The organism is Clostridium sp., assembly GCF_047777555.1.
Lineage (GTDB): Bacteria > Bacillota > Clostridia > Clostridiales > Clostridiaceae > Clostridium_H.
Map to the genome: position 1 here is coordinate 57,672 of NZ_JBKEEV010000005.1, position 57,671 is coordinate 115,342.

53 protein-coding genes, 1 pseudogene and 1 riboswitch (2 of these 55 cut by a window edge) are annotated in these 57,671 nt (G+C 30.8%); of the genes and pseudogenes, 8 read left to right on the forward strand and 46 right to left on the reverse strand.

The genetic code is table 11. The features are described 5' to 3' along the window. From ACFWTK_RS09445 to glpX, 4 genes are all read right to left on the reverse strand, one after another. On the reverse strand, nucleotides 1-796 hold the 5' portion of the coding sequence (locus ACFWTK_RS09445) for a magnesium transporter CorA family protein (RefSeq protein WP_415875769.1). It extends 146 nt beyond the left edge of the window; 796 of the gene's 942 nt are visible here — the first part of the coding sequence; the start codon lies at nucleotides 794-796; its stop codon lies beyond the left edge, outside the window. Between the two features lie 52 nt (nucleotides 797-848). After that, nucleotides 849-1,391, reverse strand: coding sequence for a 5-formyltetrahydrofolate cyclo-ligase (locus ACFWTK_RS09450; RefSeq protein ID WP_061857174.1), 543 nt, complete (start codon nucleotides 1,389-1,391; stop codon nucleotides 849-851). Then, on the reverse strand, nucleotides 1,363-2,298 hold the full coding sequence (gene hprK, locus ACFWTK_RS09455) for an HPr(Ser) kinase/phosphatase (RefSeq protein WP_415875770.1): 936 nt from the start codon (nucleotides 2,296-2,298) through the stop codon (nucleotides 1,363-1,365). The genes ACFWTK_RS09450 and hprK overlap by 29 nt, the downstream gene beginning before the upstream one ends. Before the next feature lie 274 nt (nucleotides 2,299-2,572). After that, nucleotides 2,573-3,541, reverse strand: coding sequence for a class II fructose-bisphosphatase (gene glpX, locus ACFWTK_RS09460; RefSeq protein WP_415875771.1), 969 nt, complete (start codon nucleotides 3,539-3,541; stop codon nucleotides 2,573-2,575). A gap of 339 nt (nucleotides 3,542-3,880) precedes the next feature. On the opposite strand from glpX, the gene ACFWTK_RS09465 reads away from it, so the two are divergent. Beyond that, nucleotides 3,881-4,045 (forward strand): Spo0E family sporulation regulatory protein-aspartic acid phosphatase, encoded by a 165-nt coding sequence (locus ACFWTK_RS09465; protein WP_415875772.1) that lies wholly within the window; start codon nucleotides 3,881-3,883, stop codon nucleotides 4,043-4,045. A 44-nt stretch (nucleotides 4,046-4,089) separates the two neighbouring features. Here the strand turns inward: ACFWTK_RS09465 and ACFWTK_RS09470 are convergent, their stop codons facing one another. From ACFWTK_RS09470 to ACFWTK_RS09480, 3 genes are all read right to left on the reverse strand, one after another. Continuing rightward, the gene (locus ACFWTK_RS09470) at nucleotides 4,090-4,476 is read right to left on the reverse strand and encodes a hypothetical protein (RefSeq protein WP_415875773.1); all 387 of its coding nucleotides are present in this window, start codon (nucleotides 4,474-4,476) and stop codon (nucleotides 4,090-4,092) included. Between the two features lie 100 nt (nucleotides 4,477-4,576). After that, entirely contained in the window at nucleotides 4,577-5,758 is a 1,182-nt protein-coding gene (locus ACFWTK_RS09475; RefSeq protein WP_415875774.1) for an FprA family A-type flavoprotein, read from the reverse strand. Nucleotides 5,759-6,007: 249 nt separating this feature from the next. Then, nucleotides 6,008-6,346, reverse strand: coding sequence for a hypothetical protein (locus ACFWTK_RS09480; protein WP_415875775.1), 339 nt, complete (start codon nucleotides 6,344-6,346; stop codon nucleotides 6,008-6,010). Nucleotides 6,347-6,495: 149 nt separating this feature from the next. On the opposite strand from ACFWTK_RS09480, the gene ACFWTK_RS09485 reads away from it, so the two are divergent. Then, nucleotides 6,496-7,617 (forward strand): aldo/keto reductase, encoded by a 1,122-nt coding sequence (locus ACFWTK_RS09485; RefSeq protein ID WP_415875776.1) that lies wholly within the window; start codon nucleotides 6,496-6,498, stop codon nucleotides 7,615-7,617. A 287-nt stretch (nucleotides 7,618-7,904) separates the two neighbouring features. Here the strand turns inward: ACFWTK_RS09485 and ACFWTK_RS09490 are convergent, their stop codons facing one another. The 18 genes from ACFWTK_RS09490 to ACFWTK_RS09575 form a co-directional block, all read right to left on the reverse strand. Then, the gene (locus tag ACFWTK_RS09490; RefSeq protein ID WP_415875777.1) at nucleotides 7,905-8,411 is read right to left on the reverse strand and encodes an ECF transporter S component; all 507 of its coding nucleotides are present in this window, start codon (nucleotides 8,409-8,411) and stop codon (nucleotides 7,905-7,907) included. A 222-nt stretch (nucleotides 8,412-8,633) separates the two neighbouring features. Then, nucleotides 8,634-9,101, reverse strand: coding sequence for a peptide deformylase (gene def / locus ACFWTK_RS09495; RefSeq protein ID WP_415875778.1), 468 nt, complete (start codon nucleotides 9,099-9,101; stop codon nucleotides 8,634-8,636). Between the two features lie 245 nt (nucleotides 9,102-9,346). Continuing rightward, entirely contained in the window at nucleotides 9,347-10,018 is a 672-nt protein-coding gene (locus ACFWTK_RS09500) for a V-type ATP synthase subunit D (protein ID WP_415875779.1), read from the reverse strand. 2 nt (nucleotides 10,019-10,020) lie between these two features. After that, nucleotides 10,021-11,403 (reverse strand): V-type ATP synthase subunit B, encoded by a 1,383-nt coding sequence (locus ACFWTK_RS09505; protein ID WP_415875780.1) that lies wholly within the window; start codon nucleotides 11,401-11,403, stop codon nucleotides 10,021-10,023. Then, on the reverse strand, nucleotides 11,396-13,174 hold the full coding sequence (locus ACFWTK_RS09510; RefSeq protein WP_415875781.1) for a V-type ATP synthase subunit A: 1,779 nt from the start codon (nucleotides 13,172-13,174) through the stop codon (nucleotides 11,396-11,398). The genes ACFWTK_RS09505 and ACFWTK_RS09510 overlap by 8 nt, the downstream gene beginning before the upstream one ends. An 18-nt stretch (nucleotides 13,175-13,192) precedes the next feature. Further along, a complete protein-coding gene (locus tag ACFWTK_RS09515) occupies nucleotides 13,193-13,507 on the reverse strand; it encodes a V-type ATP synthase subunit F (protein ID WP_415875868.1) in 315 nt (104 codons plus the stop codon). Further along, on the reverse strand, nucleotides 13,494-14,495 hold the full coding sequence (locus tag ACFWTK_RS09520) for a V-type ATP synthase subunit C (RefSeq protein WP_415875782.1): 1,002 nt from the start codon (nucleotides 14,493-14,495) through the stop codon (nucleotides 13,494-13,496). The genes ACFWTK_RS09515 and ACFWTK_RS09520 overlap by 14 nt, the downstream gene beginning before the upstream one ends. Nucleotides 14,496-14,510: 15 nt before the next feature. Then, a complete protein-coding gene (locus tag ACFWTK_RS09525; protein WP_415875783.1) occupies nucleotides 14,511-15,104 on the reverse strand; it encodes a V-type ATP synthase subunit E in 594 nt (197 codons plus the stop codon). Between the two features lie 24 nt (nucleotides 15,105-15,128). Beyond that, nucleotides 15,129-15,614: a V-type ATP synthase subunit K gene (locus tag ACFWTK_RS09530; RefSeq protein WP_415875784.1), complete on the reverse strand. Its 486-nt coding sequence runs from the start codon at nucleotides 15,612-15,614 to the stop codon at nucleotides 15,129-15,131. Between the two features lie 43 nt (nucleotides 15,615-15,657). Then, nucleotides 15,658-17,610 carry a V-type ATP synthase subunit I gene (locus ACFWTK_RS09535; protein WP_415875785.1) on the reverse strand — a complete coding sequence of 651 codons (1,953 nt, stop codon included), beginning with the start codon at nucleotides 17,608-17,610 and terminating at the stop codon, nucleotides 15,658-15,660. After that, nucleotides 17,597-17,932: an ATPase gene (locus ACFWTK_RS09540; protein ID WP_415875869.1), complete on the reverse strand. Its 336-nt coding sequence runs from the start codon at nucleotides 17,930-17,932 to the stop codon at nucleotides 17,597-17,599. Before ACFWTK_RS09540 ends, ACFWTK_RS09535 begins: the two co-directional genes overlap by 14 nt. Before the next feature lie 297 nt (nucleotides 17,933-18,229). Further along, on the reverse strand, nucleotides 18,230-20,011 hold the full coding sequence (locus ACFWTK_RS09545) for a B12-binding domain-containing radical SAM protein (RefSeq protein WP_415875786.1): 1,782 nt from the start codon (nucleotides 20,009-20,011) through the stop codon (nucleotides 18,230-18,232). Next, the gene (locus tag ACFWTK_RS09550; RefSeq protein ID WP_415875787.1) at nucleotides 20,008-20,523 is read right to left on the reverse strand and encodes a class I SAM-dependent methyltransferase; all 516 of its coding nucleotides are present in this window, start codon (nucleotides 20,521-20,523) and stop codon (nucleotides 20,008-20,010) included. Before ACFWTK_RS09550 ends, ACFWTK_RS09545 begins: the two co-directional genes overlap by 4 nt. A gap of 134 nt (nucleotides 20,524-20,657) precedes the next feature. Next, nucleotides 20,658-21,371: a zinc dependent phospholipase C family protein gene (locus ACFWTK_RS09555; protein WP_415875788.1), complete on the reverse strand. Its 714-nt coding sequence runs from the start codon at nucleotides 21,369-21,371 to the stop codon at nucleotides 20,658-20,660. Between the two features lie 35 nt (nucleotides 21,372-21,406). Beyond that, nucleotides 21,407-22,723: a hypothetical protein gene (locus ACFWTK_RS09560; RefSeq protein ID WP_415875789.1), complete on the reverse strand. Its 1,317-nt coding sequence runs from the start codon at nucleotides 22,721-22,723 to the stop codon at nucleotides 21,407-21,409. 187 nt (nucleotides 22,724-22,910) lie between these two features. Then, nucleotides 22,911-23,684, reverse strand: a complete 774-nt coding sequence (locus tag ACFWTK_RS09565; protein ID WP_415875790.1) for a hypothetical protein — start codon at nucleotides 23,682-23,684, stop codon at nucleotides 22,911-22,913. A gap of 17 nt (nucleotides 23,685-23,701) precedes the next feature. After that, complete coding sequence (locus ACFWTK_RS09570; protein ID WP_415875791.1) at nucleotides 23,702-24,082, reverse strand: hypothetical protein; 381 nt, start codon at nucleotides 24,080-24,082, stop codon at nucleotides 23,702-23,704. A gap of 134 nt (nucleotides 24,083-24,216) precedes the next feature. Then, on the reverse strand, nucleotides 24,217-24,555 hold the full coding sequence (locus tag ACFWTK_RS09575; RefSeq protein ID WP_415875792.1) for a hypothetical protein: 339 nt from the start codon (nucleotides 24,553-24,555) through the stop codon (nucleotides 24,217-24,219). Between the two features lie 199 nt (nucleotides 24,556-24,754). Here ACFWTK_RS09575 and spoVB point away from each other — a divergent pair, with 199 nt between their 5' ends. Further along, nucleotides 24,755-26,272: a stage V sporulation protein B gene (spoVB, locus tag ACFWTK_RS09580; protein ID WP_415875793.1), complete on the forward strand. Its 1,518-nt coding sequence runs from the start codon at nucleotides 24,755-24,757 to the stop codon at nucleotides 26,270-26,272. Between the two features lie 164 nt (nucleotides 26,273-26,436). Here spoVB and ACFWTK_RS09585 read toward each other — a convergent pair whose 3' ends face one another. The 6 genes and pseudogenes from ACFWTK_RS09585 to ACFWTK_RS09610 all read right to left on the reverse strand — a co-directional run bounded on the left by ACFWTK_RS09585 (nucleotide 26,437) and on the right by ACFWTK_RS09610 (nucleotide 35,091). Next, a complete protein-coding gene (locus ACFWTK_RS09585) occupies nucleotides 26,437-28,074 on the reverse strand; it encodes a putative polysaccharide biosynthesis protein (protein WP_415875794.1) in 1,638 nt (545 codons plus the stop codon). A gap of 12 nt (nucleotides 28,075-28,086) precedes the next feature. Continuing rightward, nucleotides 28,087-29,049, reverse strand: a complete 963-nt coding sequence (locus ACFWTK_RS09590; RefSeq protein WP_415875795.1) for an RluA family pseudouridine synthase — start codon at nucleotides 29,047-29,049, stop codon at nucleotides 28,087-28,089. A gap of 102 nt (nucleotides 29,050-29,151) precedes the next feature. Next, nucleotides 29,152-30,329, reverse strand: a pseudogene (locus ACFWTK_RS09595) (M20 metallopeptidase family protein). Between the two features lie 15 nt (nucleotides 30,330-30,344). Next, the gene (locus ACFWTK_RS09600; RefSeq protein ID WP_415875796.1) at nucleotides 30,345-32,351 is read right to left on the reverse strand and encodes a cell division protein FtsA; all 2,007 of its coding nucleotides are present in this window, start codon (nucleotides 32,349-32,351) and stop codon (nucleotides 30,345-30,347) included. Nucleotides 32,352-32,471: 120 nt separating this feature from the next. Next, nucleotides 32,472-32,765, reverse strand: a complete 294-nt coding sequence (locus ACFWTK_RS09605; RefSeq protein ID WP_415875797.1) for a hypothetical protein — start codon at nucleotides 32,763-32,765, stop codon at nucleotides 32,472-32,474. A 145-nt stretch (nucleotides 32,766-32,910) separates the two neighbouring features. Continuing rightward, nucleotides 32,911-35,091 carry an ATP-dependent helicase gene (locus ACFWTK_RS09610; protein WP_415875798.1) on the reverse strand — a complete coding sequence of 727 codons (2,181 nt, stop codon included), beginning with the start codon at nucleotides 35,089-35,091 and terminating at the stop codon, nucleotides 32,911-32,913. Between the two features lie 405 nt (nucleotides 35,092-35,496). Between ACFWTK_RS09610 and ACFWTK_RS09615 the strand changes: the two genes are divergently transcribed. Beyond that, a complete protein-coding gene (locus tag ACFWTK_RS09615; RefSeq protein ID WP_415875799.1) occupies nucleotides 35,497-36,972 on the forward strand; it encodes a nicotinate phosphoribosyltransferase in 1,476 nt (491 codons plus the stop codon). Between the two features lie 73 nt (nucleotides 36,973-37,045). On the opposite strand, the gene ACFWTK_RS09620 is transcribed toward ACFWTK_RS09615, so the two are convergent. The 12 genes from ACFWTK_RS09620 to ACFWTK_RS09675 all read right to left on the reverse strand — a co-directional run bounded on the left by ACFWTK_RS09620 (nucleotide 37,046) and on the right by ACFWTK_RS09675 (nucleotide 49,071). Beyond that, a complete protein-coding gene (locus ACFWTK_RS09620; protein ID WP_415875800.1) occupies nucleotides 37,046-37,270 on the reverse strand; it encodes a hypothetical protein in 225 nt (74 codons plus the stop codon). A gap of 83 nt (nucleotides 37,271-37,353) precedes the next feature. Beyond that, entirely contained in the window at nucleotides 37,354-37,794 is a 441-nt protein-coding gene (locus ACFWTK_RS09625; RefSeq protein WP_165815349.1) for a DUF4430 domain-containing protein, read from the reverse strand. Nucleotides 37,795-37,856: 62 nt separating this feature from the next. After that, nucleotides 37,857-39,587, reverse strand: a complete 1,731-nt coding sequence (locus ACFWTK_RS09630; protein ID WP_415875801.1) for a hypothetical protein — start codon at nucleotides 39,585-39,587, stop codon at nucleotides 37,857-37,859. A 24-nt stretch (nucleotides 39,588-39,611) separates the two neighbouring features. Further along, entirely contained in the window at nucleotides 39,612-40,298 is a 687-nt protein-coding gene (locus ACFWTK_RS09635; protein WP_415875802.1) for an ECF transporter S component, read from the reverse strand. A 1-nt stretch (nucleotide 40,299) separates the two neighbouring features. Beyond that, nucleotides 40,300-41,919 carry an ABC transporter ATP-binding protein gene (locus ACFWTK_RS09640; protein ID WP_415875803.1) on the reverse strand — a complete coding sequence of 540 codons (1,620 nt, stop codon included), beginning with the start codon at nucleotides 41,917-41,919 and terminating at the stop codon, nucleotides 40,300-40,302. Between the two features lies 1 nt (nucleotide 41,920). Then, nucleotides 41,921-42,754, reverse strand: coding sequence for an energy-coupling factor transporter transmembrane component T (locus ACFWTK_RS09645; RefSeq protein ID WP_415875804.1), 834 nt, complete (start codon nucleotides 42,752-42,754; stop codon nucleotides 41,921-41,923). A 94-nt stretch (nucleotides 42,755-42,848) separates the two neighbouring features. Further along, nucleotides 42,849-43,047, reverse strand: a riboswitch (cobalamin riboswitch). Between the two features lie 35 nt (nucleotides 43,048-43,082). After that, nucleotides 43,083-43,268: a 4-oxalocrotonate tautomerase DmpI gene (gene dmpI / locus ACFWTK_RS09650; protein WP_415875805.1), complete on the reverse strand. Its 186-nt coding sequence runs from the start codon at nucleotides 43,266-43,268 to the stop codon at nucleotides 43,083-43,085. Between the two features lie 18 nt (nucleotides 43,269-43,286). After that, entirely contained in the window at nucleotides 43,287-43,928 is a 642-nt protein-coding gene (locus ACFWTK_RS09655) for a lactate utilization protein (RefSeq protein ID WP_415875806.1), read from the reverse strand. Between the two features lie 534 nt (nucleotides 43,929-44,462). Then, nucleotides 44,463-45,626: a M20 family metallopeptidase gene (locus ACFWTK_RS09660; protein WP_415875807.1), complete on the reverse strand. Its 1,164-nt coding sequence runs from the start codon at nucleotides 45,624-45,626 to the stop codon at nucleotides 44,463-44,465. A gap of 82 nt (nucleotides 45,627-45,708) precedes the next feature. Beyond that, the gene (locus ACFWTK_RS09665; RefSeq protein ID WP_415875808.1) at nucleotides 45,709-46,899 is read right to left on the reverse strand and encodes a hypothetical protein; all 1,191 of its coding nucleotides are present in this window, start codon (nucleotides 46,897-46,899) and stop codon (nucleotides 45,709-45,711) included. Between the two features lie 245 nt (nucleotides 46,900-47,144). Further along, complete coding sequence (locus tag ACFWTK_RS09670; protein WP_415875809.1) at nucleotides 47,145-48,386, reverse strand: serine hydrolase; 1,242 nt, start codon at nucleotides 48,384-48,386, stop codon at nucleotides 47,145-47,147. Nucleotides 48,387-48,468: 82 nt separating this feature from the next. Then, nucleotides 48,469-49,071, reverse strand: coding sequence for an NUDIX hydrolase (locus tag ACFWTK_RS09675; protein WP_415875810.1), 603 nt, complete (start codon nucleotides 49,069-49,071; stop codon nucleotides 48,469-48,471). Nucleotides 49,072-49,186: 115 nt separating this feature from the next. Here ACFWTK_RS09675 and ACFWTK_RS09680 point away from each other — a divergent pair, with 115 nt between their 5' ends. From ACFWTK_RS09680 to ACFWTK_RS09695, 4 genes are all read left to right on the forward strand, one after another. Further along, the gene (locus tag ACFWTK_RS09680) at nucleotides 49,187-49,486 is read left to right on the forward strand and encodes a hypothetical protein (protein WP_415875811.1); all 300 of its coding nucleotides are present in this window, start codon (nucleotides 49,187-49,189) and stop codon (nucleotides 49,484-49,486) included. Further along, the gene (locus tag ACFWTK_RS09685; protein ID WP_415875812.1) at nucleotides 49,471-50,523 is read left to right on the forward strand and encodes a D-alanyl-D-alanine carboxypeptidase; all 1,053 of its coding nucleotides are present in this window, start codon (nucleotides 49,471-49,473) and stop codon (nucleotides 50,521-50,523) included. Before ACFWTK_RS09680 ends, ACFWTK_RS09685 begins: the two co-directional genes overlap by 16 nt. A 145-nt stretch (nucleotides 50,524-50,668) precedes the next feature. Further along, on the forward strand, nucleotides 50,669-50,956 hold the full coding sequence (locus ACFWTK_RS09690; protein WP_415875813.1) for an ArsR/SmtB family transcription factor: 288 nt from the start codon (nucleotides 50,669-50,671) through the stop codon (nucleotides 50,954-50,956). Nucleotides 50,957-50,985: 29 nt separating this feature from the next. Continuing rightward, a complete protein-coding gene (locus ACFWTK_RS09695) occupies nucleotides 50,986-53,442 on the forward strand; it encodes a DsrE/DsrF/DrsH-like family protein (RefSeq protein ID WP_415875814.1) in 2,457 nt (818 codons plus the stop codon). 189 nt (nucleotides 53,443-53,631) lie between these two features. On the opposite strand, the gene ACFWTK_RS09700 is transcribed toward ACFWTK_RS09695, so the two are convergent. The 3 genes from ACFWTK_RS09700 to ACFWTK_RS09710 form a co-directional block, all read right to left on the reverse strand. Further along, entirely contained in the window at nucleotides 53,632-54,750 is a 1,119-nt protein-coding gene (locus tag ACFWTK_RS09700) for an aminopeptidase (protein WP_415875815.1), read from the reverse strand. A gap of 55 nt (nucleotides 54,751-54,805) precedes the next feature. Then, a complete protein-coding gene (locus tag ACFWTK_RS09705) occupies nucleotides 54,806-55,168 on the reverse strand; it encodes a response regulator (RefSeq protein WP_106024770.1) in 363 nt (120 codons plus the stop codon). A 227-nt stretch (nucleotides 55,169-55,395) separates the two neighbouring features. Then, nucleotides 55,396-57,671, reverse strand: partial view of an ATP-binding protein gene (locus ACFWTK_RS09710; protein ID WP_415875816.1) — the 3' portion only. Its footprint extends 529 nt past the window's final position; 2,276 of the gene's 2,805 nt are visible here — the last part of the coding sequence; its start codon lies beyond the right edge, outside the window; the stop codon is at nucleotides 55,396-55,398.

The window sequence follows — 57,671 nt, forward strand, 5'->3', positions numbered from 1 at the left end:
AGGGCAAAAATATACTAGTTATTATAGTAAATATTTTCATTAAGTCGTTAGTCTTATTTGCTATTTCAGATTCAAAAGCTTCCCTTACAAGAGCTAAATCTTGAACTAAACTTTCTAAAGTAGACATGAGCTTATTTATTTTTACATTGATGTTCTTAAAATGTTCTATATCCTTTTCTTCTATTATAGAATTATCATTGCTAGCTAAGCTGTCCCCTACATATCTTAAAGGATTCAAGTATTTTCTAAGTTTATATAATTGTCTTCTCAAATGAATTAATTCATCTGCCTGCTCATGGGAAGGATTTTTTAAGATAGCCAATTCTATTTCATCTGCCTTTGCTTCTATTTTAGCTATTATATTGTAATTTTTAACTATTATCCTGTCTAAAATATAATAAAGAACCATGGCTGGCGTAGGATTATTTTTCAGCATAAAACAATTTTTCATTTCATTTATATCTTGAATAAAGTCTTTTATTATGCTTATATCTTCATCACAGATAGTGATTATATAATCTCTGCTTACGTACATATGTAAATTTCTACTTTTCACTATGGAATTCTTGTATCCTAATATGTTAAAACTTAAAAACATATATCCATCAAAAAAAATTATTTTAGATGAATTGCTTCCTAAATTTGAAACTAAATTAACACTTTCCTCATCCAAAACAATTTTTTTCTTAATCTCATCTATCTCATTCTTATTTATTAATATCCAGTAATTGCTTTTTCCTACTCTCCATTCATCATCTGTCTCTTTAAAATCATCCAGAATATCTAGAACCTGCATAAAATCACAATCCTTATAGAAGATACTCATTCTTGATACTATTATGCTTATTTTAGTTTGTTATTATTCCATCAATTCTGATATCATGTTCTTCCATAGGGACCTCATCAAAAATTTGAAAGTCATAAGCTAATGCTATTTTTAATGCATTCTCCCTTACATTTTTTAAAAATCTATCATAAAAAGCTCCTCCATAGCCTACCCTTCCTCCATTTTTATCAAAGGCTACTCCAGGCATCAAAATTAAATCTATATCTTTTTCATTTACTTCATTTTCAAAACTTTCAGGTTCTAAAATATTATAAGCTCCTTCTTCTAATTCTTCGAAAGATTTTATTTCAACTGCTCTAAACCCTTCTTTTATTGAAATTATCTTAGGTACACAAATTCTCTTATTGTGATTTAATGCATATTTAATAATTCTATGGGTATCCACTTCTCCTTCAAAACTAACATAAACAAAGATTAATTTTGCATTTTTATAAGCTTCACTTTCTAATACTTTATTAAATATAATGTCATCCATCTTTTCTTTGGCTTTTTTAGGAATGGATTTTCTTTTTTCTTTAACTATTTCCCTTATTGTATTTTTCAATTTTCATCATTTCCTCCATTCTCTTATCAATAGTTTCTACCGGAGATACTTTGGAAACTAAACTGTATCTATAATTTGCAGCAGCTGCCTCTATTATAACTGCAATATTTCTTCCAGGTCTTATGGGAATAGTTATCTTTCTCACTGGAACATTTAATATTTCTACATAATCTTCATCTAAACCTAATCTATCATAGTTCTGTTCTTCTCTCCATTGTTCTAAATATATTATAATATCTATGGTTTTTTCCTCCAAAACAGAACTAAGTCCATAAAGTGCTGGCACATCTATTATTCCCATGCCTCTAACTTCCATCATTCCTGATGTTATATAAGGTGCTGTTCCATGAAGTTCTCCATCTATTTCTTTTATATCTACAGCATCATCTGCAACTAACCTATGTCCCCTCTTAATTAACTCCAAAGCAGTTTCTGTTTTACCTATACCGCTTTCTCCAGTTATTAATATTCCTATACCATATACATCAAGCAAAACCCCATGTACCCTAGTTTCTGGAGCTAACTTTGTATCTAAGTAGTTTTTTAATCTAGTTACAACTTGAGTAGTTAAAAGATCAGTTCTTAATACCCATCTATTATTTAGTTTAGCATTTTCTATAAGCTCCTTATGAGGTTCTAATCCTCTTGCTATGATTATGCATGGAGTTTCAAACTGAAAGAACTTTTTCATTCTTTTCTTTATAATCTCTTCTGGCATGTTTTCTATGAAACTCCACTCTGCTTTTCCTATTAATTGAACCCTTGAATTTGCAAAATAACTATAAAATCCTGCAAATTGAAGCCCCGGTCTATTTATATCGCTGGTTTTTATTTCTATATTCTTTTTTCCTTCGATTAGTACTTCAAAATTTAAATCTCTTATTAAGTCTTCTACTGTTATCTTCATTATCTTCTCTTTACCCCTTTTTAATGATGTTATAGATTTAATTTAATTTTTTTATTAATATAATATTTTACATTATAATAGGAATTTTATCCACAACGGAATTTTAAAAAATTGCAAAGCAATTTTATTAAGCGGAAGAGTGGAGGGGACTATAAGCGCGAGTGGAGAGTGGAAAAACGGAAGGTTCAATATTAAAGATTGTCACAATTTATTTCTAGTGTTCACATACATAAAAAAACTTGCAATTGTCTGCAAGTTTTTTTATGTGTTCACTTTATATTAAGCTGCTTTTATCAATATGGTGGATGGCTTCTACAAATCTTATAGTTCCTGTCTTTGATCTCATTATTACAGAATGGGTAGTTGCTATATCATGCCTTGAAAATACAACACCTTTTAATAAATCGCTGTCTGTTAGGGCTGTAGCTGCAAAATATACATCATCGCTTTTAACTAAATCATCTATGCTCAAAACTTTTTCAATATCATCAATTCCCATGGATATACATCTTTTTATTTCTTCTTCATTTTGAGGCTGGAGCAATGCTTGCATTTCTCCTCCCATACATTTTATAGCTGCAGCTGCTATAACTCCCTCAGGTGCTCCTCCAGTTCCTATCATTAGGTCTATTCCTGTATTTTCAAAGCCGCAAGCTAAAATAGCAGCAACGTCTCCTTCTCCAAATAGTTTTACCCTTGCTCCTACTTCTCTTGCTTGTTCTACAATATAGTTATGTCTTTCTCTTTCTTGAACTATAACTGTAAGGTCAGTTACATCTTTATCTAATGCTTTAGCTACATTTAGAATATTTTCTTTAGGTGACTTATTTATATCTATAACACCCTTAGCTCCTGCTCCCACTGCTATCTTTTTCATATACATATCTGGAGCGTGAAGCAAACTTCCTTCTGGTCCCATAGCCACAACTGCAATAGAATTAGGAAGCCCTTTTGCAATAAGAACAGTACCGTCTACAGGATCTACAGCTATATCCATTTTAGGCATATCTTCATGCCAAAGTCCTACCTTTTGTCCTATATACAGCATAGGAGCTTCATCCATTTCTCCTTCTCCAATTACTACCTTTCCTCTTATTGGCATCATATTAAAAGCCTTTTCCATTCCATCTACTGCCGCCTGATCTGCTGCATTCTTATCTCCTCTTCCCATAAGCTTGGCTCCATTTAAGGCTGCTGCTTCTGTTACCCTAACCAATCCCATAGCTACATCTGTATTGTACATTTTTTAACCCTCCATACTCATATCACAGTTAATCAAAATCTTATTAATCTTTATCATTTTTTTAATATATTATAGCACTTAATCTTAAAATACCTTAATTATTATAACACATATATTGTATTATTCAAGATTATTATATAAACATTTATACATATACATTAAATTTTTCTATTTACAAATATTATAATTTTATAAAATAATTTAATGTGCTAATTTAAATCACTCTTATATACTATATTGTAATAATTGCTTATTTTTTCTTCCAATTAGATTTGTTAACATTTTTTGAGATATATGATACTATATATTTACTATAAAACGAGAGGTAGATTGTAGATCATGGAAGAAACATTAAAAATTTTAGATAAAAGAATTCAGTATTGGAGGGAAAAATTGCACAACCTTTTATATTTAAACGGTCCACTAGAGGATGAAGTTTTAAATTGCAGCAGACATTTAGATAGACTCCTGGTAGAATATGAAAAACATAGACAGTATATATAGACCAAAAGCACAGGCTCTAATATAGAACCTGTGCTTAAACTTGTTTATAAATCTAATTTTTCTAAAACTTCTTCAATATCAAAATCTTCATTTGAAAATACCCCTATAAATTCACAACGATCTTCTTCATTAGAGTCATAAGATACATACTGTCCAATTACATCAAACTCTTCTGCCACCTCTTCTATTATTTCTCCTACATTATCTGTTGCTATATCATCTAAATATGGTAGGTAATATTCTTCTCTCCAGCTGTCCCCATCCTCGTCTTCTTCGCTTTCATCATTAGCATAGCCTCTTGCAGCCTCTAATTCATCCTCATCAAATTCATAAAAAAATCTAACTACCAATAATCCATTTTTAGCACTAATCTCCTCTACATCCTCTAGCCCATTTTCTCTTAAAAATTGTAATACTTCTTTTTTATTCATTTTTTCACTCCTCTTTTCAATATTCTATTCCATTTAAAGTTCAACTTGATAATTATATATTCTAATGTTATCAAAAATAGCCTAAATTATGTTTATTTTTTTATTTAATCAATTTCATAAACTTATCAATAAATTCATCTGCAGCCCTATATTCTTCTTTATCTGGCACAAACTTAAACTTAAAACCTTCCTCCACAACTTTAAACTTCATAGATTTTAATCTATCAGTCATCATTTTTACACCCTCTCCACTCCATCCATAAGAACCAAAGGCACCACATGCTTTACCTCTATTTTGTATTACAGGTATAGCAGTTAATAGTCTCCAAGCTGGTTCCACTGCATCTTGATTTATGGTTGGAGAGCCTATTAAAAATCCAGTTGATCTATTAACAAGCTCCACTGCCTTTTCAGGCTCTAATGAAGTTATTTCATGTACTTCAGTTTTAATTCCTTTTTCATTTAATTTTTTTCCTAAATATTCAGCCATAACCTCTGTATTATGATAGGCTGAAACATATAATATTTGTATATTTTTCTCTATTGGTTCTTCTGTTGCCATTTTTCTATAAAGCTTAAGAGCTTCTTTTGCATTATCTCCAGCATGTATTGGGCCATGGCTTGGAGCAATCATGTCAATATCCATTTTTTCTATTTTGTCCAATCCTGATAATACGAAGTTTTTAAAAGGCGCCATTATAGCATCAAAATAATACTTAAACTCTTTTATATAATCTTCGTTATTTCTATCCATTATTAAATCTTCTGGACAATAATGTGCACCTGTTATATCACAGCTAAAAAGTACTTTCTTTTCTGGCACATATGTAACCATTGTATCTGGCCAATGTAAGTTTGGAACTGATGTAAATTTTAAAGTTGTTTTTCCTAAGTTTAACTCTGGGATATCATTTATATTTTCACCTTTAAAATCTCTATTTATTATATCTTTCATATAACTTAAAGCTGCCTTAGTTCCTATTACTGTAGCATTAGGATATTCCTCTAAAAATCTTTTTACACATCCACTGTGATCAAGCTCTGTATGCTGCACTATTATATAATCTATCTTTTTATCACCTATTATAGATTTTATTCTCTCCAAAGATTCTTCCCAAAACCCATCTTTTACACTATCGATAACAGCTACTTTATCATCATTTATAATATAAGAATTATATGTTGTACCTTTATTAGTAGTCATTATAATATCAAATACTTCAAGGCCAGGATCTTTAACTCCAATCCAGTACATGTTATCTCTTAGCTGAACTGCTCCCATTAATATTCCTCCTTATTCCTTATATCGTAAAGAATTTGTATTATCATTCATTCATCTATCATATATAGCTTAACTATCATATAGTATTTTATCCTAAATATCATCATAATATCTTTAAAATTCAATAAGAAATAATGGTTCATGGTATTTATCTAATTAATAGAGTTCTTTTTATTCTTATATCATAAAGCAAAAATGAAATCTAAAAATCATGAAAGATACCTTATAGGTACCTTTCATATATTTGAGTTAGTATATTAAAGTATCATATGGATACATTTGTAAGTATGTTTCATACATTTCCTTTGCTTTTTCTTCTGAAATTCTTCCATCAGACAAACTTCTATAAAGCATGTATAGTTTTACATTTAGCTCAGGATTTTTTGACACAGATTCTTTCATTTTTTTATATATAATTTCTTCGATAGATTCTGACTCATTTTTAGATGAAAGCTTTTCAATTATTTTAAGTAAATTATCTATTCTAAATTTTGCAGCATCATCAGGAGTTAAATTTCTAATCTCTTTTAGTTCTGATATGATTTCATGAATAGTATCCTCATCTACATTAATAATCCTCTTTTCCATATAAATCCTCCTATCTATAATCATGTATACACTTCTTATACTTATAGTATATTCTTTAATTATCCCTAATTCTAGTATATAATATATTAACTAGTTATAATTATAAAAATAAACATTATAATTTTAATTGTGATGGGGGAGGCTGTAAAATGAAATATAGAAAGTTTGGCAAGTGTGACTTCGAATTATCCGCTTTAGGTTTTGGATGCATGCGTTTTCCTACAAGAGATGAAAAAATTGATGAAAATGAATCTATTAAAATGATAAGATATGCTATTGATAATGGTGTTAATTACATTGATACAGCATATCCATATCATAATGGCACTAGTGAGCTTTTAGTTGGGAAAGCTCTAAAGGATGGCTACAGAGAAAAAGTAAAGCTTGCTACTAAATCTCCAGTTTGGCTCGTAGAAAAACATGAAGATTTTGATAAATATTTGAATGAACAATTAAAAAAACTAGAAACTGATTATATAGATATGTATCTTCTCCATGCCCTTGATAAGGAAAGATGGGAAAAACTAAAATCCCTCAATGTTTTTGATTTTATAGAAAGAGCACTTAAAGATGGGAGAATAAAGCATATAGGTTTCTCCTTCCATGATGACATCAATACTTTTAAAGAAATAGTAGACTCTTATGATTGGACATTCTGTCAAATACAATACAATTATATGGATGAATACTATCAAGCTGGAATTGAAGGATTGAAATATGCTCATAATAAGGGGCTTGCTGTAATCATAATGGAGCCTTTAAAAGGAGGTAAGCTAGCTCAAGAACCTCCAAAGATTATAAAGGATCTATGGAGCAGCTACAAGATAAAAAAAACTCCTGTAGAATGGGCACTACAATGGATTTGGAATCAACCTGAAGTTTCAATAGTACTAAGTGGAATGAGCAGCATGGAGCAAGTTATAGAAAACATAAAAATTGCAGATAAATCAGGAATAGGCTCCTTAAGTTCAGAAGAAATTGAATTAATAAATCTAGTGAAAACTAAGTATAAAGAGCTTATAAAAGTAAACTGTACTTCCTGCAAATACTGCATGCCTTGTCCTGCTGGAGTTGATATTCCAAAAAACTTTTCTTTATACAACGAAGCCTTTGTATACAATAATTTAGAAAACTGCTCTAAATCATATTCTAAATTAGAAAATAAAGCTAAAGCTTCTTCCTGTGTTCAATGTGGAAAATGTGAAGAAGCATGTCCTCAGCACATCTCCATAAGAGAAAAACTAAAGGAAGTTGCAAAAACACTTGCTTAAGTGGAGGCGCCGCAGGCGTAGTGGAGAAGTTTAGAAATGTGATAATCTTTTTAATATTGAACTGGAGTATGAGATTTGCATTGTAGAAAGTATTGAACTAGCATTAGAAGCTCTTTATTTCTGAATTTAAAACACCGTAAGAACCTTCTATTGTCTGAGCGACAGTGAGTTTAGAAGGTTTAGGAGTTTTAAAGTCAGAAATATTAGAGCTTCTTTGCGTAGTGAAGTTTTCCTAAATGCAAATCTCATACGGAATGTTCAATATTAAATATTGTCACAATTTATTTCTAGTTTCCTGCTTTTGCAGCGAATTCTGTTTTTCCTGTCTTGCTTAGTGCTTTTGCTAGAGCAAATGAAATTATTCCATCTACAAAGTGATGAAGTACTGTTCCAATTCCAACTACGACTAATATTTTGTACATGTTAAATCCAAATGGAATTACTGCTATTGCTTCTAAAATTCCATGTATAGGCGCTGTAACTAGGATTACAATTTTAAAATCCACTCCCTTTTTAAGTAAATGAGCACCGACAAATCCTACAAATACATGCATAAATGCTCTTGCTGCAACAACTAATGGGGTTGTCATTAAAAATCCTAGAGTTGATCCTATACCTACAGCTACAGCTGCTGCTGGTCCAAAAAACATAGCTAAAAATACTGGAACGTGAGAAGCTAAAGTTGCCGTAAATGGTCCTGCTTGTACCTTTAAAAATCCAAAATAAAGTGGAATGATAATTGCAAGACCTGTTAATAATCCTGCATAAGTTAGTTTTTTTACATTATCTTTCATATTTACATCCTCCGTATACTAGTGTATATACACTAGTATACATTATACTTGTCCTTCTGTAAATATCTAAAAACAATTTTTAATTATTACCTATTCTCTATGGCGATCCAATTAAAGAATAATAAAAAAATCGCTAATCACTACTTTTGGTTTTTAGTGACCAGCGATTATTAATTGATCCATGCTTAATATTGAATCTCTATAATCTCAATGATTTTATTCTCATTCTTGCTCCAACTTATACATCTTCTTTGCAATATCCATATAAAGAACTCCATCTAAGTGGTCTGTTTCATGGCATATAGCTCTAGCCATAAGACCTGAAGCATCATATTGAACAATTTTTCCTTTTTCATTCATTCCTGTTACTATAACTCTTCTTGGGCGAACTACTATACCCTCATAACCTGGATAACTTAAGCATCCTTCTGAATCTTCATATTGTCCTATCTTCTTAACAATCTTAGGATTTAATAAAATAAGAGGTTCTTTTCCATTTCTTAAGTCTATTATAAAAGCTCTTTTTAAAACACCTATTTGAGGAGCAGCAAGTCCAATCCCATCTGCATTATATAAAGTATCCTTTAAGTCTTGTATTAACTCTAAAACTTCATCGTCTACTTCTAATATTCTTCTGCTCTTTCTTCTTAAAAGCTGATTATCTGCCTTAATTATTTCTCTAACTGCCACTATAACTACTCCCTTCTTTTAATTATGCATTCAAATACTATTATATATGGTAATAAGAATGTTTTCCAGCCTTAAAATTAGTAACCAGTAACTAAAAAATTTTAGGATGTTGGAATAATCCTTGCCTATCCACTTACAGTCAAAAAAACAAAGTCCAAAAATAGATTTTATCTATTTTCAGACTTTGTCTTTATCTTTCACTAATTGCTAGCAACTCTACTAAATAGAAGTGCTTTGCACTTTTATTACACTGATCCTGCTGCTACTGAGTTAGAATCATTTTCTTTCTCAAGCATACTCTTAACCTTCATAAGTCTTGTTAGGGCTCCTCTTTCATTTTCCTCCAGCTTCATTTGGATATATCTTATAGTTTCTTCAAGTTGAGGAATTGTCATGTATTCAAGAGCGTTAACTCTTCTTCTCGTTTTCTCAATTTCATCAGCCATTAGCTGACAAGACTTTTCCACTTCTGCAAGCTCCAATAATTTTGGAAGAATGCCATAGAGTTTTTCTATAGCTCCGTCCAATTCTGAAGAAGTACTGGCATATCCATAAGGATATATACTTCCTTCATCATCCTGCAGCTGCCTTTTAAACTCCATCTCTGGAACATTAACGCTCATTATATTTTTAGTCTTAACATCTACAGTTATGTGTTCTTTTGGAAAAGCTATTGCCTCTTCTAACACCTCCGATGACATTAAAGCTCTTGCCATAACAAAATCTTTAAAGGAACCACTTAACTGCTCTTCTACGCTTTTTCTAAGTTTATTATTATATTTAACAAGATCTATAAACCTCCTCATAAGCTCGTCTTGCTTATCCTTTAAAAGTTTATGACCTCTTGCAGCAGTAGTAAGCCTTTTCTTAAGTCTTGTAAGTTCCATTCTAGTTGGATTTACATTTAATCTAGGCATGGTTATTCACCTTCTTTTGCATCTAAATATTTCTCCAAGTATTCTTCTCTTATTCTCTTAAGTTCTGTTCTTGGAAGAATCTTAAGAAGCTTCCATCCTAAATCTAAGGTTTCTTCTATAGTTCTATTGGTTGTAAATCCTTGTGATACATATTCTTTTTCAAAGGCATCAGCAAACTTTGCATAGGCTTTATCTGTATCAGATAATGCTGACTCTCCAAGTATAACAGCAAGCTCTTTTGCTTGTTTACCTTGTGCATAAGCTGCAAATAGCTGGTTCATAGTATCAGCATGATCTTCTCTTGTCTTACCTTTACCTATACCCTTATCTTTAAGTCTTGATAGTGATGGCAATACATCTATTGGAGGCATTATTCCTTTTTTGTATAATTCTCTTGATAAAATTATCTGTCCCTCTGTTATATATCCTGTAAGGTCAGGAATTGGGTGAGTTTTATCATCTTCAGGCATTGTAAGTATTGGTATTTGTGTTATTGAACCAGGTTTTCCTTTTACCCTTCCTGCTCTTTCATATAATGTTGAAAGGTCGGTATAAAGATATCCTGGATATCCACGTCTACCTGGAACTTCTTTTCTAGCTGCTGAAACCTCACGTAAAGCTTCACAGTAATTTGTCATATCTGTCATTATTACAAGTACGTGCATTCCTCTTTCATAAGCTAAGTATTCTGCAGTAGTTAAAGCTATTCTTGGAGTAGCTATTCTTTCTACTGCTGGATCATTAGCAAGGTTCATGAATAATACTGCTCTATCTATAGCTCCAGTTTTTGTAAAGTCCTGTATAAAGAATTGCGCTTCTTCAAAGGTTATGCCCATAGCTGCAAATACAACAGCGAACTTAGCATCAGACTTTAAAACTCTTGCCTGTCTTGCTATTTGAGCCGCAAGTTCAGCATGAGGAAGTCCAGAACCTGAGAATACAGGTAGCTTTTGCCCTCTAACTAAAGTATTAAGTCCATCAATAGCAGATATTCCTGTTTGAATAAATTCTGAAGGATAGTCTCTTGAAAAAGGATTCAATGGTTCTCCATTAATATCTCTTTTTTCATCTGGAATTATCTTTGGGCCTCCATCTTTTGGTCTTCCAAGTCCATCAAAGACTCTTCCAAGCATATCCTCTGAAAGCCCAACTTCAAGAGGTCTTCCAAGAAATCTAGTTTTTGTTTCCTGAAGATTGATTCCAGTAGAACCTTCGAATAGCTGTATTAAAGCTTTATCTTGATTTATTTCAAGAACCTTCCCCTGTCTTATTTCACCAGTTTGAAGCTCTATTTCAACAAGTTCATCATAGGTTGCTTTTTCAACACCATCTACTAACATTAAAGGTCCAACAACTTCTCTTACTGTTTTATATTCCTTAAGCATTTATCATAACACCTTCTTCCGCTATTAACTCATCTATGGCTGTCCTTAATTCCTCTCTTATAACATCGATCTTATCTAAATCCGTTTCAGGTATATATTTAGCTCTTGCTATTTTATCTCTTATTTCTCCCATATCTATTATCTTATTTAGATAAACCCCTGATTTTAATGCACGCTCTGCTTCATCTTGGAATGCAAGAACAAGCTTTAACATTCTGTACTGTTTATCCAAAGATGAGTAAGTATCAACATCGTGGAAAGCATTTTGCATTAAATAATCTTCTCTTATAGACTTTGCAACTTCAAGTTTTAATCTGTCGCCTTCAGATAATGCATCTATACCGACCAATCTAACTATTTCCTCAAGATTTGCTTCTTCCTGAAGAAGTGCCATAGCTCTTGTTCTTAGCTCTACCCATTCTTCAGATACATTTTGATTCATCCATTCCCCTATGCTTTCTAAATATAGAGAATATGAATTTAACCAGTTTATAGCTGGGAAATGTCTTTTATATGCAAGCTGAGAATCTAATCCCCAGAAAACTTTAACTATTCTAAGTGTTGATTGTGTTACTGGCTCTGAAAGGTCTCCTCCTGGAGGCGATACAGCACCTATAGCTGTAAGTGCTCCTTGTCTTCCATCGTTTCCAAGAGCTATTATTTTACCTGCTCTTTCATAGAAATCTGCAAGTCTTGATCCTAAGTAAGCAGGGTAACCTTCATCACCAGGCATTTCTTCAAGTCTTCCTGACATCTCTCTTAGAGCCTCTGCCCAACGTGATGTTGAATCAGCCATAAGAGCTACAGAATATCCCATGTCTCTAAAGTATTCTCCTATAGTTATTCCAGTATATATTGATGCTTCACGAGCTGCAACTGGCATATTAGACGTATTAGCTATAAGAACTGTTCTTTTCATAAGAGATTCTCCAGTTCTAGGGTCTTTAAGTTCTGGAAATTCATTAAGAACGTCTGTCATTTCATTTCCACGTTCTCCACATCCTATATACACAACTATTTCGGCATCTCCCCATTTAGCAAGCTGATGCTGTACTACTGTTTTACCACTTCCGAAAGGCCCTGGTACACAGGCAGCTCCACCTTTTGCCACTGGGAAAAAGGTATCTATAACTCTTTGTCCTGTAACAAGAGGCTCTACTGGATTTAGTTTTTCAGCATAGGGTCTTCCCTTTCTTACAGGCCACTTTTGCATCATTGTAATTCTTTTTATTCCATTTAAAGTTTCAACTTCTGCTACGGTTTCTTCTATTGTGTAATCTCCTTCTGAAATAGATACTATCTTACCTTCTACACCATAAGGAACCATTATCTTATGATTTACAACAGAAGTTTCCTGTACACTTCCGATTATATATCCAGATTTAACCTCATCTCCTACTTTTGCAGTAGGCATAAAGTGCCACTTTTTATCTCTAGGCAGTGCTGGAACTTCAACGCCCTTTGTTAAATAGCTTCCAGCTACTGCGGCAATGCCTTCAAGAGGTCTTTGAATTCCATCAAACATAGATTCTATAAGTCCTGGTCCAAGTTCTACACTTAGTGGTTCTCCTGTAGTTTCAACAGGGGCTCCTGGGCCAAGGCCTGTAGTCTCTTCATAAACCTGAATGGAAGCTTTATCCCCTCTCATCTCTATTATTTCACCGATAAGACGTTTTTCACCAACTTTTACAACGTCGTATATGCTAGCTTCTTCCATGCCCTCAGCAATAACCAAGGGTCCTGAAACTTTTATAACTCTTCCAGTCTTCAAGCTCTTTCCCTACCTTCCTTATAAAATATTAACTCCTACCGCTTTTTCTACATTGTCTTTGATTCTCTGCATACCGATGTTTAAAGATCCTTGATTGCTTGGAATCAATATAACTGCCGGAAGCGTTTCTTTATTATATCTTTCTATGGTTTCATCAATGTCCTTTGCTACCTGCTCTGTAACAAATATGACTGCATACTTTTCCATAGCCATTCTATCTATAGTTTTTCTTGCCTCATCAGGTTCTATAACAGGATATACATCTATTCCAATTGTCTTAAAGGCAAGCACTGAATCTTTATCTCCAACAACTCCTATCTTATACATAGATATCACGCAGCCTTTCTCTTATTACATCAGGATCAATATTATTGAGTTTACCAACCATAATTATTCTTACGATTTTAATTTCATTTTCTTTTGCAAATATATATGCAAGCAATGGTTCAATTCCAAAAGCAACATACTTTGCATCTTTTATAAAGTCCATAATAAAATTATCACTTAACTTTTCAAATACATTTAAACTGTTTGATTGACCATATTCCTCTAAACCTGATCTCACTATATCTACATAGTCAGAACTTTGTAACTTGACAGCTATATTTTCAACACTTCCATTTAACATCTCAATCAAATCATCCTTATTTATCTTGCCGTCTTCTAATAAAACCTCTTCTAAGAACTTTCTTCCTTTATTTTGCTTTTTCACCCTAACAAGAGTTCTTATATTGATTAAATCTATATTCATTTCCATAAATTTTATTAAATATGGTTCATTTAGCTCTAATGCTCTATAATGCATATCCTTATACATAAATCTATCAAGGATTATATCTATTTTTTGAGGGTCTTTTTCTTCTTCAAAACTTTCTCTTGCCTTTTCTATTCCCTCTCTCATTATAGAAGTTATTTCTGTATAATCCCTATTCATTATATAACTTTTTAATTGGATTGGTTTTACAGTACCCACAGGTATTAAAAGTTCACTAAAATCTTTATTTAAGGCTTCTCCCTTTAAAATAACCTTTATATTATGATAATCATATCTAAGACTCATAATGTCTATTAATTTTTTATTTGGTGATATTTCATACATAAAGGAGTACAGCCTTTTTAATTCTTCACTTAATATGATTTCATATTCTTCAGGTCTTTTTACATCGCCCATAAATGAGCCATATGCTGTTTCTTGTAATATCTTAAATGCCTCATAAGCTGAGGCACTATCAACTAATCTTTCTATCTTGGCTCTATCTAATAACCTATTTTCAATAGATCTTATCCTCGGTACAGCCTGAACATAATCTATGCTACTCATTGAGCTATCCTCCTTTTAGCTAAACAAAACACTTGCTAGTTCAGCCTCAAGCTCATCTCTAGAAGATTTAATTAAAGCCTCAAAAGTATTATTTATTCCTATACCATTTTTAGCTATAATATATCCTCCATTTAGATTCTTCTTAAAGCTTAATTTTAATTGTCCTATCTTACCTTTAGCTTGTAATGCTTTGTTTACTTCTTCTATAAATTTAGGAGTTACTGCACTATTGTTTTCATCTACTATAACCTCTTCATCTCCATCTATATCAAGAGACAAAATACTATCTTTCATGAACTTTAAAAATTTTTCCTGTGGGAGAGCATTTAGCTTTGCAAGTGCAGCTTTGAATACATTATCAAGAGTTTCTCCTTTTGCAGATAACTTCATGTTTCTTACTTGAAGATGAGCATTTGAAACAATTCTCTCTGCCCTTATTTTAGCTTCACTTTCTGCTCTTGATAATATTATCTTCTTTTCTCTTTCAGCTTCAGATACCTTTTTATTTATAGTGTTTTTTTCTTTAATTCTAGCTTCATCTACTATTTGTTTTGCAGTAGCCTCAGCATCCTCTATAATCTTATTAGTTAAATTATCTATATTAGACATGCTTCCCTCACATCCTAACTGCTTTTATATATTGAATACTAATAATAATGATGTAACGAATGCTAATAGCGCGTATGTTTCAACCATAACTGCAAGAACAACACCCTTTGTTGAATGCTCTGGTTTCTTTGCTAATATATTCATACCTGCTGCTGCAACTCTACCTTGTAAAATAGCTGACTTCCATCCACCAAATGCTATTGGCAATGAAGCTAATACATAGGCTATACCTTGAATAGATGAGATTTCTGGATTTCCACCTAAAATACCGCTGTTTATCATTATTAAAAGTCCTATAACAAAACCGTACAATCCTTGTGTACCTGGTAGTAATTGCAAAATAAGAGCTTTACCAAACTTATCTGGATCTTCTGTTATAACTCCTGAAGCTGCTTCACCAGCAATACCAACTCCTCTTGCTGAACCTATACCTGCCATAACTGCTGCTAATACTACTGCTAAAACTGTTAAGCCTAAACCTAAATTATCAACTATCCATTGTGAAAACATAAATCTACTCCTCCTAATATAAATATTTTATTTTTTAATATAATTATTTTTCATTTACTACTTCAAAATATTTTGACTGAGCTCTAAGAGGCTTAAATGTTTTTCCTCCACCCTCATAGAACTTTCCAAAGAATTCTAGATATTGAAGTCTATTTGCATGTACATAAGCACCTAAAGCATTGATGCCCATATTAAACAAATGCCCTATTATGAAAATTATTGGTCCAACAATAAACTTTGCTGCTCCTGGCAGTAAATTAATCATAATATTAAATGCATTTGCGATAAATCCAGTAGCAAGACCTAAAGCTAAAAGTCTTGAATAGGATACAAAGTCACCTATATATGAGGTTATTCCATAAACTCCATAGAGTCCTCCTCCCAGCTTTCCTATTATGGTCTTTGCATCTCTTCCTTGAGTTAAGAATAAAGCAATTAATCCTCCGTAAAGCATCCACTTACTTATGGATGGTATAACTCCAACAAGCATTAATATGCCTCCTATAAGAGTTATATACCAAAATCCAACATCATATAATGCGTCAAGATATTTTTTATCTCTGATCAAAAGATATGCTTTCATACCTAATCCAGCAAAAATATGAACTCCTCCTAAAGCTAGAGATAATATCATAACCTCTATGATATTATTTGCAGGATCTAATAGTTTTGGTATACTCTTTGCTCCGAATAAACTTGTAGGCGCGTCTCCAAACCAGCTTCCATAGATTCCTCCCCAAAATACGGTTGAAATCCCTAGGAATAAGAACAACTTCATATTATTGCGCATAGCCTTATTAAGTTTGAAGAACATTAATGCAATAGCCGTACCTATAACTAATAGAACTCCATAGGCTGCATCAGACAACATCATTCCAAAGAATACTACATAAAAAATTGACATTATAGGAGTTGGATCTACTTCACCATAGTTCGGTAGAGAATACATTTCTACTATATTCTCAAAAGGCTCCGCAAAAGAATTATTTTTTAGTAATATAGGGACATCATCATCTTCTTTTACATCTTCGAATTCTAAATAGTAGTAATCTCCTGCAACTTCTTTTATTACATCTTCAAGCTTATTATTACTATCCACTGTGTTCCAACCCTGTATAACTACAATGGTATGAGAATTTAAAAAATTCAAACTAGCTTTTGCTCTATTTAATTCATTAGAGTAATATTCATACAATAATTCAATATCATCCATGTATTTATTAAGTTTTTTTGTATTTGATGTTATTTCTTTTATTTCACATTCTATTTCTTTAATTCTCTTATCATAATCTTGTATTATATTTTGTGGATTACCATTATATTTGATTAGAGCCTTAGCAAATCCATACCTTTTTAGTATGTCTAAAGTTTTGTCCTTTTCCTCCTTTAATACTAGCACTAATAAATAAGTTTCATCTCCACCTTCATTGATTATTTCCACATAAGAGTAATTAATTTCTCTTTCAAGTTCTTCAGTAAATTTATCTTTTAAATCCTTAGGAATTGATCCTAAAAAACTTCTAGAAAACTTTAATTCTTTTAAATCTTCAAATTTTGCATCAAAGTTTTTCCAAGGAAGTAGATTCTCTATTTCTGATTCTAATTTGCTTTTCTCAGTAATTAGAGAGTTTTGTCTTTCTTCTATACTTCTTAATTCTTCATAAATACCTTGCCAGTCAATTTTCTTAACTGCTTCATCTAGTTCTTCAAAGGTTATGGTTTTTTTCCCTTCTTTAAGCGATTGTAAAATACCTTTCTTTTCAAGATAAGGACTTAAAAAATCGAAAGCAAATTTAATCTTAGATAATTCATTTTCTATTTCTAGAATCTGTTTATCTGCAGCAGTCTTTTCTAAAAACTTCATTTCTTCATTTTCTAGTTTAGATTCAAGATTTACAAAGTGTGCACCTTGGAACTTTTGTAAGTTTTTCAGCAAAGCCTCCTTATCTTTTTCAAAGGCAAACAATGTAAACTTATTCATTTTAACTATTGCCATTGATATTCACTATCCTCTCAACCACTAAATTGACTGCCATTTCTAATTTTTCCTTAGAAATATCTTTTATATTTTCTGCTGAAGTTTTCCCACTTTCAATTATGGGAATAGCCTCCTTTTCTGCATTAGCTGCTGCATCATCTAATATTTTCTTAGCCTCATTTTTAGCTTCGTTTAAGATTCTTTTGTATTCGCTAGCTGCTTTTACATCAGAATCTTTTATGATCTGATTGCTATCATTTTGAGCCTTTTTAATAATTTCCATAGCCTTTTCTTCTGTATCTCTTATTTTCTTTATAGCTTCTAGCGCCAAATATATCACCACCTTTTAATATTTAATTAATTTAATTTATTTAACTTATTTAATAAAAAGTATAACACATAGCACTTAATGTGGTATTCATAACAACTTAGGACAATTATAAATGGTGTATACAAAATTTTCAAAGCCAATATCAATTATTTTCAGAAAATTTAGTAAGTTTTTTGATACTTAGCGTGTTTTTTCTTTAAAATTCGCTATTAATTTATTTTTATTATGATTTTTCTGAATTAATTGATTTTTATTAATAATGTTAATTGATTTTTATTAATAATTTCTTTAATTTTATTTCTTTTCTTAAATTAATTCCGTTACATTTGTTACACTTTTTGTTTTATTTGAAACATCTTCATCATATGCTATATATGTTTTTTCTTTTAAGAGCTCTCCTGTTTTTATAAAATGCAATATGTCTATATTGAATTTTTCCACATGAAGTTTGTTTTTATCAATTCCTAAATTTGAGTTTAAAACTTTTTCTCTTATCTCTTTAGTCCATCTTTTTTCTTCCCCATCTTCTAAAAATTCTGGTATCCATTTCTTTTTATTGAACATTAGGTAATCGTATTTTATTATATTTTTTAGCGCCTCATTGTCCTCCTTTAGTTTTTCACTATTAAAGTCTAAAAATACCTTGTAGTATTCAGCATTAGAAATATTTCTGCTAAAATATCCTTTTTCATGGAAAAATACTCCCAGGTTGTAATAAAAGTCAAAAGGATTATCAAATTTCAATTCAAAATACTTCAATATGGTTTTAAACTTACCAGAGTTATAATATTTATCAACCATAGCTTCTACCTTTTTTAATTCTAGTAGTTCTTCATAGCTTATGTCCTTAGTTTTTAATATTTCATAAGGAGGATATGGTGAGTATTTCATTCCCCATATATCTTTTTCTTCCATCATGGGAGAACCTTTTAATATTTTTAAAAATCCTAGTTGTATTTCGTCCGGTCTAATAGAGTAAACCTCATTAAATGAATTTTTAAATGACTTAAAATCTTCTCCTGGAAGACCAGCTATCAAATCTAGGTGCTGACTTATATTGCCAAGTTTCTTGACTTCTTTTACTTTTTCTGCCACATCCTTAAAGCTTATATATCTATTTATATTTCTCAAAATTTTATCATTTGTAGTCTGTACTCCTATTTCAAACTGAAATCTTCCTTTAGGAGCTTTTGACAAAACTTTAACCTGATTGTTTGTTAAAATATTAGCGGATATTTCAAAATGAAATTTAGTTTCTGTATTTTGATTTATTAAAAAATTCCATATATCAGTGGCAAATTTCTCATCACAATTAAAGGTTCTATCTACAAATTTTACAAGTCTTACTTTTTTATCTATGAAATATTTTAACTCTTCTTTTATCTTTTCCATGTCTCTAAACCTAATATTTCTATCTACAGAAGATAAGCAATACTTACATCTAAAAGGGCACCCTCTAGAAGCTTCATAGTATACTATCTTATTATCTAAATCATCATCTTTATCATAAGGAAAAACTACTTGATTTATGTCTAAGTTATTTTTAATTCCTCCATAAAATACTTTTTTTCCTTTTTTATAAAAAAGTCCCCCTATATTTAGGGAAAAATTTTTTTCTTCATCTATATTTGTTTGATTATTAACTAACTCTTTTTTAGTTGATAAAATTTCTACATTATTATGTAGATTTTTTTCATATATTTTATGTTCAATTAACTTTCTAAAAGTCTCTTCTCCTTCTCCTTCAACTAAATATTCTCCAGGATTATTTTCTAAAAATTCCTTTCCATCAAAGCTTACCTCTGGTCCACCATAAATTATTTCTATGTTATCATCTACTAATTTTATGAGTTTAGATAATGCCTTTATCATTTCTATATTCCATATATAACAAGAAAAAGCTATAATATCGGCTTTTTCTCTTATAAGTTCTTCCAATATTCTCTCAGGTCTATCATTTATTGAAAATTCCATTATTACAGGATTATAATCCAAATCTTTAGTATATGCTTTTAAGTACCTAACAGCCAAATTAGAATGTACATATTGTGAGTTAATTCCTACTAATAAAACCTTTAGTTTATTCATTTATTATCTCTCCTTTTCTTTTGTGCCTTTATATAATAAATATTATCTAAAGACTTAAATTCAACTATGTTAAAAAACTCCTCTATTAATTTAAGAATTGTTTTTGAAGAAGTATCTTTTAACAAATTCATATCTTTAATCTCTATAGTTTTAGAGATTCCCTGAGGCATTATTACATTGACTTTGCCAAAGAAAGTCTTTCCATACCCCTTATCTATATCCCATATATAAATGAATCCATCCTCCTTTAAAAAATTATATATTTTTTCCACTAAAATTTTTCTGCTTATTTTAAATATTATACTACTAAAAGCTAAAAACATTACACAACTATCATAGAAATTCTCCTTTATATTCTTAGCTTTCTCTCTACCATCTACATACTCTACATCAAAATCCTTATTTTTACTTTTATATATATTGTATATTATTCCGTAATTATCTGAACATATATCTAAAACTTCACCACTAAAGTACTGTTCTTCCAGGTTTATTACTATCTCATTTTTCATTATTTATGTCCCTCTCTTCTCTTATGTTTATTAACCTGTCTTATATTACTTCTACATAAAAAAAATATTTCCTCCAATTAATGAAAGAAATATTTCTTCTATATTTGTATATATGTTTATATATGTTTCAATACTTAACAATCTATTTTATCCCTAAGTTTTTCATAAAAGTCCAGCATAAATCCCGCTGTAGTTATCTGGGCTTCCTGTATAATCATAGACGCAACCTTCATATATCTTTCATCTCTATTTTGTATATTTCTAAATTTAAGATAAGCTGAATTTGCTAGCAAAGCATTATTTTCAATATAATCCTCTAAATTATCATATCTTTTTATATTTTGTTTTGTTTCAAATGAGTGTCCTAATGCTACATTTTTTATTATAAATAATTCAAACTTCCTGTGACTTCTTAAAAGTCTATTATTTACATGATGAGGAACTGTTGCATCCTGTATTAAGTGACATGCTGCTCCAAGATAAAACATACTCATAGCAACATCTCCATGCTCTAAATATCTAAACGATAAAGTATGATAGTATCTGCACTCATCAAGTAAATTAGAAAATCCATACAAACCTCTTTTTTCTGTAAGATGATAGAAGTGATTTGTGCTTTTAAAATCTTGATCTGCCCAAACTACTCCATCATTTATACTATCAATATAAATGCTATAACACTTATATTGTCTTACATATCCCTGGTTTTTCAAAAGTTCTAAAGCTTTATTATTTATATATTTATGTGTCATACATTGAGTACTTATTATTATTTTTTTTACAGGATTGATAATCCTCATAAATCTTCTAACGGTTTTTCCATACAATTTTTCAGCTTTTGTTATCATATTCATTACCCCAATCTTTTAAACTAGTGTATATGCTATTTTTTATTTTTAGATCTGATAACAGTCATTTTTAATATAACTATTATCATCATTATACTTACAATGAATAAGAAAAACAACACAGGTCTAGTTGATATGGATTCTTTATTAATACTTTTTAAACCTAAAGTATACATATTACCCTCATTGTAATCTAATATTAGAATTTGATTTTTCATGTATTTAATACTAGAAATTTTGCTTTTGTCATTAAATTTTAATTTTTCATTTACTATACCTGCAGGGTTTACGCAGTATAGTTTTTGATCTTTGCTTTCATAAAAGTAAATGGAATCTGGCTCTCCAATTTCTCCTTTCTTGTCTACAGCTAAGCTGTTTAAAGTTCCTAAATTATTGTGAACGTAAATAGGAGCACTTGGATTTGTAGTAGGATGGTTATCCAAAATAAACGGGATTGCTTTATTATTTTCACCTTTAAATCTAGGAGAGTTAACAGGATCTCCTCCACTATAATCCGGCCATCCATACCAAGTCTTTGATTTTATTACATATATATAATCCGTATCTCCTTTTATAGGCCTTAACCCCCTATTTTCCATACCGCCTACAGATGCTATCATTCTTCCTCGACTATCAAAATCTAAACCTTTTACATTTCTTATGCCCCATGCATAAGTGGCACAAGCTCCTGTTTGTAAATTATACATTATTATAGAAGCATTTCCCGGAAAATGGCCTGGTATAATCTGACCTTCTATGCTCTTACTTCCCTGACTCAAAAAGGCACCAGTAGTTCCATTGTCAAAATTTATTCCTCTTAAAGTAATTCTATAAGGAGAGATATCATGGCTAAAAGGATTAGTCTTTAGCCAAAGATTATCATCTCCTACTACCCCTGAATTGGTTGCAGCACCTATGGTTACATATAAATAATCATTGTTTATCTTTACTATACTATCTTTGTAATCTCCAAAGTTAGGCAAATTTCCTATTATCTCCACTACCTCTTTACTATGTATATCATAAACATATACGGAGCTATTGCTTGAGAAATAAAGTTTATTTTTATAATATTCTATGCTATTTATGTTCATATTACTTCTGCTAAATATATTTTTGCTTCTGCCATTTTTATCTATAATTTGTATTTTATCTTTGTAGGCTATGTAATAGTTTCCTTCTTCATCTACAGTAAAATCCACTGCATACTTTAATCCTTTATATTTTAAATCTACACTTAGGTTATTGTCTTTTAAAATTATGTTATAATCCTTAAAACAATGCCTTTTTAAAAATATAATAGATGTAGTGAAGATTACGATTATTAATAATGACTTTAAAAATTTTTTCATATTCCCTCCGAAAAAAATTCCTCTTATCTAAAATATATTTTCTTAGATAAAAGGATATGTATGAATCCATTATGCAGTTTTAAAATTTCAGGTTACTACTATATTTCGAATCTATCTTATTTTATTAATATTAGGCAAAATTAGAGAGATTTTAATGTAAATATATCATTAAACTTTTAACAAATTACTAATAAGTATTAAAAAATCCAAATACAACAGCTGTTCCCAAAAGTGCTCCTGAACTTGCTGCACTTTCTGCCTCATTCTCATCAACTAAGGTTTCAGCCTCACTTTCAGATGCAAGTGCAGAACCTAGTGCAAAAGAAAAAGCAATTCCATTGCAATTAATATCTTGTTCTATTGCCATTTTTGAGCAGTTTCTTCTTCTAATAGTTCTTTGATTCTGTTGTGGACCTGCTATATCATAAAGTTCCTTTTCTAGCTTCATCATTTCAACAGCGTCTGCTTTTATTTCATTAATCATTCCTTGTATTTGGTACATAGTTTCTCTAAGAGTTTTATCATTTTCCATCTCTTCGGATAGACGTATATTATTATCATTTTTCAAATTCTCTAATGCATCATAAAAGCCTTCATTAATTTCTTGTACTCCAATCTGTCTGCATCTACCACATTTACATCTAGTTTTAGAAAATCCTTCAGCTGTAGCAACAAGCCCAGCCGCTATGGCAAAGTAAACCCCGAAGTTTGGTCCGTCAAAACTATCTGCAAAGCCCTCGCCTAAAAAAGCAGCAAATGCTGCATCGCTCCTGCTTCTACAGCTTGCGCTGCCACCTTCTGAATTACTACTATAAGTCATAAGATTTTCTTTATTGTTTTCTTCAGTTTTTACTTCTTTTATTACATTATCTATTGCCTGTATTTTATTTTTTATATTCTGCTCAAGCTCTTCTATTTCTCTCATTATAGTTTCTTCCGATCTTATTTGATTATTTGCCACGATTGGTACACCTCCTCTTATAATTTTTTGTGACAGCAAGGAACAGGTTTAACTATAAAACAACGTCTCTTATCATCTTTACTTATTAGAATACTTAAAGAGATAGCAAAGGTTGTTTCACCTTCAGCTTGGCCTGCAGCTGCAGCTACATTTTGTGTAGAAAGAGATAGAGTGTTACTATTTTCTCCTTCCGCATCAGCAAAAGCGAAACTTTCACGCTTTACATTGTCATCATATTCCTTACCTACACCATGTCCATTTCTTTCATCTATTTTATTAAGGCTGTTTTTCCTTATTTTCATTTCTTGAAATCTTTCTTTCATATTCTTTTTAAAATCTTCTAAATATTGTTCTGCCTCTTTTGTTGTCATTTTTACTTCTTTAATTGAATCAGCCAAAGGATACATCTCCTTTCAAATTATTTACTTGTCCAATATCATAATATGTAGTTTATTTGTTATTTGTGATAAGAAAGGGATTTCTAGGTAAATTAATCCCATTGAAATCCCTAAAAGATTGATCTTAGAAAATTTTACTGCTGTCTCTTCTCATAGTTCATTTTAGAAAAGTAAGGTGTTATCATTATAATAATAAAGAATAAAATTTCATTAAAGCTCATGTCTTCTATCAAGGTTTTTCCTATTATCATCCAGTATATTAAAGTTAAAACCACCTGAGCTCCTAGGTATTCTTTATATCCTTTCACCACATTTCTATTAAATAAAAAAGTGCTGAGCAAAATATATAGGGTTACTATAAAAATTGATGTAAGAAAAGAATAAAGTGAACTAGTTATAATATAAGAACAGCATAATAAGACAAAAAACATAAGTAAATACATTAACCTAGTACCAGTTCTATATTTATTCATAAATTTCCTCCCATAAACGTGTTATAACTTAATAATAATATTATATAACAATTTTGGAATTTATTTCATAAATATTTTTATATTTATTATTAATGTCTATATGTTAGTAGGGATGATTTCTTTATTAATTTTAGAATATAATTTGCCTTACAAACATAATTATTAGTGTTATCAATTGAAGTTTAAGGAGTTGCAATAGATGAAAAAAGACAAATTTTTAAGGAATTCTATTTTTCTTACGCTTTCAAATTCTACAACAGGAATATTGAAATTCGTATTTTCTATTATCCTCTCTAGAGAATTAGGCGCTGAAGGTATGGGGCTTTATGCTATTATAATGCCTATATACGATTTATTTTCTTGTCTTGTATGCGGAGGGATGGTTACAGCCTTATCAAAACAGGCCTCCTCATTTTATACCAGAAGAGATTATGAAAACTTACATAAGTCTATACATGCTACCATGATATTTGACCTTGTATGGACATTAATAGTAGCTGTGCTTGTTAGCTTAAACTCCAATTACATAAGCACCAATATAATAAAAGACAGCAGAAGCTTATACAGCCTTTTATTAGTTTGTATTGCTTTAGTCTTTGTTGCTCTTTCTTCTATAATAAAAGGATATTTTTACGGAGTATCTAACGTAATGACTCCTGCCTTAATAGACGTGCTTGAAAAAATCGTCAGAATAATAGTTACAGTCTTTGTTATCAGAGCACTTCCTGTGAAGGAAATTGAAAACACCGTGACTGCTGTATATGCTGCATTAGCCGCAGGAGAATTTGCAAGCTTTGTACTTCTCTATATTTTCTATAGAATTAACAAAGCAAAAGATTTTAGGCATGTTTACAATACTTATCCTGCTGAAGGAACCCCACAGCTTTTATTTGATATTTTAGTTATGTCAGTACCTTTATGCGTTAATGGGTTTTTGACAACAGCAATTTCTACAGTTTCTACACTCATACTTCCAAGACGTCTTTTAATCGCAGGTTTTAGTCACAGTGATTCTTTAGCTATGATTGGAAAGTTTTCTGGCATGGCTTTAACCATAATATTCTTTCCCCTTGTGGTTATAACATCTATGTCCATAGTGCTCATACCAGATCTTTCAGAAAGCATAGAAAGAAAGGATTATATGGCGCTTGAAGAAAGAATTCACCAGGTTCTTAGAATTTCTTTTTTACTTGGAATTTCTACTCTAATTATTTGTTTTAGTATGCCAAATGCCCTTGGAAAACTATTTTTTGCAAGAAATGATCTAGGAGCCTATATAAAATTTGCTGCTCTATCAGCTCCTTTTGCATATATTTCCGCCACCACATTTAATATATTAAATGGCTTAGGCAAACAAGGAGTTCTTCTTAGAAATTCTATAATAACTGCAGCTTTGGAATTAGTACTTTTATACATACTTACTGCAATTCCAAGTATAAATATCTTTGGCTACGGATTAAGTTTAATCGTAACAACTACTGTAGGTTTAATTATGAATTTATACGAAATAAGAAAAAAGTACTATATAGAATTTTCTTTTGAGGACTTATTTGTAGATATGCTAATGAGTTTACTTATTTATTTTATATTAAATATAATGAATAATTTAATACCTGATGTTTTCTTTAAAACTAAAACCATGTTCATGGTCATAGCTGGATTTGTTATATTCTTCTTATCTGTTTCTTTTGTAAATAAAGCCTTGAAAACAAACTAAATCTAATTGACAGTAACTCATGTCCAATTATGACTTTTATACTGCAAAACTTCAATATAAAATAAATGCTGAATTAAGCTTAGCTTAATTCAGCATTTATACTTTTTACTAATACATTAACTTTTAACTTGTCCTCTAAATTTCCACATTACATTTAAAGCTTTCTAACTGTTTTCTAAATAATTCTCATTTATTTTCTTTAATACTGATTTAGGTATAAGCCTAGTAAATTTAGACGGAAGTTCTTCCAAGTCTTTTCCCGTTATTCCTCCAGTTAATGCTAGTCCGTATAAGTATGTAGCTACTCCTACGAATATAGAAATAATAGTTGCAATAGCATTATTTTTATATACTGATGAGAAAGATCTTAAAAGTAAAGTATCTATTGCAAGGTATGTTCCATATACTATAATCCCCATTAATGCAGAGGACATAAATGGCTTTGTAAAATGTTTTATTATATTTACTCTAATTTTTAAAGTTCTATTTATCATTCTATAATTAAGCACCATCGGTATTATAAAGAATATCATGTTTCCAAAGATAGCTCCTAATATATTGATCTGAGGAATTCCTACCAAGAAATAGTTTGTGACAATTTTACCTATAACACCAAACATTGTGAAAAGAGTTGAAGAATACAATTTACCAATGCTTTGAAGTATAGATGTTTGAATTAAAACTATTGAATTAAGTATTAATACTATGGAACCATATAGTAAAAATACTCCTCCCTGCTGTTCCTTGAATAATAGTAAAAATACATTGTCATGTAATACTGCAAGTCCTATTGCAGATGGAACTGCTACAAGAAAGCAGAATCTAAATGCATAATTTACTTTATCTTCTACACTCTTTTTATCTTTTAAAGAATATAATCCGGATATAGCTGGAAGTATAGAAGCTGCTAAAGCAGAAACTAAGGTTATTGGTACGCTTAATAGTGTTCTGTACATACTAAATAGTGCCCATTTTTCATTACTTGTTATCTCTCCAAGCCCTGAATGCAAAAGTCTTCTCTTAACAATAGCTAAATCTACCACATCTCCTGAATATTGAAGGCCTACACATATAATCAAAGGTAATCCAACTTGAAATATTCTTTTTAATATCTGCTTATTAGTATGCCTGCTTTTATCCTTTTCTTTATAGCCCTTTGGAACTTTAATAACTTTATTTTTTTCATAAACTATAACTAGATAAATTGCAGCAACCAAGGCTCCTAATGAAGTTCCTAGAGTTCCTCCAGCAGAACCCGCCTCTACACCATATCTAGTCATAAGCATAGATGCAAATACTAAGGTAAATATGGTATTTATTATCTGCTCTAATATTTGAGACTTAGCTGTAGGAGACATATTTCCTCTACCTTGAAAATACCCTCTATAAGAAGAAACTATGCATGTAAAGAAAACAGTAGGTGCCAAAGCCATGATAGACAGCTTAGACTGTTCAAATCCTACAAGTTTCGATAAAGGCCCTGCAAATATAAACATAAATAAACTCATAACAGTACCTAAAGCTAACATTATAAATCTAGCAATTTTGAAACTTTTTATAGCATCTCTATAACGCCCCAAAGCAAGGTATTCAGATACTAGTTTTGATATAGCTACTGGAATTCCAGAATTTGCAAGAACATATATCCAAACATATATCTTATAGGAAGCCTGATATATACCATATCCATTTAGTGTAATTATTTTTTTTAAAAAAGGTATGTATAAAAGGGACAATAATTTTACAATTATCCCTGCTGCTGACAATATAGCAAAGCCTTTTGTAGTTGATTGCTTTTTCATACTAAAACTCCCTTAAAATTTTAATACGTCATTTTTAATCTTTTTAAATATTGGAGGAAGTGTTTCTGTTATTGTTTTATTTTCCATGTACGAAAGTTCTTCTGGACAATCTCTAAATATTAGTTTATAAGCATATAAAAATTGAAAACTTAAGCCATATTTATTATTAAAAAAACTGTTTAATTTTCTATCCCCATACTTATCATCCCCGACTATTGGATTTCCTAGGTATGCAAGATGAGCCCTGAGCTGATGGCTTCTCCCTGTAATAAGCTCTATTTCTAATAGAGAGTAACTTCCTACTGTATCTATAACCTTAACTTCCATAGATATTTTTTTGCTATTAGGCTTTTTATCCTTGAATATTTGAGATATATTATTTATCTCATCCTTTAATATATATGCTTCATACATACCTTCTTTTATCTTCCCTTTTACAAGAGTAGTATAATATTTTTTTATCTTTCTTTCTCTTATCATCTCATTTAGTGACTTTAAGCTCTGAAAGTTCTTTCCATATATAACAATTCCCGAAGTATTTCTATCTAACCTATTGCATGGTGCCGGAGTAAAAGTAACTTCACTTTCAGGGTTATAATCACCTTTTTCATATAAATAAGAAAGTGCATAATCTGTCAAAGTAGGATTTCCATTTTTTCTATCAGAGTGAACTAAAATTCCAGGCCACTTTTCTAAAATTAATATATTTTCATCTTCATATGTAACTTTCATGGAGCTAAAGTCTACTTGTTGGAACTCTTTAGGTTCCTTCGCTTTACTTGACTCTAAATACTTAGCTTCTACTATGTCTCCCTCTTGCAGATAGTAATTTTGTTTTACTTTTTTTTCATTAACTCTTATGTCTCCCTTTCTAAATGCCTTAAAAATAGCTCCTAAAGGTACATCTTTAAGCCACTTTCTGCAAAACTTATCTACTCTTTGTCCTGCCTCATTTGCTCCAATTTCAATTCTCATTTTATACCTCCGTATAATATTGCATCATATTATTTTATTTTCAACACTTTTCGACGCAACATAAAAGATTATATATCATCAATTATAAGTTTACAACCAAAATTACTTCTTTTCTCCATTTAAGTATCTTAATGCAGTTTGGCAGTGTATTGCTACTCCAACTTTTATACACTCTTCATCCACATCAAATAAATTGCTGTGAAGAGGATGTACTATGCCTCTTTCTTCGTTTCTTATTCCTAAGTAATAAAATGCTGATGGTCTCTCCATGAAAAATAAGCAAAGCTTTCAACTCCCATAACAGGCTTTTGAAGCATAATAACATTTTCCTTAGTAATAGTATCCTCTGCTGCTGCTTTAAGAACATCTACTACAAAATCTTCATTATAAAGACAAGGATAGCTTTCCTCTATTTCTATCTCACATCTTCCTCTCATAGCCTTGGTTATTCCTTCAACCACCTCTACCATTCTCTTTTTCACATATGCTCTGTGTTCTGTGGTCATAGTTCTTATTATTCCAGATATTTCAACCTCATCTGGTATTATATTTTGGGCTGTCCCACCATGAATAGAACCTATGGTTATAACAGCCGGGTCTGTCGGAGGGATTTCTCTGCTTACTATATCTTGAAGCGCAATGATCACATTAGCACTTATTACTATAGGATCAACTGTACTGTGAGGATAGGCTCCGTGTCCTCCCTTTCCCATTATTCTAATTTTAAAAGGATTAGATGCTGCATTTACCACATCTCTTTTTATTCCTATTTTACCCACCTCTATATTAGGTTCTACGTGAAGTCCTATTACAGCATCTACCTTAGGATTTTCTAATATTCCTTCTTCAATCATGTGTACAGCTCCACCTGTAGTTTCTTCCGCTGGCTCAAAAATAAGTTTCACGTTTCCATAAAGCTTATCTCTCATTTTATTTAAGATTTTACCTACCCCTAAAAGTATTGTTGTGTGTACATCATGGCCGCAGGCGTGCATTTTTCCCTGTACTTTAGAAGAATAAATGCAGCTCTTTTTATCTTCCATAGGAAGAGCATCCATGTCTGCCCTTATACCTATAGTTTTCTCTCCATTTCCTCTTATAATACCACAAATTCCGTTTTTTGAAGTTTCGATGTACTCTATACCCTCTTTTTCTAAAAATTCTTTTACTTTGCTTACAGTTCTATTTAAATCAAAATCCGTTTCTGGATTTTGGTGAATATCTCTTCTTATACTTATTAACTCTTCACTTATTTTTTCAGCCTCTTTTAAAAAATCCATATGTCTATATCTCCCTTAGTCTTTTTCCCAAAATATTCTTATAATATCCCCATCCTTAAGTTCATCATAGTATCCAGCCTTATTATCATTTAATGTGATCATTAAATTTCCTTTAGGAACACTTAGATCAAATTGTATATGATTAAACACATCTACAAATATATACTTTTCTTTTCCACTTAATATTACTTGTTTATCATTGACGTAAACCTTAATCTCATTAAGAATTTTATTAACTTTAGGAGAATTGTCTGTAAGTTTCTCATCATCCTCCTCTTCATCTAGTTTTGCATATATACGTTCTCCCTCTTCAATTATATGGGACTTATCTATCTTCTCATCTTTTAAATAGTAAGTATAATTATCATATTCCATACGGAAATATTTTATGTAATCCTCTAAACTTTTAGGAAATATAATTTGAACTATATCTCCTTCATTAATGTTATCTTCGAGTTTCCCTCTATTTCCATTTATAAATACTACTGGTTCTAAATTTTGAATGATATCATTCAGATAAAAGCTTATAGAATTTATACTTTTCACATATTCTAAGATTTTAGGAGAAGCATCCTTACCGTTCTTTGCAAAAATAACCTCTATATTATCTCCATCTTTTACTTCTGTATCTATGGTTGCGTTTTTCCCATTCACTAAAATTTCTGCTCCTTGCCCTAATGAACCAAAAGCAACTCTTTTAATTCCATTTAAAGTAAACCTTATATTTTTACCATTTTTCCCTATTAAAGCCTTATGGCTGATTCCAGCCTGCAGCATTACATCCATAACAGTATGCTTATGTGAGTTAAATAGACTTATTACTTCATTATTTAAAGTAACATTAATAAAGTCATTTCCTGATCTCTTTATTGCGTTTAGTGCAATTCCAAGCACAGTTACACCAGCACTTCCTAAAGTTTCATCATATCCTACGCACTCTTCAACAGCATCTCTTCCTTTAATTGCAATCCTCTGAATTGGTAAATTCAGCTTTTTTGCTAAAGCTTCTTTTAAATATGGGGTATGTGCCCCTCCTCCAACTAGAAATACTACACTAGTAGCTTTTCCACCATTTAACTCAATAATTTTTTTTGCTATCTCATCAGTTATCTTAGCTACTATTGGCTCTATAACCTTAATTACATCCTCTGGAGATACTTCTCCTTCCAGCCCTAAAACATCTATATACTTTGAAGTTTTACCATTAGCTGCATCTTTTTTTATAACTTCTCCAGTATTAAAATCTACTAAGTAATTTTGTACTATGGCTTCTGTTACCTCATCTCCAGCCATAGGCACCATTCCATAAGCGCTTATGCTGTCATTACTGCTTATAGCAATATCAGAGGTTCCAGCTCCAACATCCACTAGAGCAATATTTAGGAGCCTTAATTTTTTTGGAACTGCTGCCTCCATAGCAGCTATAGGCTCTAGAGTTAAGCTTGTTACGTTTAATCCTACCTTATTCATAACAGTATAAAGGCTGTCTATTACTGATTTAGGAAGAAAAGTGGCTATAACTTCTGCGGAAATCCTCTCTCCTTTTTGAGAAAGAAGGTTTGAAATTAAGTATCCATTTAAATAATAGTTTTTTACACTGTATCCAACACAATATAACTTTCCTTCAGCTTCTTTATTTATTTTCTCTTCTGCTCTTTTTACTGCTGTAAGCTCTAAACTCCTTATTATTTCTCTATCTATTTCTTTATCATCATCTACCTCAATTTCGACTTTAGTATCTGTAGTCCTTAAGAATCTTCCTGCTGCTGCAATGGCCGCTTCTTTAAGATTAAGATTTATTTTCTCTTCAATAGCCTTTTTCACAGCGTTCACTGAATTTGCAACTAAATTTATATCATGGATTTGTCCATCTATCATTGCCCTTTCTTCATGCTCTATATATTTTTCACATATTACATTAAACTTTTTGTCTTTAACCACACCAACAGTTCCTATAATAGAACGAGTTCCAATATCCAAGGCAAATATTATGTCCTTAGGGTTAATGTTTAAAACACTCATATATATATCTCCCTCTTTTAAAAGCAATGTAAAAGCTCATATTCTTAGAATATGAGCTTAATAAAATTATATATTATACTGTTATTTTATTCAATAAACATAGTACTAACTTTTACACTATTAATCTACCAATTTTAAAATATTAGAGCTTTCTATCACATAAGGAAGATTCTTTATTATATCATATACATACATAGCTTTTCTTTCTTTAGCTGCATCATCTTTAGATACTTCTTTATTGCACAGCATCTTACACCAAAAATCCACGAAATCTTCCCTATTTATAAACTCCATACCATTTTTTTCTCTTATGACAAACCCACCATTGTATCTTTCAACTATGTTTAGGTTTTCCAGCTCATGTTCTGCTATCACAACTAGAGCATCTTCCCACATCTTCTTAAAAGGAACCACTTTTTTCACTCTCCATTTAAAATTATTATAGTCATCTTTAAACACTATATTTACAATAATAGTTTAGCATATTTATTATAAATATGTCAACACTTTTGCCTTAGCAAACTATATAATTCTATATTGTATGATATAATATGATATACTATATCAATTTCTTTATTAATCCATTATTGTACAAAGTCACAGCATCAAAGCTTCTATTTATACCATTTTCAAATTTTATCTCTATGACTTTATCATCAATGTGGATTATTTCTCCCTTTCCAAAAGCTTTGTGAATTACGCGTTCTCCCTTATCGTAGTCATTTTTCATTAGTATATTAAGTTTACATTCTTCAAGAAATCTAGATGGCTTTTTATTTTTTCCTTTCATATCATTTGATATAGAAAGCCAAAGATTATCTATGCTTCTAGTAATACCTACATAAAAAAGTCTTCTTTCTTCTTCTAAATTAGTGTCTATGCTACTTATATGAGGTATATTATCTTCATTACAGTTTATTATAAAGACATTTTTAAACTCCATTCCCTTAACTCCATGGATGGTGCTTAAAATAACTCCTCTTTTGTTCTCTCTTTTTTTGCTGCTGCGAATTTGTTCTTCTACTTCACTTACATGAGCTAAAAAAGTAATTATTGCAGCATATTCTTTTGATGACTCTATGAATTCTTCTACTATGTCTTCAAGCTCTGAAATATCCAGCTTGTACTTTGATGCATATTCTCTTAAATACTCATAATATCCCAAATCCTTTAGTATAAAATTTATAGCTCCTGCAAGAGACATCTTGTTAAGATTTTGTATATCTCTTTTCAATTTATCTATAGTTTTCATTTGAAAAGGAGGAATGCTTTCAATTTCTTTTAATATTTCAAAACAATCTTCACCAATACAATTTTTTCTTAGCTTTTCTAGATTTACTTTACTTATATATCTAAAAGGCTTATTTATTATTCTAAAAAAACTTTCTTTATCTTTTTTGTCTATACTAAGCTTAAGATAGGATATTATGTCCTTACATATAAAGTGCTCAAAAAAATTATATTCTTTATCTAGAAGATAAAAAGGTATCTTTTTTCTGATAAAAGCATCTATAAGGCTTCTGCTTTCTACATTGGTTCTATAGATAATAGCATTATCCTCATATTCATATTTCCCTAAAGATACTAGTTTTATAATATTAAGTGCTATATCTTCAGCTTGACTTCCTTCTCTTGGATAATTTAATACATTTATTTTAGGCTGGCTGTTTTTATATGCATACATATTCTTTTGATTTCTCATTTTGTTATTGCTTATCAAATTATTTGCTATATTCACTACACTTTTAGGACATCTATAATTTGTTGATAAAAATATTTTTTTACCTTCTTCGAAGTCATGATGAAAATTCACCATACATTCTGGTTTAGAACCCCTAAAACCATATATGCACTGATCTTCATCTCCAACAACAAAAATGGAGTTTTCTTTATTTAAAAGCTTTAATATGTCTATCTGCATACTGTCACAATCTTGAAATTCATCCACCAGCATATATTTAAAGAGCCTTCTATACCCTTTTAATACTTCCCTTTCTCTTAAAAACAACTCCTTGCACTTTATTTGCAAATCATCAAAGTCTAGCAAATTGTTTTTCTCTTTATACTCTTCATAAGCTTTATAACACTCAAAAAAAATATTTTTATCTATATTAGGAGAAAAATCCTGTTCTGATATGTTACTTGTCTTATAAAAAGATATAGTATTAATTATTTCTTTAACCTTCTCTTCGCTTATCTCATCTAAATAAGAACTTAATACATTTTTCACTATTCTATAAGCTGTATACGATTCTATTATATTTATTTGTTTATACCTCCTACTTAATATTTTATAGAATAATCCGTGAAATGTACCAAAAAAAGGAGCATTATTTGAGCCGTTTATACTTATATATTTCTTTTTCATACTCATAGCCGCTGCTCTTGTAAAAGTTATTACGATTATATTATCAGGATTTACTCCCCTTCCTCCTAGCAAATATTTTATTCTTTCTCCTTCAATATTATTACTATTTAAACTTTTCCTCAATAAATTTATATCATCCTCAACTATGTGATCTGGATAATATTTAGTTTTATATATTGGCCCAAATGTAACTAAATAATCTATTCTTCTGATTAGAGTGGTCGTCTTTCCCGCTCCTGGGCATGCTATTACAGCCAAATTTCTATCATGACTTAAAACCGCACTTCTTTGCTGTGGATTTAGCTCTTTATATCTATTTTCAATTATCTTATCCCTTAACTCGTAAAACTCCTTAATTATTTTTTCTTTCATGCCTACACCCACCCATATTAATTTTATATAAGTAAAATTATATATCATTATAGACATTTTTTTAAATTCTAATCAAATAAATTGTGCAACAACTTATTTCTAGTAGAGAGTGAATGCATCTGTGGTGCGAGTTGAGAAGTTTAGAAAGTGGAGAGTTTAGGTACTGCGGTAAAACATCCATAACTTTTCATGTGAATTTGCAAAATATTTAAACATCACCCATGGGATTTGCATTGTAGAAAGCATTGAACGATGATTAAAAGCTTTCCTAAATGCAAATCCCATAGATGATGTTACAAGATGTAAGAGACTTGTGTCGCAATTTTCTTGTATTTTTTCTTGATAAACCATCAAAATAAGTATATCATTATATAAAATACACTTTAATAGTTAGAGGGGAAAACGATGGACAACAACAATATTCTTAATATTAAAAATGGTAGAAATCTTACCATGTTAGTAGATTTTTATGAGCTAACTATGGCAAACGGTTACTTAGAACATAATGTAGGTGAAAAAATAGCTTATTTTGATATGTTTTTCAGAAGAGTTCCTGACGGTGGTGGTTACTGCATAGTGGCAGGAGTTCAGCAGCTTATGGAGTATCTTTCTAATCTAAAATTTACAGATGAGGATATTGAGTATTTAAAGAGCAAAGGAATTTTTTCTGATAAGTTTTTAAAATACCTTCGAGACTTCAAATTTGAATGCGATGTTTGGGCCATTCCAGAAGGTAATCCTGTATTCCCTGGTGAACCTTTAGTGACAGTTAGGGGTCCTATAATTCAAGCCCAATTTGTAGAAACTATGATTCTGCTTACAATAAATCATCAAACTCTAATAGCTACAAAAGCAAATAGAATTTGTAGAGCTGCTGAAGGAAGGCCTGTTATGGAATTTGGTTCTCGTCGTGCTCAAGGATATGATGGGGCTATTTACGGTGCTAGAGCTGCAATCATAGGAGGATGTAGTGCAACAGCTTGTACTATAGCAGAACAGATGTTTGAAGTTCCCGCAGCAGGTACTATGGCTCATAGTTGGGTTCAGCTCTTCCCTACAGAATATGAAGCCTTTAAAGCTTGGGCCGAAACTTCTCCTGATAATTGTGTTCTTTTAGTAGATACATATAATGTTTTAAAATCAGGACTTCCTAATGCTATAAAGGTTTTTGATGAAGTTTTAAAACCAATGGGGTATAGACCAAAGGGAATAAGAATTGATAGTGGAGATATTACATATCTAACTAAGAAATGCAGAGAAATCTTAGATAGTGCTGGATATCCAGACGTTAATATAGTAGTTTCAAATTCTCTAGATGAACATATAATTACGGATGTACTTGCTCAAGGTGCTAAAATAGACAGTTTTGGAGTAGGAGAAAGACTCATAACTGCAAGATCAGAACCTGTGTTTGGTGGAGTGTATAAACTAGCGGCCATAGAAGATAATGGAGAAATAATTCCTAAAATAAAGATAAGTGAAAATGCGGAAAAAATTACAAATCCAGGTTTTAAGAAAATATATAGATTATTTGATAAGACTAGCGATAAAGCTATAGCCGATTTAATTTGCTTAAGCACAGAAAATATTGATGACAGCAAACCTATTGAAATATTTAACCCTGTTCATACTTGGAAAAAGAAAAAGTTAAACAATTATTATGCTAAAGAATTAATGGTTAAAATATTTGAAAAAGGTAAACCTTGTTACAAGAATCCAAGTGTGAAGGAAATCCAAGCTTTTGCAAAACAGGAAACTGAGAAGCTTTGGGAAGAAGTTTTAAGATTTGAAAATCCTCATTCTTACTATGTAGATCTTTCTAAAAAACTGTGGACTTTAAAACATGAGCTGCTTGATAAATATTCTAATTTATATCAATAAAAGCAAATGCAGAGATTATTTTATATATTCTCTGCATTTTATTTTTTTTTAAATTATAAAAGATTAAGAAATTCTAAAAAATACTTAAATATTTTTTTTCATGATATAATTCATCTAATATATTAAAACCTTCGTTCCTAAATAAATCATTATATCTCATCTTTTTTTCCAAAAACATTTCTTCATCGATGCGTTTAAAAGGACAAACACCGTTAGTATCCTCATAATTATAAAACGCACATTCCTTAAAACAGTTTACTTTACTCTCATAGGTAGATAAGAACGGACATCTAGACATATATAACGTACCCCCCAGTTTGTTATTTAAGTAACTATATTATAAACCATAATTTGTAAAATTTGAATAGGTTTTCATACTTTTTAGTTTTTTAATCCGTCCTTTAAATACTTCCACTCTACCTTATCTTCAGATTTTAATTTATATCTTCCTGAACTTACAGAAGGTCTAGTACCATTTACATAATAACACCAACCGCTTAAAGGTCCATTTGATCTTTCTTTTATTCCATTTATCATAGAAAAATATACAGTATCTCCACTTCCTAAAATAGTATAATCTATTCCTTTATCTTTTAATACTTCCTGTGTAACTTCAGCTACACTCTTATTTTCTAAATTTATTTTTAATTTTAATATATTTTTTTGCTCAACTTCATCATAAATTATAAAATTTTCCCCTTGACTTTTGTTGCTACTTATAGATATATTTTCTCCTATTTTATTTTGATATCTATTATATATCATAATAAGTCCTGAACAAATTATTATAACTAAAGCTATAAGACTTATCTTTCTTTTCATACTTTCATTGCCCTCCCTTTAAAGTTATACAAATGTATTCCACTTTTATTTATAAAGCAGCCTTACTTAGGCTGCTTTCTCTTATAAATTATTATACCTGCAATTCCAATTATAACTATGATCCCCAAATAAATAAGATTATTTGTTTTATTTTCAGAAAGTGCAGTATATTTCTTTAAATCTTCTCCATTTTTACCACTATAATAATTGTATTTTCCATTTTTCTTAAATTCTCTTAGAGATATTAAGGCTCTTAACGCTTGTTCTGAAGAAATATAATTCGATTCCTTATCTTCTAAGGCATGCTTAAACCCACCAATATCATTTTTAAAAGAAATCAAAGCTTGAGATAAATTACCCTTATTCTTTAAAAACTTAGATTCTTCTGGGCTTACTCCTAAAGAAGTTAGTCCAATAATTGAAGCTGAGACTGTTTCACTAGATATACCGTACATACTAGGAATATATCCTTTTTCATCTTGAAAATATGATAATGTGTTTACAACCTTATCCAAAACTTCTCTTATGTTATTATCTTTTTCATAGTATTTGCTTAAAGCTGAAACAGCCATAGCAGTTATATCTGAATCTATGTCACTTCCAGAATAACTCCATCCTACTAATTCTTTGTTTTTCACACTTTTTGTTATCTTTTTATCTAGTAAATATTTTATATAACTATCTTCTATTTTATCGTACCCTTCAATATTACAATAATTTAAAGTGATGAGTCCAAAAATCACATCATTTATTAGAAACTTATCTATATCTCTAGAAAACAACTCTTTAACTAAATCCACTCCTCCAAAATCATAAGGACTGTATCCAGCATTAACTAAAGTCATTATAAGCTTTTCCATATCAATGTTATTTATATTATTAGTACCATTTTTCTTTACTTCTTCATAAGTTTTTGATATATACTCATTTCTACTTTCTATAAATTTATTATTAGGTTGTACATTTAATTTCATCATGCTTATCTCTGCCCAAAGATCATAATTTTCGCTTTGCTTAATATAGCTTACGGCGTCACTTATCTCTTTATCCAAATCAATTGTTTTTAAATCAGTATTATCTTTTTTGATAGAATTTCCTATATTAAAAGTTATAACATCATTTACAACCTTTGGAACCCTATTTTTATCAAAGTCCATTAGTTCAAGAGTATGTTCGCCTTCTTTTAGACCTTCTTTTATTAAAATAACATTTTCATTAACCTCAACTTCTTTTTCATCTATCTTAGCTTTAACATTCTTTATAGGCTGAACTACCTGTTTTTTAGTCTGAAAATCAGTATATGTATTGTTCAATGTTATTTTTAGTTCTTCATTTGGAACATTAGTTGAATATTCTATCTTATTTGCAGTTAATGTTCCCATATCTCCATAGAAAACTATAAGCTTGTCCCCATCTTTAAGAACAAATTTATCTATAGACACAGTTATATTCTCATAATTTCCATTTCTATTTACAGCATAAAGCCATCCATCATATCCACCAAAAGTTTTGGCCTTAACATTACCTATAGACTCTATATATTTTCCATACTGTTCATCCTTAGTTTGAATGTCTATGTTATTCTTATCTAAAACATCTTTTAATGCTTCATATCCATTATATTTACTGCTTTTACCTTTAACTATTATTCTATCATTGCTAACTACAGATATTTCCACTCCTTTCTTTGTATCAGCTTTTGCCTCTTTTCCTAGCATAAAAAATATTTGTACCACTAAAAATAATAATGCTAAGCTGCTACTTAGAATCCTTTTTAATCCTATCTTCTTCATGGCTTTACTCCTTTCTGCTTACAATTAATTTATATAAGTAAATCTTAATCTTTTTTTAAATCTCACTAGTATTTTGTAAAATTTATCATAAAATAATATGACAAATATAAAATTTCCTCCTGCATGCATAATATCCATAGGAAAGGATGTTAAATTGGTGCTTAATATGGTTTTTATATTGATAACCTTAAGGCCAGATAATATAACCCATAGATTGGTTATCCATCCAAATAAAATACCATAAAAAAAGCATATAACTCCAAATACTTCACTGGATAATCTTTTATTATTTCTTCCTAAAATCCCTGAAATAGCTCCTATAATTCCCCAAGCGAACATCTGCCAAGGTGTCCAAGGTCCTTGTCCTAAAAATATATTAGATATAAATGCAGCTGTACTTCCTATTAAAAATCCCTCATAGCTTCCAAAAACCAACCCTGAAAGAGCTACTAAAAATGTAGTAGGCTGTACACTTGGAATAACATAAAAAGGAACTCTGCATACTGCACTAAAGGCACTTAAAGTTGCAACTAAAGCTATTTCCTTAGTTCCCATAGAACTCCTTTCAAAATAAAAATAGCTTAGAAATAAAATCAATAATACGGATAAAGTCATTATGGCTCCTATGTTTTCATTGTCTCCATACTTATATGCCATAATCATTAAGGCTCCTAATATGCAAACTGTTAACATCAAAATTAATTTCTTCATATTATATCTCCACAAAATTCATAATATCTTTTAATGTAAATATGTTATCATTTTTATTCCTAATCAATTTGTTTATAGTAGTTGTATAGTATATGCCTTCAGTTAATACTTCCTCTTTAGAGCCCTGTGCAATTATTTCTCCATTAAACATAAGCAAAAAACTCCTGCCGTATTCCGCTGCAAATTCTATATCATGAGTAACCATAAGTATGGTTGTGCCTCCTTCGTTGAGTTTTCTTAGAGCTGTTCCTAGACTTTCTTTTGTTCTATTGTCTATTCCTCTAGTTGGTTCATCCAAAAGAAGTATTTTAGGCTTTAAAACCAGAATGGATGCTATAGCCAGCCTTTGCCTTTCTCCTCCGCTGATATCTCTTGGATTTTTATCCTTGACTTTATATAAATCAAGAGTTTTTAGTGTTTCTTCTATAAATCCTTCATTTGTTATTCCGTAATTATCCAATGTGAATTTAACTTCCTCATAAACAGTATCCTTAGATATATAATCATTAGGATTTTGAGAAACATATCCCACTGCTTTAGCTAAATCCCTCAATGTCTGTTTTTTAACTTCTTTTTTGTCAATTTCTACGCTTCCTTTATATTTTATAAGACCCATAATGCTTTTAAGCAATGTACTCTTTCCTGCCCCATTAGGACCTAGAATACTTACAAAATCTCCATCTATGATGCTTAAATTTATTCCCTTTAGTGCTTCTTCATTTTCATAGTTATAATATAATTTTTTAGTATTTATCTTTATAACTTCATTTAAATTATGCTCTTTTGAAGTTCTCCTTTCATATTTAAAGCTTTCAAGTCTTTTTCTAGCTTCTTTAAGACTTTGAGGCATTTCCTTTATGTTCAAGCTTTTACACAGCTTTAAGTAGCTTGGGAGAAAGCTAGTTATATATTCATTTTTCTCTCTATACATATCCATTTTGTTTCCATAAAAAACTTTCCTGCCTTGCTTCATTATAAATATCTTATCTGCAGCATTAAACCACCTTTCAACTCTCTGCTCAATAACTATTATAGTAACTCCCATTTCCTCATTTATTTTCTTTATAAGAGAAACTATTTCTTCAGAAGAAGTTGGATCTAGCTGAGATGTAGGTTCATCTAAAATAATACATTTAGGAAGATAAGAGATTGCCGAAGCTATCGCCACTTTCTGTTTTTGCCCTCCTGATAGGGTATCTATATTTCTATTGGCTAAACTTAATATATTTGAAAACTGCATAGCTTCAAACACCCTTCTTTTTATCTTTCCTTCCTCTACTCCTGTATTCTCAAGACCAAAAGCTACCTCTCTATGAACCTTATTCATCAAAAGCTGTCTTTCTGGATCTTGAAAAACCATGGTTATTTCCCTACTTCTTTCATTATGTTCTATGTTGCTTAAAGGCTTACCCCCTATGAATATACTTCCCGATATCTTTCCTCCATAAAAATTAGGTATTGCCCCAGAAATACACTTTCCTAAAGTGGATTTTCCAGAACCTGATTCACCAAGAACAAGCACTATATCTCCACTTTCTACAGCAATATTTATATTGTCTAAAGCCTTTTCTTTTGTATCGGGATAATAATAATTTAAATCTTTTATTTCAATATATTCCATATCACCCCTCCCTTCTAAAATTCAACACATATGTACATATACCTAGAAGTATTATCAAAATAAGTATAAATATACTTCCCAAGAAAAACCTACTTTCTTCTTTAGTAAATATTTTATATATAATAAATACTCCCAAAATAATAATGCTCTCTATAATCAATATATAATCTGATTTTTGTAGGACTTGTTTATCATAAATACTCCTTCTGCCGCTTAAAAAGCCTCTTATATATGCTGCTTCTCCTATATCAAACGCTCCTTCTAATGAACTTTCTAGCAGCACAGAAATAACTGGAGCATATCCCTTTACTTTGTCTATTAATCTATTTCCTTCAAAATTAACCCCTCTTATACTGTATATCTCTTTTAAAGAATATATCCTTCTTTTCATAGCAGGAAAAAACTTTAATCCTATTAACATAGTAAGAGTTGTTTTAGGAAGCTTTTTTGAAAAATATGATAAAGCCTTATCAGAATCTATCATAATTTCAAGGTTTATAAACATATGAATTATCAAAAGCAGTCTAAAGGAAAATATGAGAGAGTATAATATAGCCTCCAAGGTAAAATTCTTATTTAATATAGTAAAAACTATGGTGCTTCCCTCACTTACAAAAATAGAATTTATTATAATTCCTACAATAAGAAAAGGTATAAAATATACAAAGCTTTTTTTTAATCTATCCATGCTTTTACTGCTCTTGAATATAATTATATTAAACACAAAAACCCCAAACAGTATAATGGTACTGCTGGTGCTTAATATAATGAAGATTAAAATTAGATTTAATATAATGGAAGTCATTGTATGCATTTTATTATAATTATTCTTCATGTTTCCTCCAAAATCAAAAAACCGAACTTAGAAAGTTCGGTTAAGATGCCAAAAAGCCCAAAACCTTCACCTTCCCTCCGAAGATAAGTGGCTAAACCTTCGATTTATATAAGATATCCTGACTTGCGCTTCATTCTCTTAGTACCCTTCCCTAGAAAAGCAACATAGTTTTGCTTTTCTAAGTGGTTATGTACTATTTGTCCGCACTTACAGTAGCGGGGGCTGTTATGGATTTACACCATATTCCCTTATATAATCTGCTATTCAATTTGAATTACATTAATATTATCATTTATCTATTTACTTTGCAATAACCACCATATGGTTATTATTTTCCATCAGAAAGCAGCTTTCCTCCAACTCCTATATTATCCATTTCGTTTTCTCTTATTATAGTTACAAAAGCCTGCTCTGGTATTCCTAAAACTTCACTAGCACTTTTAGTAAAAGCTTTAACTAATTTAGCTTTCTTTTCTTTATCCATCTTTGGTCCATCCAAAGTTATAACTGGCATAATTAAATTTCCCTCCTATTAATATCCTAAATTTTCACCAACCACAACAACAGTTATGTCCGTAATAGAAGGTTTTCTCTTCATAACAGAGTAAACTCTGCATATTCTTTTTTCACTTCTGCATTCCATGCAGGTTCCTGTTTCAGTGCAAGGTGTCCCTGAAGACAATCTCTTTGTATTCTTTGGTGCAGCTTCTAGTTTTATTCTCTCAAAAGCTGCATTCTCATCTGTACAGATTTTGTTTACTCCAACAACTACTATAACCTTTTTAGGTCCAAAAGTCATAGCTGCTACTCTGTTTCCAACGCCATCTACATTTACTAATTTTCCATCTAATGTAACTGCGTTACTGCTGCATAAAAATAAATCACTTGTAAGCTGTAATCTTCTTATTTCCATCTTTTCATCTGGTGACAAATCTGGAGCTCCATGATCAAGTATCTCTGCTCCAATCTTTCTCATTTCATCTTGTACTCCTAAGGACTTTATAGTTTCTGATCCGCCAAATCCTACTTTATCCCCACTCTTCACATATCCTAAAATATATTTCGCAGCTTCTCTAGAACTTTCAAAATATACAGCATCAAAATAATTCTTTTTTAAAGATTCTACTACTCTCTTCCCTAAAGTTTCATTGTGCCATGTGTTTATATTTTCCATACTACCAACTCCTTTAAGCTTAATTACATTTATCATTATAAAATAATATTAGACTTTATGCCTAGTTTTATCAAGTAAGCATATATAAAATTTTTTGCGGAATACTAATGATAAAATTTAATTAAGAGGTGTTACTATGTATGTTACAAGCATATCCTTATCATATATATTTCTAGGAATGTTTCTAATAGCCTCAGCACTTTTTCTCTACTTCAAATCTTTAGTTGTAAAACCCCTAAAAAAAAGTCCTTGTAAAAAGGAAATAATAGAAAATATGCATAGTGTAAAAGAATGTAGACATAAAAATTCTAATATGGCTAACCTATATGGCTTTTGGGGAATACTTTCCTTGATTATATTTATATATTTAAAATTTTTCTACAGTTTTGGATTTATAAGAATGAATTATCTAATTGTATATTTGGTTTTAGAAATTATATCTATAATATTCTATAAAATAAAAGTAAAAAATCCCCACAAAGAAAAATGATTACACTAAAAATAGTGTAATCATTTTTTCATCACTTTAAAATTTTATTGTTCATTTAAGAAATCTACTGCATATTGAGCGTAAAGAGAAGAGCCTAATGGAAGTGCATCTTCATCAACTGAATAATTAGGATGATGTTGAGGATAGCAAGCTCCTTTTTCAAGATTTCTAACACCTAAAAGTGCTATAACTCCTGGCACTCTATTCATAAACTCTCCGAAATCTTCTCCTCCAGATATTTTTTCTAAGTGTGTGGTTTCAATACCTACTTTTTTTGCAGCTCCAGAGGCGATTTTAGAGCACTTTACATCATTTATTACTACAGGAGTTGCAAAATTGTACTCTAATTCTGCAGTTGCTCTATAGGCTTCGGCTGTGTTTTTTGCTACTCTCTCTAAAATCTTAGGAAAGTTTTCTCTTATTTCTGGATTAAAGCATCTTGTTGTCCCCTCTAATATTCCTTCACTTGCTATAACGTTAAATCTAGAACCAGCCTTAAGACTTCCAACACTAACAACTGCATTCTCAAGAGGACTAATCTCTCTACTTACTATTGACTGTAAATTCATAACTATAGCAGATGAAGCAACTACTGCATCTATTCCTTGATGAGGTGCAGATCCATGTCCACCTTTACCTTTAACTTTTATAGTGAATAAATCTGCAGAAGCCATTCTTGGCCCTTCTTCTACACATACCTTTCCATATTCTATATCACTCCAAACGTGTATGCCGAACACACCGTCCACACCTTCAAGTGCCCCTTCTTTAATCATTCTCTTAGCACCTTCGGCTACTTCTTCTGCTGGTTGAAACATTAACTTAACTGTTCCATTTAACTCATCTTTAATGTCATTTAGTATTTTTGCTGCTCCTAAAAGCATAGCTATATGACAGTCATGACCACAAGCATGCATATATCCCTTATTTTGAGATTTATATTCTACATTATTACATTCTTCAACAGATAATCCATCTATATCTGCTCTTAAAGCTACAGTTTTTCCTTCTTTTTTTCCTTTTATAGTAGCTAATACACCTGTGCCTGATGCAATAGGTACATAGGATATTCCCATATTATCTAGTTCTCTTTTTATCTTCTCTGAAGTTTTAAATTCATAAAGACTTGGCTCAGGATAAGCATGAAATTCCCTTCTTAAATCTATTATATATTGTTTATACTTTTCTCCTAATTCCTTAATTTCCATAACTAACTACGCCCCCTAGTTTTAATACTTCCCTATATGATATCTCAATTCCCTTTTGAAGATTTTATAATCAATTAATGCTTTAGAACAACTTTACAAAGAACCCTGCAATAATTACAGAAGCTATGGTTACTGTTGTAAATCCTCCAACTAACATTTGCGGAAGCATATTATCTAAAACATATTCATTTTCTTCCTGCGTTTCGCATACGGATTTCACAGCTTCATGAGTTAATATATAGTCTGCTGGAAATCCAAACAAAGCAGTTAATGCAACTGAAAATGCCATTTCTTTTGAATACCCAAATAGCTTTCCTAAAAGCATAGAAACTATTGCCATTCCTATTACTCCTAGAATAATGATTCCTATAAGAGGAACTAAGATCTCAGATAACATTGCTGGAGTAGCCTCAGATAAACTTGCAAAAATATATGCCATAAGCACTGTCATTAACCATCCAAAAGCATTTGCCTTATTTAATGCTTTCTCTTCAAGGAAGCCTAACTCACATCCTATAACTCCGAATACTAAACAAACTACAAACTCATTAATATGAATTATTGGAGCAACTAAAGATGCAAGCCATGCCACAATACCTAACTTTAAAAGAATCATATATGATGTCTGATATCTTTCTGGTAATGGTGGTATTAACTTCTTTCTACTTTTCTTTTGTTCTTCAGTAACTGCAAGTTCCGCTTTAGCTTTATAATCTTCTGCTCCTCCATTTCTAAATTTTGTAACAACTCTTTTAGCTTCCTTTTTTAAACATAGTGCTGTTAATGGATATCCTGCAAAGCCTTGCATTATATACATACAAGTAGATAGAACAGCTAAGCTTACAAGTCCCTTGTCAGTTGCTGCTTTTGACATTAATATAGAAGCCACAACTCCTCCAGTTAAAGGTGGAGTAGCTACTACTACTGTCTCCCATCCAAATAACACCTTTCCAATAGTTAAATCCATTGCTACTATACCTGTAATTCCACCTAATGCTATTACAATAGTTTTCCACTGCCCCATTAATTCTCTAAGACTCATTAAAGTTCCCATATGGGTTAAAAGCAAATACATGGATAGGGTAACTACTGGCTTTACAAAAGAACCCTTATCGATTAAATCCTTAGGGAATATTGTCCAAAAGCCTATTAAGAAGATAATTGCTGACATAAATACTGATGGAACAAAGGCCTTAGACTTAATTGATACCATTTCCCCTACGGTTAAAACTAATAAAATTACACTAAATGCTGCAATAACACTGAAACTCATGTTATACGCACCCCCTTTAAATTTATTTTTAATTTCTAAAATTGAATAGAAATTAGCCCCAAAAAAATGTTAAATCAAACAATTATTTTCCTAATATTTTATCAATATACTACGCTAAAGTCAATCATAAATTTGAATTTTTTTGATAACTATGATATGATATATTGTTTATGATTTCGTTTTCTTTTGGAATATTTACAAAAAATAAAAAGGAAGGATGCAGATTATAGCATTCTAAACATAATCTACATTCTTCTTCCTTTTACTTCATAGTCATATATAACTCTTCCTAGGTTTGATAAAAATGGCATACCTATCTTATAATATTCATACTTACTATCATTAAAAATTTCATTTTCATTAGTATATATAACAGCTGTCAGCATAAACTCAATTCCTTTATCTATGTCTGTTATATAAGCATTATCAATTAGATACCCATAGGCACACCCTATTTTATTATAAATTTTAATGTTTTTAGGTATTGGACTGCTCTTATCTCCAAAAATAAAATATTTAAAATTACTGTCTTTTAGATTGTACTTTGGACTGTCACATTCTTTAGGCAGCATACTCATATACTTTCTTAAAAATTCATAATCATCTTGTTTCAAATTAAACCTTTGTTCATAAGGAACCTGCTCTGGAAACATAATTGCTTTTAAAATTCCTTGAAGATTCTCTATAGAAAAAAAATTATTCCTAGAAAAATCCTTTGGAGAATGTATAAGAGTTTTTCCTGATACATATGCTTTACCTTTAATTAGTCCGTATATATGATTTGAATAATCTTTATTATTGTAAGCCATAGGTTGCTCATAAATTATTTTTTCTCCATTGTAAAATGTAATAGGATTGGTATACTTATTTTCTTCATAGCTCATATTATTTCCAAGTCTGTGCAGTATTCTAGTATCCTTATATCCTTTTTTCCACAAAGTCTCATTATAATATTCTTGACCTAAAAATTCATACAGTCTATCAAACCCATCATTATCGCTGACAACCAAAATTTTTTTTATATAGTTTGCAATGGTAGACTTTTTATCTTTTGCACTATAGTCATAAATTACAGCCTTTTGTGATGCTCTTCCCTTCCCTATCTTCATAGGAGTATCCCTATGTATTCCTAAATTATTTAGTTTTTCTAAAGCTAATACACAGGCTGATAGCTTTACAGAACTGGCTGGATAAAAATACTTACTGTTGTCTACCCTATATTTAAAAGATTTAAAACTAGGTACATTATTTTCATCTCTATTTATCTGAGTATACAATATTTGAACTTCATATTTATCTGGATTTTTCAATACTGTTCCAAACAAATCTTTTCTGCTCTCTAATAAATTTTCTATCAAATTGCTGTCGGAACTGAAAGGATTGCTAACAGCTTCTGCTTCTTCATAAAAAAATGATAAGCTTAAAGACTTAAATATGATACATAATAGCAGTAGTCTACTGATTCTTTTTATGAAACCTTCTTTCATAAACCTGCACTCCCAACACTAAATTTTCTACCACTACTATGTAATTTAACCAAAGCTGCCAAGAAAAATGTACAGCAGCGTGTCAATTCATTTCTATTATTTCAACAAATCTTTTAATGATTTGTGCAGTAAATCCCCATATAACGTAGTCTTTGAAGATATAAAAATATTGATTATACCTTCTTCTTGAAAACTTATAGTTTTTTCCTCCATGAATAAGATGATAAGGAAAATCCTCTTTCATATGTGGTCTTATTTCTACTTCATGAGCTATAGGATTATTCTCTAAGAAGAATTTTAATGGAACTTTAAAAATATGATCTACTTCATCTTTGTTTGGATGTATGCTGCCTCTTTTTAGTTTGCCTACAAATGGAAATATTATGGAATTGTAAGGACTTATAAAGTAGTCCATTTCTCCAATAACTTCTATATCATTCCTATTTATATTTAACTCTTCTTCCGTTTCTCGCACAGCTGCTTCCATTGGGCTTTCTCCTTCTTCTATGCCTCCTCCTGGTAGGGATATATCCCCTGGCTGCTTTCTTAAATGCAGTGCCCTTTTTTCAAATAAAATATATATTTCACCATCTTCCTCTATAAGCAAAATCATAACTGCACTTTTATGAAAATCTCCTATAGGACCGCCATTTCTATTTTTAAATATCTTTTCTATATACTCCATTTTCATATTCCTCTCTTTCTTAAGCTCTATTTTTTCTGTTGTTCTAATTATATTAAAATGTTATACTAAAATCATGCTTAACTACATAAAAATTTTAAATTGGGAGAGATGAATCTTGAGACGAAAATTTTCAACCTTATTATTAACAATATTTTTCGTAATTTCACTTTCTATGACAGCTTTTGCTGCCAATGCGGACTTACCAACAATCAAGGGCAAATCAGCAATAGTAATGGATGCTAAAACTGGAGAAATAATATACGCTAAGGATATAGATGCATCTCCAATGTATCCTGCAAGCACAACAAAACTTTTAACAGCCTTATTACTAGCTGAAAATAAAAAGCCTACAGATTTACTTAAATACACCAAAATGCTGCAAATCAACCTGAGTATACTTTGCGTACTCTTGTAGGTAAAAATAATCTTCGTGTTGGAGATACAATGACTGCAGAGGATGCAATGAAAGCTTTACTTTTATTCTCCGCAAACGATATCGCTTATATGATAGCTGATAATTTAGCTGAAAGTCCTGCTGATTTTGCTAATATGATGAACGATAAAATAAAAAGCTTAGGTTTAAAGCATACTCACTTTGTAACACCTAATGGATTGGATAACGGCATAGATGATCATTATACTTCTGCTTATGATCTAGCAATAATAACAAGGGAAGCTTATAAAAATTCTTGGGTAAGCAAAGTTATGGGAACAAAAAAGGATAAGGTGGAAATTTCCAACGGAGCTATAGCTTATATAGAAAATAGAAATAAGTTATTAGGTCAAAAGATAGATACTGCCTTTGCAGATAAAATTGGTATCGATCTTGAACAAGTTCCTGCATCAAATGCTGTATCTATAGGCGGTAAAACTGGATACACTGCAAAGTCTGGAAGAACTCTTACAAATGTTTTCGAAAAAGACGGAAGAGTGCTTATAGGTGTAGTTATGAAATCAGTTTATGACGCTAACGATACCTATGTATTTAATGATATGGCAAAAATAATAAACTGGGCTTATGCTGCTAAAAAAACTCCTTTATATAAGGCTAATACTGAATTAAAGACTATATCCATTAAGTATAAACCCTTAAAATTTTTGGGACCTGAAAAAGAGATTAAGGTTCCTGTAATCCTAAAAGAAGATGCTACTTATTATGAAAATGAAGCGAATAAGTCTGAGATTAAAACAGATTTTCAAATTTCTAAAGACATCAAAGTAAGTAAGCTAAGTACAGATAAAAGTATAGGAAAATTAGTTTTAAAAGAAAGAAATTTTACAACAACTTATGATTTATACCCTACTATATCCTCTAAAGCTGTAATTAAAAATAATATTTTATTATACATAGGAGCTGGAGTTGGTGCAGCAGTTGTAATATTATTAATACTAATTTTTATTAGGCTAATATCTACAAGCAGGAGAAGAAGAAGAAATAGAAGAATCTTTTAAAATGAACCTAGAGCAAAGCTCTAGGTTCATTTTTTTATATTATGCACAACCTAATGACAGAAGTAGTAAAAATTTCTTTAGCACATTGACAACTATATTCATATATTGTAATATATGAATATAATAATACGCGAGGTGATTAATCTTGGATAATGATTTTGAAAAATATGATGCAATTGCAGAACTGCTAAAAGCTATAGCTCACCCTGTACGTCTATGCATAATTAAAGGGCTAATTAAAAAAGGTAAATGCAATGTAAGCCACATGCAAAATTGCCTTGATATACCACAGCCTACTGTTTCTCGCCACCTTCAGATGTTGAAAAACGCAGGGATAATCAAAGGTGAAAGAAATGGCCTTGAAATAAACTATACTGTTTGCAATAAAAAAGTAATTGAAATTATAAACTTATTATTTGATGAGGAAGAATAACTTAAATTAATCTTATGGAGGTGGATTAAATGAATAAAAAGGTATTAATAGTTGGAGGAGTTGCTGGCGGAGCATCAGCTGCTGCAAGGCTTAGAAGATTGGATGAAAATATTGAAATCATACTATTTGAAAGAGGAGAATACATATCTTTTGCTAACTGCGGATTGCCATACTATATTGGGGATGTAATACAAGAAAGAGATAATCTTTTAGTTACTACTCCAACTGATATGAAATCTAAATTCAATATAGATGTGAGAACTAAAAGTGAAGTAATTAAAGTTGATACAGATAAAAAAGAAATTACAGTTAAAAGCTGTGATGGAGGAACTTATACAGAAAGCTATGATGCATTGATTTTATCACCTGGAGCAAAACCAATTCAACCTCCTATTAATGGTATAAACAATGATAAAGTATTCACATTAAGAAATATGATTGATACTGACAAAATTAAAGAATATATAACTAAAAACAAACCGAAATCTGCTGTAGTTATAGGCGGCGGATTTATCGGTGTGGAAATGTCAGAAAACCTAAATCACCTTGGAATAAAGGTTACCTTAGTTGAAGCTGCTCCTCACATTCTTGCACCCTTTGACTCAGACATAGTGACAATTGCCGAAAAGGAATTAGAGGATAACGGAGTAGGCTTAGTTTTAAATAATGGAGTTAAAGCTTTCACTCCTAATGGCGGCAAACTAGACGTTGCTTTAAATAATGGAGAAAAAATAACTTCAGATATAGTTATACTTGCTATAGGGGTAACTCCGGATACTGCTTTTCTTAAGGATACAAAATTAGAGTTTGGTCCAAAAGGTCATATAATAGTAAATAATAACCTAGAGACTAACATTAAAGATGTATACGCTGTTGGTGATGCTATAGAAGTTGTTGATTTTGTAAATGGACAAAAGACAGCTATCCCTTTGGCAGGACCTGCTAACAAACAAGGCAGAATAGCAGCTGATAACGTCTGTGGACTAAAAACAACCTTTAAGGGTTCACAAGGTTCTTCAATTCTTAAGGTTTTCGATTTAACTTGCGCATCTACAGGAAATAACGAAAAAACTTTGAAAAGATTGAACATTCCTTATGAAGTTATTTATGTATTACCACAAAGCCATGCATCTTATTATCCTGGAGCAACACCAATAACTCTAAAGCTTATATTTAATAAGGAAGGAAAAATCTTTGGTGCCCAAGCAATTGGATATGAAGGTGTAGATAAGAGAATTGATGATATATCAACGGTTATGAGATTAGGTGGAAATGTAACAGATCTTACAGAGCTTGACCTTTGCTATGCTCCACCCTTCTCTTCAGCTAAAGATCCAGTTAACGTGGCTGGTTATGCTGCAGAAAACATTATATCTGGAAAAGTTGAAGTGGTTACTCCAAGTGCTGTAGACACAAGAGATAGAAATAATGTAATACTTCTAGATGTAAGAACTGATTTAGAAGTTGAAACAGGAATAATAGAAGGTTCTATCCATATTCCTCTGCAGAATTTAAGAGAAAGGATGAACGAACTAGATAAATCTAAAGAAATTTGGACTTATTGTCAAGTAGGACAAAGAGGATATTACGCTGCAAGACTATTAATGCAAAATGGATTTAAAGTTAAGAATATAACTGGAGGATATAAAGTATATCTAGCCTCTAAATTTACTCCCCAAAAAAATGATCATACTCTAAATTCTAATAACACAATTATTGATGATGTAAAAAATACAAAAATAAATACAGGAATATTTAAGAATTTAGATGCTTGCGGACTTAGCTGCCCAGGTCCACTAATGAGAGTTAAATCTGCAGTAGATGAATTAAATTTCGGAGATTTTTTAAACGTGACAGCTTCTGACCCTGGTTTCTACGCCGATATACAATCTTGGTGCAAAAGTACTGGTACAGAACTAGTAAGCCTAACCAAGGAAAAAGGAATAATTAAAGCTACTTTAAAAAAGAGTTCTTGCGAAGCAGCTGTATCACAGGATAATATTATGATTCCAACAAAAGATGGTCAAACTATGGTTGTCTTTAGCGGAGATTTAGATAAAGCTATAGCATCTTTTATAATAGCTAACGGTGCCGCCGCTATGGGTAAAAAGGTTACTATGTTCTTCACCTTTTGGGGAATAAATATCCTAAGAAAAAACCAAAATACATCCGTTAAAAAGACTTTGGTTGAAAAGATGTTTGGATGGATGATGCCTAGAGGATCACAGAAATTAAAACTATCTCAAATGAACATGGCTGGAATTGGTCCTAAAATGATAAGAAGTATAATGAAAAATAAAAACGTTGAATCTCTTGAAACCCTAATGAAATCAGCTATTGAAAGCGGTGTAGAAATAGTAGCCTGCCAAATGTCAATGGACCTTTTAGGATTTAAAAAAGAAGAATTAATAGATGGTGTTAAATTAGGAGGAGTTGGCTACTACCTTGGAGAAGCCTATAATTCTAACGTAAACCTCTTTATTTAATATAGTTATAAGGGCCTATTGCAAAACAGCGAATATTTTTATACTATCATAAATAAAAACCATGCATACAATGGAATATATTTTCCTATTTATGCATGGCTTTTGATTTTATACATGACTTTTATGCATTTTGTAACAGACCCTATAAAATATAATATAGCTTATATATCATTTCATTTTAGATATTAATTATTCTTCAAGCTTGCTGTCGATGAATTTTCCATTTTCATAGAAAAGTTCTCCATCAGCATAAATCTTTCCGCCGTTTCTCATATCACAAAGCATATCCCAGTGAATTGTAGATCTGTTTTTTCCACCTGCTTCTGGCATAGAATCTCCTATTGCCATATGAATTGTTCCACCTATCTTTTCATCAAAAAGCATATTCTTTGTGAACTTTTTAATTCCGTAGTTTGTTCCTATGGCAACTTCACCAAATCTAGAAGCTCCCTCATCTGTTTCCAAAAGGGCCTTTAGAAGATCTTCTCCTTTTTTAGCAGTGGCTTTTACAACTTTACCATTTTCAATCTCTAATCTTATATCCTCAATCTCTTTTCCCATATATATTCCTGGAAAACTGAAAGTAATATATCCATTTATGCCGTCTTCCACTGGTGATGTAAACACCTCTCCATCTGGGAAATTTACTTTTCCATCACAGTTAATCCACTTTCTTCCTTCAATATTGACTTTTATATCCGTTCCTTGTGATACAATGTGAAGCTCCTTTTTATTATCTAAATACTTTACCCACTTTTCTTGGTATGCACTTACATTTTTCCATTCACTTACTGGATCTTCACTATCTAGAAGACCTGCTCCATAAACAAAATCTTCATACTCAGAAAGACTCATGCTTGCTTCTTGAGCATCTGCATAAGTAGGAAACTGTGTTCCGCACCATCTAAGGCTTCCATCTCCCATTCTTTCTGAATAAATCTTTCTCCAGCTTGATGCTCCCTTAGAGTTTAATTGAATCTTTTTAGCATCTATATTTGAATTGGATTTTGTATTTCTTGTTCCCCAAGCTGTAAGCCATACATCTGCTTTGGATAAAAGAGTTTTAGCCATGAAATTTTCTTCTTGAAGTTGATCATCAGTGCTATATTTTAGTTTTATTTCACTAACTGCATCAGAAGTTAGGTTAGTTTCTACATGTCCTCCTGCAAGAATAGCTTCTTTAACTACCTCTGCCATCCAAGGTTCTGCTACACTGTCGCATTGAACATATACAAAGTCCCCTTTTTTTACCCTTGTTGAGTAATTTACTAAAAGTTTTGCAAGCTTATTTAATCTAGGATCTCCCATTTTCATTCCTCCCTAAATTTATATTAAAAACTCTTATCTAATTAGAGCAATATTTCTATTTGCTCATCATTATCTTATTTATTTCCATTATCATTTTTTCTTCATTTAAAGGCTTTATGAGAAATCCTTTAGCTCCAGCCTTAATGGATTCTATAACCATTCCCTGTTGTCCCATAGCAGAACACATTATAATTTTTGCATTAGGATCCATTTTTATTATTTCCTTTACAGCCTCAACACCATTCATATCTGGCATAGTTATATCCATAGTAACTATATCTGGTTTTAATTCTTTATATAATCTAATAGCCTCACTGCCATTGGCTGCTTGCCCTACTACATCAATATTATTTTTTGTTAGATAATTTATAATATTAAGCCTCATAAATTGAGAATCATCCACAACTAAAACTTTCATTTTATCTCTCCTATGTAATCAAAAATAGAGTTGCTATGTTTTTTAAATGAATATAAAAATCATCACTTATTTTAAACATATCCAATAGAAAAAACCAATACAGCATCTTATTTGTATTGGCTCCATCTAAATACAATTATACATTTTCCATGTTTTTACGTCAACAATTAGTTTTTCCTCTTTATATCCATCCGCCGCATATTTCATTTTTTATTTCTGCATATATATCAATTAGCTTTGAGATAATCAATCAATTTTTCTTTACTAGTTTTATTAAATTTCCCTTTTTCCAGTTTCAAAAATGTTATATTTTCACATACATCCCCTATATATTCTACCATTCTTGGATGACAAGTAGTTATAAAAATCTGATTCTGTTTTGCAATATTAGTCAGAAGTTTTAACACACTCTTAGTATGACTTTCATCAAAATTAACAAAGGAATCATCTAAAATTATTGGTAAAGGAGGAGTTATTTCTTTTATTCTGCTGAGCCTTACAGATAAAAATAGCTGTTCTTTTGTAGCCCTGCTCAAAATATTTGAGTTTTCGTAGATGGTACCATCTTTAACCGCAGTTTTAAAATCCATAGATGACAAATCCTCTACGGGCTGTATATCATAATATTCCCCTCTGGTTATTTGACTCAAATAGCTGCTGGCATCCTTTAAAAGAAAATCCTTAGTTCTCTCAACAAAATTATCTTGAACCTTTTTAAGTATAAATTCTGCTGCTCTTAAAGTTCCATAGCGCTTTGCTATGGAATACATAGACTTTCTAGCCTCATCAATCTTTTCTTGGGCATATTCAACGTTTTTTGTACTATAAAGACCTTGAAGCTCATATCTTATGCTTTCTCTTTTTTCTATGAAACTTTGTAGTTCCTTTTCAAAGTTCTTAAGCTTTTTCTTTAAACTATTATACTCTTCCTCCACGCTTTCAAGAGAAATAAATCTATTAAATTCCTCTTTAAAATTTTCTAAACTAATTCCTGAAGGTAAGAATGTACAAGCATTTTCTAAAGTTCTTTCCAATATTTCATATTTGCTCTTAAGCTCTTTAAGCTCTCTAAACTTTTTACATTTTTTAATATAGTCATCTAATGAGGTCATTATATCTTCTTTATCATATTCTCCAATAAATTCTTTTATCTTTCTTTCACATAAAACTTTTTTCTGCTCTTCTAAACTTAATTTTTCTGCAGTACCTGCATAATTATTTAGCTTTTCTATTTGTTCAAAAATAAGGTTAGAATGCTTAATTATATCTTCATTTTTATATATATAATTGTCTTCTATTAGTTCACTGAATTCTCCAATGATATCCACTATAGGCATTAAGCTTTCTTTTATAGCTGTTTCTTCTTTCTTTAGCTTATTAATATAATTTTGAAGACTCAATATGCTGTTTTTTATTTCTTTTATATTTCTAAAATATTCTATCAATGTTTCTCCTGATATTTCTTCATCTATATCCAGAAGTTTTCTATAGCCTTTCAAACTTGACTTTATTGATTCAAATTTCTCATTGACCTTTTCTAGATACTCCTTATTATCTAAAACTTTCTTATTTATATTCTCCATCTCTGTAACATTAGCAAGAGATGACTTGTTAGTTCCTGAAGAATATTTAATGAACCCGTAAGTTCCTCCTAAAGCAGCTCCTGATAGGGACAGCACTATTCCTGCATTATAATTTACAAAGCATAACAAAGCTCCAAGAATTATTATACATATAGAAATGTAAAAACATCTTTTTATAAGCTTGTCTATATTAGTTATTTCATTGTTTCCAAAAGTTTTTTCAAGCATCACTCTGTTATTCTCTAAAGCTTTTATTTCATTACTTAATTCTCTTTTTTTATAATATAATTCTTTTTCTTCTCTTACTAAGCTGCCCAGCTTATTCTCTTCAATAATATCTGTTTTTATATCCATCAGCTTAGCAAAATCATCTTTCCATTTTTCATTGATGCCAAGAATTCTTCTTGAAATTTCTTCCTTAGCTCTAATGCAATTATTTTTTAATTCTCTATAATTATTTATCTTTTCCTTAATTCCTGATAATCCTTGGCTAAAAGTTAAAAGCTTATTTTTATTGCTTAAAAGCTTATCTTTCAGTTCTTCTTTACCTACAACCTGCAGAAACCTATATTTTTCCTCATTGTATTCATGGAGTATATTATTGTATTCTTCTTTTAAAGCTACTGCTTTCTCCATAGAACTAAATTTTTTTCCTTGCTCTAACAAGCTCATATCTTCCAAAGACATTTTTACCTTTAATTTCTTCAATTCTCCATAGGTTGCAAAGTTATTTTTTATTAATTCTAACCGAAATACATCATCTCTTGTTTTGCATATGTGATTTTTAAACTTTTCAATATCAATTTCTATATTCTTTAACTCAATGCTCTTTTCATAGTACTCTTCCACCTGAGTTTTTGCCTTTTCTCTAAGCCTTATACCTTCTTTTATTTCTTTATTATATATCTTAAATTGTTTTG

Excerpts from the sequence above, each read along its gene's own strand:
- ACFWTK_RS09695 (WP_415875814.1), top strand. The coding sequence starts at position 50,986 with ATGAATAAAAAGGTATTAATAGTTGGAGGAGTTGCTGGCGGAGCATCA.
- ACFWTK_RS09610 (WP_415875798.1), bottom strand. The coding sequence starts at position 35,091 with ATGAAAGAAAAAATAATTAAGGAGTTTTACGAGTTAAGGGATAAGATA.
- ACFWTK_RS09705 (WP_106024770.1), bottom strand. The coding sequence starts at position 55,168 with ATGAAAGTTTTAGTTGTGGATGATTCTCAATTTATGAGGCTTAATATT.
- ACFWTK_RS09525 (WP_415875783.1), bottom strand. The coding sequence starts at position 15,104 with ATGTCTAATATAGATAATTTAACTAATAAGATTATAGAGGATGCTGAG.
- ACFWTK_RS09465 (WP_415875772.1), top strand. The coding sequence starts at position 3,881 with ATGGAAGAAACATTAAAAATTTTAGATAAAAGAATTCAGTATTGGAGG.
- dmpI (WP_415875805.1), bottom strand. The coding sequence starts at position 43,268 with ATGCCAGTTATAACTTTGGATGGACCAAAGATGGATAAAGAAAAGAAA.
- ACFWTK_RS09550 (WP_415875787.1), bottom strand. The coding sequence starts at position 20,523 with ATGAAAAATGAGATAGTAATAAACCTGGAAGAACAGTACTTTAGTGGT.
- ACFWTK_RS09645 (WP_415875804.1), bottom strand. The coding sequence starts at position 42,754 with ATGAAGAATAATTATAATAAAATGCATACAATGACTTCCATTATATTA.
- ACFWTK_RS09630 (WP_415875801.1), bottom strand. The coding sequence starts at position 39,587 with ATGAAGAAGATAGGATTAAAAAGGATTCTAAGTAGCAGCTTAGCATTA.
- ACFWTK_RS09675 (WP_415875810.1), bottom strand. The coding sequence starts at position 49,071 with ATGGAGTATATAGAAAAGATATTTAAAAATAGAAATGGCGGTCCTATA.
- spoVB (WP_415875793.1), top strand. The coding sequence starts at position 24,755 with ATGAAAAAAGACAAATTTTTAAGGAATTCTATTTTTCTTACGCTTTCA.
- hprK (WP_415875770.1), bottom strand. The coding sequence starts at position 2,298 with ATGAAGATAACAGTAGAAGACTTAATAAGAGATTTAAATTTTGAAGTA.
- ACFWTK_RS09535 (WP_415875785.1), bottom strand. The coding sequence starts at position 17,610 with ATGGCAATAGTTAAAATGAATAAGTTTACATTGTTTGCCTTTGAAAAA.
- ACFWTK_RS09640 (WP_415875803.1), bottom strand. The coding sequence starts at position 41,919 with ATGGAATATATTGAAATAAAAGATTTAAATTATTATTATCCCGATACA.
- ACFWTK_RS09560 (WP_415875789.1), bottom strand. The coding sequence starts at position 22,723 with ATGAAAAAATTTTTAAAGTCATTATTAATAATCGTAATCTTCACTACA.
- ACFWTK_RS09600 (WP_415875796.1), bottom strand. The coding sequence starts at position 32,351 with ATGAGTGTTTTAAACATTAACCCTAAGGACATAATATTTGCCTTGGAT.
- ACFWTK_RS09490 (WP_415875777.1), bottom strand. The coding sequence starts at position 8,411 with ATGAAAGATAATGTAAAAAAACTAACTTATGCAGGATTATTAACAGGT.
- ACFWTK_RS09500 (WP_415875779.1), bottom strand. The coding sequence starts at position 10,018 with ATGCCTAGATTAAATGTAAATCCAACTAGAATGGAACTTACAAGACTT.
- ACFWTK_RS09480 (WP_415875775.1), bottom strand. The coding sequence starts at position 6,346 with ATGGAAAAGAGGATTATTAATGTAGATGAGGATACTATTCATGAAATC.
- ACFWTK_RS09670 (WP_415875809.1), bottom strand. The coding sequence starts at position 48,386 with ATGAAAGAAGGTTTCATAAAAAGAATCAGTAGACTACTGCTATTATGT.
- ACFWTK_RS09585 (WP_415875794.1), bottom strand. The coding sequence starts at position 28,074 with ATGAAAAAGCAATCAACTACAAAAGGCTTTGCTATATTGTCAGCAGCA.
- ACFWTK_RS09655 (WP_415875806.1), bottom strand. The coding sequence starts at position 43,928 with ATGGAAAATATAAACACATGGCACAATGAAACTTTAGGGAAGAGAGTA.
- ACFWTK_RS09625 (WP_165815349.1), bottom strand. The coding sequence starts at position 37,794 with ATGAAAAGAAAGATAAGTCTTATAGCTTTAGTTATAATAATTTGTTCA.
- ACFWTK_RS09485 (WP_415875776.1), top strand. The coding sequence starts at position 6,496 with ATGAAATATAGAAAGTTTGGCAAGTGTGACTTCGAATTATCCGCTTTA.
- ACFWTK_RS09545 (WP_415875786.1), bottom strand. The coding sequence starts at position 20,011 with ATGAATAAACTAAAGGTTTTATTAGTAGGAATTAACTCACAATATGTA.
- ACFWTK_RS09665 (WP_415875808.1), bottom strand. The coding sequence starts at position 46,899 with ATGAGTTTCAGTGTTATTGCAGCATTTAGTGTAATTTTATTAGTTTTA.
- ACFWTK_RS09555 (WP_415875788.1), bottom strand. The coding sequence starts at position 21,371 with ATGATAACAAAAGCTGAAAAATTGTATGGAAAAACCGTTAGAAGATTT.
- ACFWTK_RS09470 (WP_415875773.1), bottom strand. The coding sequence starts at position 4,476 with ATGAATAAAAAAGAAGTATTACAATTTTTAAGAGAAAATGGGCTAGAG.
- ACFWTK_RS09590 (WP_415875795.1), bottom strand. The coding sequence starts at position 29,049 with ATGAGAATTGAAATTGGAGCAAATGAGGCAGGACAAAGAGTAGATAAG.
- ACFWTK_RS09505 (WP_415875780.1), bottom strand. The coding sequence starts at position 11,403 with ATGCTTAAGGAATATAAAACAGTAAGAGAAGTTGTTGGACCTTTAATG.
- glpX (WP_415875771.1), bottom strand. The coding sequence starts at position 3,541 with ATGTACAATACAGATGTAGCTATGGGATTGGTTAGGGTAACAGAAGCA.
- ACFWTK_RS09620 (WP_415875800.1), bottom strand. The coding sequence starts at position 37,270 with ATGTCTAGATGTCCGTTCTTATCTACCTATGAGAGTAAAGTAAACTGT.
- ACFWTK_RS09575 (WP_415875792.1), bottom strand. The coding sequence starts at position 24,555 with ATGAATAAATATAGAACTGGTACTAGGTTAATGTATTTACTTATGTTT.
- ACFWTK_RS09660 (WP_415875807.1), bottom strand. The coding sequence starts at position 45,626 with ATGGAAATTAAGGAATTAGGAGAAAAGTATAAACAATATATAATAGAT.
- ACFWTK_RS09530 (WP_415875784.1), bottom strand. The coding sequence starts at position 15,614 with ATGTTTTCACAATGGATAGTTGATAATTTAGGTTTAGGCTTAACAGTT.
- ACFWTK_RS09615 (WP_415875799.1), top strand. The coding sequence starts at position 35,497 with ATGGACAACAACAATATTCTTAATATTAAAAATGGTAGAAATCTTACC.
- ACFWTK_RS09635 (WP_415875802.1), bottom strand. The coding sequence starts at position 40,298 with ATGAAGAAATTAATTTTGATGTTAACAGTTTGCATATTAGGAGCCTTA.
- ACFWTK_RS09520 (WP_415875782.1), bottom strand. The coding sequence starts at position 14,495 with ATGAGTAGCATAGATTATGTTCAGGCTGTACCGAGGATAAGATCTATT.
- ACFWTK_RS09475 (WP_415875774.1), bottom strand. The coding sequence starts at position 5,758 with ATGGGAGCAGTTCAGCTAAGAGATAACATGTACTGGATTGGAGTTAAA.
- ACFWTK_RS09700 (WP_415875815.1), bottom strand. The coding sequence starts at position 54,750 with ATGGGAGATCCTAGATTAAATAAGCTTGCAAAACTTTTAGTAAATTAC.